A 49,776-nucleotide genomic window follows, 5' to 3' on the forward strand; every position below is an offset into this window, starting at 1 on the left:
CCTTCGAACGGCGCTACACCCTCACCGCCCGGGTGCTCCCCGGACCGGGCAAGGAAGCGGTGGCACGCGAACCGGATGCGGCCGCGGCCATGGACCGGCTGATCGACGCCGCGGCCCAGGCCCACGGTATCGGGACGGTGCGATGCTTCGCCGACTACTTCCGGACACCGCAGAAGGACGCCGCCGTCGCCGTCCGGAACCTCGTGGACAGCGGCCGGCTGCAGCCGGTCACGGTATCCGGCTGGGACCGGCCCCTGTACCGCCACGTGGAGGCGAAACTGCCGCGCTCGGCCACCGGCCGGGCGCTCCTGAGCCCCTTCGACTCCCTCGTGTTCGAACGCCGGCGGCTCGAGGAGCTCTTCGGATTCCACTACCGGATCGAGATCTACACGCCCGAGCCGAAGCGGAAGTACGGCTACTACGTCCTGCCGTTCCTGCTCCGCGACGCGATCGTCGCACGGGTCGACCTCAAAGCGGACCGGGCCGGCGGGCGGCTCCTGGCCAGGGCCGCCCACGCCGAACCCGGCGCGCCGGAGGACACCGCCGTCGAACTCGCCGCGGAACTGCAGCTCATGGCAGAGTGGCTGGGACTGGACGACGTAGTTGTCTCGCCAATGGGGAACCTTGCGCCGGCGCTCGCCGAAGCCGTGGCTGCCCGGTAAACCGCACTATCCGCTGTGAGGGAACAGGCGCCACCGGCCTTGCGTCTCTCCCGTAGACTAAACACGCCAGAATTCGGCAGCTTGAGACTGGGAGCAACTTCACGTGGCATCACTTATCGAAAAACTTCTCCGCACGGGTGACAAAAAAACCCTGCGGCAACTGCGGAACTATGCCGATTCCATCAATGCCCTGGAGAGCTCCTTCCAGACCTTCACGGACGCCGAGCTCCGTGAAGAAACTGACCGGCTGCGCGAACGCCACCAGGCCGGCGAGAAGCTCGACGATCTGCTGCCCGAAGCGTTCGCGGCCGTACGCGAGGCCTCGTCCCGTACCCTCGGCATGCGCCACTTCGATGTCCAGCTCATGGGYGGCGCCGCMCTGCACCTGGGCAACATCGCGGAAATGAAGACCGGTGAAGGCAAGACCCTGGTGGCCACMGCTCCGGCCTACCTCAACGCCCTCACCGGCAAGGGCGTCCACGTCGTCACCGTGAACGACTACCTCGCCGAATACCAGTCCGACCTCATGGGCCGCGTCTACCGCTTCCTCGGCCTCACCAGCGGCTGCATCCTCTCCAACCAGGACCCTGCGCTGCGCCGCGAACAGTACGCCGCGGACATCACGTACGGAACGAACAACGAATTCGGCTTCGACTACCTGCGCGACAACATGGCGTGGGACAGCTCGGAACTCGTCCAGCGCGGCCACCATTTCGCCATCGTCGACGAAGTGGACTCGATCCTCATCGACGAGGCCCGCACCCCGCTCATCATCTCCGGTCCGGCCCAGGGGGACACCAACCGCTGGTACAGCGAATTCGCCAAGGTGGTCACACGCCTGCAGGCCGAGACCGACTACGAGGTCGATGAGAAGAAGCGCACCGTCGGTGTCCTCGAGGCCGGCATTGAAAAGGTCGAGGACTACCTCGGCATCCACAACCTCTACGAGTCCGCCAACACGCCCCTGATCGGCTTCCTGAACAACGCCATCAAGGCCAAGGAGCTGTTCAAGCGCGACAAGGACTACGTCATCCTCGACGGCGAGGTGCTGATCGTCGATGAGCACACCGGCCGCATTCTCGCCGGCCGCCGCTACAACGAAGGCATGCACCAGGCCATCGAAGCCAAGGAAGGCGTCGAGATCAAGGCCGAGAACCAGACKCTCGCCACCGTGACSCTGCAGAACTACTTCCGCATGTACGMCAAGCTCGCGGGCATGACCGGCACGGCCGAGACCGAGGCCGCCGAGTTCATGAGCACCTACAAGCTCGGCGTCGTTGCCATCCCGACCAACCGCGACATGACGCGGATCGATCAGGCCGACCTTGTCTACAAGAACGAGACCGTCAAATTCGACGCAGTCGTCAAGGACATCGCCGAACGCCACGAAAACGGCCAGCCTGTCCTCGTCGGCACCACCAGCGTTGAGAAGAGCGAATACCTCTCCCGGCTGCTGGCCAAGGAAGGCGTCCGGCACGAGGTCCTGAACGCCAAGAACCATGCCCGTGAAGCGTCCATCGTGGCCCAGGCCGGCCGCAAGGCCGCCGTCACAGTCGCGACCAACATGGCCGGCCGCGGTACCGACATCATGCTCGGCGGCAACGCGGAATTCACCGCCGTCGCCGAAATGGCCAAGCGCGGCCTGGACCCGGAGGAGAACTCCGAGGAATACGAGGCCGCGTGGCCCGAGGTGTTCGAATCCGCCAAGCAGTCCGTCAAGGACGAACACGAGGAAGTCCTGAACCTGGGCGGACTCTACGTGCTCGGCACCGAACGGCACGAGTCCCGCCGCATCGACAACCAGCTCCGCGGCCGTTCCGGACGCCAGGGCGACCCCGGCGAGTCCCGGTTCTACCTCTCGCTGACCGATGATCTGATGCGCCTGTTCAACTCCGGCGCAGCCGAACGGCTCATGAACAGCTCGGTGCCCGACGACGTCGCACTCGAATCCAAGCTCGTCTCGCGCGCCATCGCCTCGGCCCAGGGCCAGGTGGAAGGCCGCAACGCCGAACAGCGCAAGAACGTGCTGAAGTACGACGACGTCCTGAACCGCCAGCGCGAGGCAATCTACGGCGACCGGCGCCGCATCCTCGAAGGCGATGACCTCCACGAGAAGGTCCAGTACTTCCTGGAAGACACCATCAACGCCTTCATCGACGAAGCTACAGCCGAGGGCACCGGCGACGACTGGGACTTCAACCTCCTGTGGTCCAACCTCAAGACCCTGTACCCCGTGAGCTTCACCCCGCGCGACGTCATTGACGAGGCCGGCGGCAAGTCCCGGATCACGACCGAGTTCCTCCGGGAAGAGATCCTTTCCGATGCCCGTCTGGTCTACCAGGCCAGGGAGCAGGCGATTGGCTCCGAGAGCATGCGCGAACTGGAGCGCCGGGTGGTCCTTTCCGTCATCGGGCGCAAGTGGCAGGAACACCTCTACGAGATGGACTATCTCAAGGAGGGCATCGGGCTGCGCGCCATGGCCCAGCGTGACCCCCTGGTGGAGTACCAGCGCGAGGGCTTCATCATGTTCCAGGCCATGATGGAGGCTATCCGCGAAGAGAGCGTCGGCTTCCTGTTCAACCTTGACGTCGAAGTGACGCCGGCCGAAGACGTTGTGGTGGCGGACGCCGAGGGCCAGCACACCGAACACCACGAGCCGCAGATCCATGCCGCCGGGCTCGAAGCCCCGGAGAAACCCGCGCAGCTGCAGTACACCGCCCCTGGCGAGGACGGTGCCGCCCAGACCCGGATCGAGGCAAAGGTCTCCGGACGTTCGGGAAACCCGGCCAAGGCCGCGGCGCAGGACATCGGCCGCCGCGCTGCGAAGAAGAAGCGGCGCTAGGCACGACGCCAACACGGGAGGACCGGAGCATTTGCCCCGGTCCTCCCGTGTTTGCGCCTCCTTTCCCTTACATGCCGGGCATTCCCTTGCAGACCGGGCCCGGTTCCGCAGGTTCGTGCCCGTCGCTGCCCTCGGCGGCGACTGGCTTCTGCCGGTTCTCTGCCTGTCTGTTGCCGGCTTTCTGCCTGTTTTCTGCGGACTCTCTGCCTGTTTTGTGCCTCCGGCCCTGCCGTTCAGCCGATCTCCAGCACTGTGACGCGCCAGGCCGCCGTGCCGCGCTCCAGCCGCAGCGCGACCGCGCGAACCCGTGATTCCTCGACCACCACGGCGCTGGCCTCGTAGACGTCATCCGACACTCGGCAGGCCCGGACGGACCTGACGGACGGGTTGCGGTGCAGCCTGCCCGCCGTCGGCGAGCTGCCGGAGGCAACCCGGCGGGTCAATGCGGCTCGGTGCTGCAGGGCCGCCAGACAGCGCGGGTCCAGGCGCCGGGAGAGCTGCTGTGCGGGCCGCGTCCCGGCCAGCACCTCGATCGCCGCCTGCACGGTGCTCCGGGAAATCGCACAAATCTCTCGGGCCTCGTCAACAACGCGCAGCGGCGGCGGGGCCGCAGTGGCGTGGTTGGCCGGTGGTGTAGCCGTGCCGGACACAACCCTGAGAGCGGGGGCATGCGGGACGGGGGTCGCCGCGGCTGAGCGGATCCCGGTGACTGCGTTCATGACGGTTCCTTTGCTGATGGCTGGTGCGGGTGGCTGGAACCGGGCGAATCTTCCGACCGGCTTGTCCTGTGGTCTTCGGTGGGCCGGGGCCAGGGCCGGGGCCGGCGCTGCGGCCCGGCCTGTGGTGCGGCGGCCCCTAGCGCGGCGGCGGGAGGACCAGGACCTGTCCGGGCCGCAGGAAGTGCGGGTCGGCTCCGATAGCGTCGCGGTTGCCCGCATAGAGCCGGGGCCACTCTCTGGCGATGTCGGCGTCGGAAGCCAACGGCCCCAGAGCGGCCGCGGCGATGCTCCACAGCGAATCGCCGGACCGGACCGTGACCTCCCTGCGGGCGCCGGGGAAGTCCTGTGTGCGCACATGGCGTGCAGCCAGCGGTCCGGCATCCACGATCGGGCTCAGCGGCTTCCACCGCGGATCCAGCGCGGAACCGGCTCCCGGTCCGTGTGGCTCCGGTGCCAAGGCCTCCCCGGGTGACGGAGTCCAGGATGCCGCTACCGCTGCCGGACCGGGTCTTTCCGGTCCGGGCCCGCCAGGCGCAGTGGCCGCGCTGGCCAGCGGCGCCGTCAGCAGCTGCAGTCCGACGGCGGCGAGCACCAGCCGCCGCATGAACGCCGGGCTGAACCGGCCCGTGGCGGCCGCCGCGCGGGTCCGGCCGAGGCGGTCCAGCAGTGCCGCCGCGACGGCGAAAGCGAGCGACATCACCCACCAGGTGATGACAATCAGCCCGGCCGTATTTGCCACGATCCCGAGCTGGTCCTCGAAGGACAGCGACTGCCGGCGTGCCGAGCCGGACTGCCAGCGCTGAATCAGGAAACTTCCCGTAGCTGCGAGGAAGATCCCGAGCAACAGGATGGCGGCGGCCATGGCGGCGTCGGCCCGGACTGTTTGTCTGGGCATGGGGACGGGCAGGGGCCGGTCCGCGGGTTGCGGCGTCACTGTCCGGTCCATGGGCTGTTCCTCCAGTCGAAATGTGTACCGTTTGATAGTGTTTAATGCCATTTGATAACTTTTAAGCCTGTTTAACTGAGTCTGATCCTCTTGTGCCCCGTTTGTCTAGACGCAGTCCGAGCCTGTGGATAGGGGAGGCCTCGGATTGACCAGTGCGGGAGGGCCGCCTACGCTGGCGCAATGCGGTGGGACGCCTTGTTTGAGGACATGGAGGCACAGCTGGCCGCGCGCCAGCGGCTGGAATTAGAGGCTGAAATAGCCGAGCGTGCACTCGTGGACTCTGCGGGAGTGCAGCTCGCGGACCGGCTCCGCGGGTCCCTCGGGCTCAGTATCCGCGTGCATTTGTCCTTGGGGCGGGTGTTCGAGGGAGTGCTGAGCCACGCGGGCAGCGAGGCCCTGGTCCTTGATGAGCCCCAACACCAGGTACTCATTCCCTACGCCGCGGCCGCGCACTATGGGGGTCTTTCGCGGGTGGCGGTCTCCGAGCCGTCAATCGTCCGCCGGAGGCTCGGTTTGGGCAGCGCCCTCCGGGGACTCGCCAGGAACCGTGCACGGGTGACGATCTTTGCCGGTCACGGGAGGGCAGATATAGGGCTCCACGGCATCATCGACACGGTCGGCAGGGACTTCCTGGACCTGGCCGTGACACGGGACGGCGGGGAACGGCCTCCGGCGAACGCCCGGCAGGTGATTGCCATCCCCTTCGGCGCCCTCGCGGGCATCAGGTCCGTAGGTGCCGCGGGCGGCTAGTCAGCCTGCCAGGTTCAGCTTCCGGCGGACTTCGCCTTGGCCTCTTCGATCATGCGGCTGGCCTCGGCATAGCGCTCCTGGATGTACTGCTCGAGCATCTTCTCCTCGACGCGCCACTGGCCGCGTCCGCCCACCTGGATTGCCTTCAGCTCGCCGCTGCGAACGAGCGCGTAGGCGGCCGGAGAGTTGATCTGGAGCTGCTCGGCAACGTCAGCGAGAGTCAGGAATCGGGGCATGAATCCATTTTGCCACCGTTGAGGCCTACTGGTGCCGTTATCCACAGTTTGCGCCTGTTTGGTCCCGGATCTTCCACCCGGGCGGCCCGGGCGCAACAATAGGGGTGCCCGGCATCCGGGAATGGACGGCGACGACAGGGGGAGCGGACGCATGAGTGGAAGCGCGGCAGCCGAAGGGGCCCGTTTGAAAAGGCCGTCCTGGAAAGACCCCCGGCTCCTCGTCGGAATCCTGCTGGTCCTGGCATCCGTCGTTGGGGTGGTCTCGCTGGTCGGCGCCGCGGACCAGACCACGGAAGCGTACGCGGCGCGGGAGCCGATCGCCGTCGGCGAGACGCTGACAACCGACAAGCTGCACCGGGTCAAGGTGCGGCTCGGCGAAGTGGAACAGCACTACCTGACCCCGGAGACCGGCCTGGATGCCGGACTTGTGGCCGTGCAGCGGATCGGCAAGGACCAGCTGCTGCCGCGTGAGAGTGTCGGGCAGCTCGACGGGCTGGACCGCAAGCCCGTGGCCGTCACCGTCGAGGAGACCCTTCCCGCCCAGGCCGTGGCGGGCTCGCGCGTGGATGTCTGGGTGGCGTTGCCGGATACCCGCAACGGCTTCAGCGAGCCCTCCCTGCTCCTCTCCGGCGCCGAAATTGCCCAGATCACCCCGGGCAGCACAGCCCTGGGCTCCTCACCTTCCACGGTGGTCATGGTGCTCGTTCCCGACGCCCAGATGCCCAAGTTGCTGGGGGCCCAGGCCAACAAAGCAAAGATCGCGGTCGTGTGGAACCCGGGCGGTACCTCGCGATGAGCATTCCCGTGGTGACTGTGGGGGACTCCCGCGATGACCTGGTCGGCGGACTGGAGCGGCTGCACGGGCCTGTGTCCGTTGTCCGGCGGTGCAGTGAGCTGGCGGAACTGCTGGCCGCCTGCCAGAGCGGGTTGGCCCGCGCCGCCGTCGTAGCGGCCGGCAGCGAAGAGCTGACGGCCTCGCTGGTGGACCGGCTGTCCGCCGTCGGCGTCGTCGTCATCGCCTTGACCGACAATCCGGAGGAAACTGTCCGCCTGCGGACCATTGGCGTGGCAGCGGAAGCCCGGGCCGTTGACGCCGCGGCCCTGGCGGCCCGGATTTCCGCAGCGGTGGCGCAGCTCAGTGGCACCGGAGAGGGCCCGGGACCGGCCGCGGGGGACGGCGCCCCTCCCGTCGCCGCCGCAGGGCAGGTGCCGCGGTCTTCCGGGGCGCACACCGTCACCGCAAGCACAGGCGCGAAGGGCCGGATCATTGCGGTCTGGGGTCCGGCCGGCGCGCCGGGCCGGACCCTGGTGGCCGCCAACATCGCGGGGGAGCTGGCCACGGAAGGCCATTCCGTGCTGCTGGTCGACGCCGACAGCTACGGTGCCAGCGTGGCCGCCCTCCTGGGTCTGCTTGACGAGGCCGCCGGGCTGGCCCAGGCCTGCCGGCTGGCAGACCAGGGCCTGCTTGACGCCGATGCCCTGCTCAGGATCGCCACGACCGTGCCGACCAAGGCCGGCGCGCTGCGGGTGCTCACCGGGATTACGCGGGCGGACCGCTGGACGGAACTGCGCGCCGCGGCCCTCACACTTGTGCTGGAGCGGGCCCGGGAGATTGCGGATGTCACTGTGGTGGACACCGGCTTCTGCCTCGAAGCCGATGACGAGCTTGGCTTTGACAGTGGCGCGCCGCGCCGCAACGCCGCGACCCTGCGAAGCCTGGAGCTGGCCGACACGGTCTTTGCCGTCGGGGCGGCGGACTCCATCGGGGTGCCGAGGCTCGTCCGCGGCCTCGCCGAGCTTCGGGCGGCCGTCCCGCAGGCGGCGCCGCAAGTGGTCCTGAACAAAGTCAGGACCTCCGCCGTTGGGCGCTCGCCCGAACGCCAGCTGCGGGCCGCCTGGGAGCGGTACGGCCCCTCGGCGCCGTTGTCGGCGTTCCTGCCGTCCGACCCCGCGGCGAGCGACGCCGCCCTCCTGTCCGGGGCACTTTTGCTCGAATCCGCCCCTGAATCCGAGTTGAGGCACGCGATCGCCATTTTGGTTTGTGCACCTGCCCAGCGAAATAAGAAATCCTTTGTCTTTTCTTCCACAGCACGACGCCGGGCAAAGGGTTAGGGTCAACGTAAGGGCCGCAAAGAGGCGGCTGTGAACTTCTTTTATGGAGGCGTTTCGATGTCGTCTGGGTCCAGCGTGGAGGATCAGCCCGTTTCGATCGGTAGCAGCGAAAGCTACCTCGGGGATTACTACGAGCACCTCGCGGAGGAGGATTTCCGGGCCTATCCCCAGGAAGTCCTGACGGCAAGGACCGAAACCCACCGCCAGATCGCGGCGACGCGGAAGCCGGGCATCGCGAACATCGACCTTCGTGACGAGGCAGACTGCAGCGTCCTGTACATCGTCACCGACGATATGCCCTTCCTCGTGGACTCCGTCAACGCCGAGCTGGTCCGCCAGAACGCGCCCATCCACCTCGTGCTGCACCCGCTTTTCGTGGTGACCCGCAACCGGGAGACGGGCAACCTCGTCAAGGTGGCCCGCGTCCCCTCCCACCTGGGCATCTCCAGCGGTGACACGGCGGCCATGCCGAACCTCTCCCACCTGATCGCCGAGGGCGACAACGCCTCGCACATGGAATCCTGGATCGCCGTCGAGATCGACCTCGTCGGCGAGGAGAAGCGCGCGGAGCTGGTCAAGGGAATCTCCCGCGTGCTTGGCGACGTCCGCGCCGCCGTCGAAGACTGGCCGAAGATGCGCACGAAAGCCCTTGAAATTTCCGCGGATCTGGACCGGGTGGCCAACCGGGCGCAGATTGCCGAGCTGCGCCAGGCCCAGGACCTGCTCCGCTGGCTCGATGACGGGAACTTCACCTTCCTCGGCTACCGCGAATACGACCTCGTGAACGAATCCGGCGAGGATGTCCTGGAACTGCGCGAGGAAAGCGGCCTCGGCCTGCTCCGCGCCGGCGCGGACACCCGCCAGGTCCAGCACCTCACCGAGGCCGGCCGGAAGAAGGCCCGCGAGAAGCGCGCACTCGTGATCACGAAGGCGAACTCCCGCTCCACCGTGCACCGCCCGGCGTACCTSGACTACATCGGYGTYAARAGCTTCGAYGCGGCCGGCAACGTCAACGGCGAACGCCGCTTCATCGGSCTSTTCGCCACMACCGCSTACGCCGGWTCCGTCCGCGATATCCCCGTAGTCCGGGAGAAAGTCGCCGCTGTTCTCAGCGACGCCGGCTTCCCGCCGGACTCGCACTCGGGCAAGGACCTCCTCGGCATCCTTGAAACCTATCCGCGCGATGAGCTCTTCCAGATCGAAATCCCGGACCTCGCCGCCATCGCCACCGGCATCCAGCGGCTGCAGGAACGCCGCCGGACGCGGCTCTTCCTCCGCCCCGACATCTACGGCCGCTTCATGTCCGCCGTCGTCTACCTGCCCCGCGACCGCTACACCACCAACGTCCGCCTGCGCATTGAGCAGGAACTGCGGGAGACCTTCAACGCCGTCTCCATCGACTATGAGGCGCGCATGACAGAGTCCGCTCTGGCCCGCCTCTTCTTCCGGATCCGGCTGCCCAAGGACGCCGACGTCAGCAATGTCAACAGCGACGAACTGGAGAAGCGGCTGGTCCGGGCCGCCCGTTCCTGGGGCGAAGGCATTTCCGAAGTTCTGCGCGCCCGCGGCGACGGCGGCACCAAGGAGGACGGCGCCAAGGAACTGGCAGCGGTCTGGGCCGAGGCGTTCCCGGCCGGATACCGGGTGGACTACGAGATCGAAGACGCGCTGCAGGACATCGACCGCTTCGAAAAGTASGGTGCCGCGGCCGAACGGGCCGGCGAAGCCGTCAAGGAGCACCCGGGCGTCCACGTGTACCTCCCCGACGGCGCCGGAGCCACACTGGAAGAGGACGCCCGCGTCAAGCTGTACATGCTGGAGCCGAAGAGCCTGAGCCAGATCCTGCCGTACTTCCACAACCTCGGCCTCGAGGTCCTGGACGAACGCCCGTTCGAGATCGAGACCGCGGATCACCGGGACTTCTTCCTCTACGACCTCGGCCTCAAGTACCCCGCCGGCGTGGATCCCCAGGCCACCGGCCAGCTGCTGGGCGAGTTCTTCGGCGCCGCCGTGACCGGCGCCGTGGAATCCGACAGCTTCGACCGGCTGGTACTGCGGGAGGGCATGCACTGGCGCCAGGTTGTCGTACTGCGCGCTTACGCCAAGTACATGCGGCAAATGGGCAACACCAACTCCTTCGGATTCCTGGCTGACACCCTGCTGGCGAACCCGGACGTCACCCGGGGACTCAGCGCCCTGTTCACAGCGCGGTTCGACCCGGCGCTCAGCGACTCCGACCGCGTGCTCAGGGAGGTAGAGGTCCTCGCCGGACTGGATGCAGCGATCGAGCAGGTCGCGACCCTCGATGCCGACCGTCTGCTGCGCACGTTCAAGAACCTGATCCAGGCCACGCTCCGCACGAACTACTTCCAGAACAAGCCCCACCTGAGCTTCAAACTGGATCCGTCCCTGATCGAGGGCCTGCCCTTCCCGCGGCCGATGTTCGAGATCTGGGTCTACTCGCCCCGGGTCGAGGGCGTGCACCTGCGCTTCGGCAAGGTGGCCCGCGGCGGCCTGCGCTGGTCGGACCGGCGCGAGGACTTCCGCACTGAAATCCTGGGCCTGGTGAAGGCGCAGACCGTCAAGAACGCCGTCATTGTTCCGACGGGCGCCAAGGGCGGCTTCTACGCCAAGCAGCTCCCGGACCCCGCGGCAGACCGCAGCGCCTGGATGGCCGAAGGTGTTGAGAGCTACAAAACGTTCATCCGCGGACTCCTGGACATCACGGACAACCTGATCGTGACGCCCGAGGGCGAAACCGTCAGGCCCCCGGCCGACGTCGTGCGCCATGACGACGACGATTCCTACCTTGTGGTCGCGGCCGACAAGGGTACGGCGTCATTCTCCGACATCGCCAACGGACTGGCCGGCGAATACGGGTTCTGGCTCGGCGACGCCTTCGCCTCCGGCGGCTCCGTCGGCTACGACCACAAGGCCATGGGCATCACCGCCCGCGGCGCGTGGGAGTCGGTCAAGCGCCACTTCAGCGAACTGGACCTCGACACCCAGGCCGAGCCCTTCACCGTGGTGGGCGTCGGCGACATGTCCGGCGACRTGTTCGGCAACGGCATGCTGCTCTCCAAGCACATCCGCCTGCTGGCTGCCTTCGACCACCGGCACATTTTCCTCGACCCCACCCCTAACGAGGCAACGTCCTACGCGGAACGCCAGCGGCTCTTCGAACTGCCCCGGTCCTCCTGGGATGACTACGACAAATCGCTCATCAGCGAAGGCGGCGGCGTCTTTGCCCGGCAGGCCAAGTCGATCCCCGTGTCCGCGCAGATCCGGACCGCCCTCGGCCTCCCGGAGGGCACCACAGAACTCAGCCCGCCGGAGCTCCTGCGCGCCATCCTCCTCGCCCCGGCCGACCTGCTCTACAACGGCGGCATCGGCACCTACGTCAAGGCCAGCACCGAAACGAATGCCGAGGTCGGCGACAAGGCCAATGACGCCATCCGCGTTGACGGCCGCGAACTGCGGGTCAAGGTGGTTGGGGAAGGCGGAAACCTGGGGATGACCCAGCGCGGACGCATCGAGGCCGCGCTGCAGGGCGTCATCCTCAACACGGACGCGATCGACAACTCGGCCGGCGTCGACTGCTCGGACCACGAGGTCAACATCAAGATCTTCGTGGACCGGATGGTGGCGGCAGGCAAGCTTGAGCCCGCCGAGCGTGCGGACTTCCTGGCTTCCATGACCGACGAGGTCGGCCGGCTGGTGCTCGAGGACAACATCGACCAGAACATCCTGCTCCTCAACGACCGGATGCGGGTCTCCGAATGGAGCCCGAGCTACGAACGGCTGATGGACTGGCTGGAAAAGTCGGCGGACCTCAAGCGGGACCTCGAGGCCCTGCCCACCACGGACACGCTGCGCGAGCGCCTGGAACAGGGCCAGGGGCTGACCTCCCCGGAGCTGTCGGTCCTGGCCGCCTACGCCAAGATCGAACTTGCCACCGCTTTGCGCGACAGCGACCTCGCCGATGACCCGTGGTTCCGCATGACGCTGCGGGCCTACTTCCCGGAGCAGCTGCGGGAGAGGTTCGACGCCGAACTGGACACCCACCCGCTGCGCCGGGAGATCATCGCGACAGTGGTTGCCAACGACATGATCAACCTCGGCGGCATCACCTTCGCGTTCCGTGCCATCGAGGAAACCTCGGCCACGGAGGCCGCCGTCGCCAAGGCGTTCGTGGCCCTCCGCGACGTCTACGAGCTCGACATCATGGTCAAGGAACTCAACGAACTGCCGGCGTCGTTCCCGACCGAACACTGGAGCACCGTCCACCTGGACATCCGGCGGCTGCTGGACCGCGCCGTCCGGTGGCTCCTCGGCCAGGGGTCGGCGTCCCGTCCGATCGCCGAGATCGTGGCCGAATTCAAGCCGCTGATGGATCCCATGCGGGCCCGGCTGCTCGACTACCTCCGGGGTGACGACCGCGCCCGCGTGGCCGAATGGCTGGAGAAGGCGCGCAGCTGGGACCTTCCGGAAGACCTGGCACACCGCTGGGCGGAACTGTTCGAGAGCTTCGTGCTCCTGGACATCGCCAAGATCGTCCACGGCAGCAAGGAATCCGTGGCCGATATTGCCCACGTGTACTACACGGTCTTCAACCGCTTCCATGCAGATTCCCTGCTCGAACGCATCACCAAGCTGCCGAGGGAGGACCGCTGGCAGGCCCTGGCCCGCGCAGCCCTGCGTGATGACCTCTACTCCACCGTCTCGGACATGACGACGGCGGTGCTCGAGTGCACGCCGGCCGGGACTCCCGCCGAGGAGCGTCTTGCGGTCTGGGAGGGCCAGAACGCGGAGCAGCTGGGCCGGGCGAAGTCAATGTTTGATGAGGTCAATGCGCTCGAGGCCGATGACATGGCCTCACTGTCGGTAGCATTGAGGCTCTTGAGGTCAATCGTCCGACGCTAAGGGGCTGCCGTCCCTGGCGTCGCAAATGGAGGTGCTGTGGCAATCTTTACGGACCCAATCAGGGAACATGCTGATTTTGGCCCGGGGGATGCCGAATGGCTGCATCTCCTGGTCGGCGACTGGCAGATGGTCGCCGACCTCGCGTTCGCCGACCTGGCCCTGTGGTTTCCGCACCCGGAGTTCGGTTATGTGGCACTGGCCCACGTCCGCCCCTCCACCACGCACACGGTGTTCCACGCCGACTTCGTGGGGGAGGGGATCCGGTCGGACCTGCAGCCGCTGGTCGACAAGGCGTGGGAGAGCCGCGCGATCGAACGCTCCAACGAGACCAACTGGAGCAGCGACATGGCCCTGCGGGTCGAGGCGGTCCCGATGGTCCGCAACGGCCGCACCCTGGCGATCGTGACCTCCCATATGGACCTGTCGAGTTCGCGGATGCCCTCGCGGCTCGAGCTAACGTACCGGCAATGCGCCTACGATTTGCTGCGCATGGGAACCCTGGGCCTGTGGCCGGACTTCGCGTCGCCCACAGGCTCGCGCCGCGGCGCGCCGCGTGTGGGGGACGGTCTGATCAGGCTCGACGCCGAGGGGATCGTGCAGTATGCCAGCCCCAACGGGGTCTCCGCGTTCCGCCGCCTCGGCGACGGCGAGTCCCTCGAGGGCCGGTCCCTCGCCGAGGTCACTGCCGGGCTTCTGCGGGACCGGCGCATGGTCGATGAAACCCTGCCGCTCGTCGTCACGGGCCGGATGCCGTGGCGCAGCGAAATCGAGTCGCGCGGCGTGAGTCTTTCGCTGCGCGCGATCCCGCTGCGCGACGAGCAGCAGCGGTTCGGCGCCCTGGTCCTGTGCCGGGACGTCTCGGAGCTGCGCCGCCGGGAGATGGAGCTGGTCACCAAGGACGCCACGATCCGCGAGATCCATCACCGGGTGAAAAACAACCTGCAGACTGTCGCCGCCCTCTTGCGGATGCAGTCGCGGCGCATGGTCAGCGACGAGGCCAAACAGGGGCTCGAGCAGGCCATGCGGCGGGTGGCGACCATTGCCCTCGTGCATGAGACGCTCTCGCAGGGCCTGACCCAGAGCGTTGATTTTGACGAGCTCATCGGCCGCCAGTTCCGGCTCTCTGCCGAGGTCGCCTCGCCCTCGCAGCAGGTCAAGACACAGCGTTCCGGCCTCTTCGGCGACCTGCCGAGCGACTTCGCCACCCCGTTGGCCCTGGTCATCAACGAGCTGGTCACGAACGCGGTCGAGCACGGGCTGGAGGGGCGCACCGGTACTGTCTGGCTTATCGCCGACCGATCGGAGAGCGAGGACGGGGATGAACTTCTCACCGTGACGGTGGAGGACGACGGCGTCGGACTGCCGGACACGCCGTACGTCGAGGGCCTGGGCCTGCAGATTGTCCGCACGCTGGTCATGAGTGAACTCGGTGGCACTATCCACTGGCAGGGAAGGGACGGCGGGGGAACCGCAGTCCAGATTGTCCTGAGCCTGACGCCGCGCTGACAGCCTGACGCCGCGCTGATGCCGGGCGCACCGCAGGCTCCGGGTGCACCGGCTTAAACGGACAATGGCCGCGGACCTGTGGGTCCGCGGCCATTGCTGCAGGGTCGTGCGATCGTTGCCGGCACCGTAGCTATCGGTGCTTGGGCAGCAGAATCAGGAAGCGCGCCGTGCCCGTGCTGCGCGGCGCTTGAGGGCGCGGCGCTCGTCCTCGCTCATCCCGCCCCACACTCCGGCATCCTGGCCGGACTCCAATGCCCACTGCAGGCAGGTGTCCACGACCGGGCAGCGCCGGCAAACACTTTTCGCTTCCTCGATCTGCAGGAGGGCAGGTCCGGTGTTTCCTACGGGGAAGAACAGCTCCGGGTCCTTGTCAAGGCAGGCTGCGCGGTTACGCCAATCCATGCTGATCAGTCACTCCATTCCTGGGAACTCGTTAAATGCCTTTGTGAAATTATTCACTAGAGGGTTCATAAGAAAAGGGCCCATTGGGGCCCCCTCGGTCATCTGGATTAAGCGTGTCATGTTAACGCTGTGTAAACAAGGGGTAATAGAGGCCAAGATGCCTCGAGACCGTGAGCGATGCATCACATTCAGTGGCGGCGTCCTCACATCTAGACGACTATGTCCGGTAGTGTGCCAGTGTGTCAAGGCCCCCTGTGAACCCTGAAGATCCCCGTGAAAATGCCGGCGAAAACCCCGGTGAGAATCCCCGCGAAAACCCCAGTGAGAGTCTCCCTGAAAATGCCGGCGGGCCTCCCGAAGCAAATTCGCTGCCGAATCCGGGAGAAACCCCTGGCGGTGGCCCTGTGCGGCCTCGGGGAATTGTTGTCATCGCCGTGATCGTGGCACTGGAAGCCACGGCGTTGCTCGTGGCTGCCGTCTGGTACGGGACCCAGCTTCTGACCGGGGCGCCGGTACTCTCTTTTTGGGGTGCCGTCTTTACGCTCTGCCTGCTGCTGGCCTTCTCCGTGTGGCTCTTTGCCGTCGCACGCTTCCTGCTGCGGGGGTTCCGCTGGCCGCGGGCCGGTGCCCTGGTGGCCCAAATCTTTGTGCTGACCGTTGGCTTCCCCACCCTGACCGGCGGCTATCCGTTGGCCGGACTGGCCATGCTGATCCCCGCTGTGACTGCGATCGTGCTTCTGTTCGACAAGCGGGTCATAGCGTTCGCCTCACGGGCTGCCGGAGCCCCTCCCGCCCTGTAGAGGTCCGTCCCGTGCGGCGTGCCGCCCGGGGGAGATGTGGTCCTGGCCGCCGGCGGCGCGGAGGAGTGCCGCCCGGCCGGCCGGGCGGAGCGCAGCCAGCTGGACGGGCGTCGCGCGGCCGTCGGAAATGACGACGGCGCGTCCCGGCGGAGGACTGTGCTCCGGTTCGAACCGGACCCCGAACGGCTCACTGTCCATGAGCCCGCGCGGACGTATCAGGACCGCCCGCCCCTGGCCGCGCGCGATGGCAGCGAGATCCACCCGTTGCCCAAAGCCCGGGCCCAATCCCGCGGTGAGGATCACCCTCCAGCCCAGGCTGTTCAGGGACGCCAAGGCCCTGTTGGCCTCGGGTGAGAGCAGATCGGCGTCATCTGCGAGCGCAATCGCTGTCCGGTCCAAGGTGCCCGCGAGCGCGCTGGCGTGGAGCCCGGACCAGTACTGGCCGGAAGCGGTTCCCGGTCGCGGCGCGAGCCAGGCGCAAGCAGGGTTCATCCCCGGCAGCGCAGCCAGCAGCGTGCTTTTCCCCGAGCCGGGGCCGCCGAGGACCGCGAGAACGCCGCCGGAGGGCAACTGGATCCCCTGCGGCCGCAGTTCGTCCCCGCCGACCCCGAGGACCAAAGCAACCGCCGGGACCGGGACATCCGCCGGGCCGGGCATGGCGCCGGGCGCGGCAGCAGGCGCCGGAATCCTCTGCCCTGGACCGGAGCCGCACCGGGCCAGCACCTCGTCCACGGTCACCGACCCGGGCAGCGCGTCCACCCGGAAGGGCCTCGTCGAAACGGCCCCACTCGTGGGACGCAGCCCGTCCGCGGCCRCTGGTTCGAACAGCTGGGCCGCATGCCCGGTCGCCACAGGCGCGGGAACAAAAGCGCCGAACACGGCCACGCGGCCGGGGAGAGGCTCCAGCGCGGGAAGCCGCGGCCATGCAAGGCGGCCTTCGTCGGTAGAGCCTAAAGGGAAGAAAATCCGGTTGGGCAGGCCAGCGAAGAACCTCGCGGTCACGAGCTCACGCCCGCCGGAGACGAGGACAGTGATCCCTGCCCGGGAACCGTCCCGCACGATGTCATGAACGAGGTCTTCTGCCCAGGCCAGCGGCCCGGACCGGAATGCCGAAACCCAGGCGCCCCAGCCGCTGACCACCAGGACCAGCCCGGGCCGCGGCCGGCCCGCAGGCGCACCGAGCCGTGACGTGGCTTCTTCGGCAATCCGCCGCAGCACCCTGGCAGCCCGGCGCACTTCGTGCAGGCCGGCTACGGCGCCGACCCGGGATTCCGCTGCGGCGCCGCTGAAAGCGCCGGCGGCGTCAAGTATGTACAGGTGCGACTCCACCCTGCCGGCCAGAAGCTGATCAACCGCGAGGGCCAATACTCGGTCCCCGGCACCTGCTTCAGCGCCGACAAGGCCCAGATGCCCATGCCCGGCGGGACTCCAGCCCAGCTCCGTGACGCGTTGGAGCTCCGGCAGGTCCACCCGCCCCAGCCGGACCATGTCCCGCCCGGCGTGCCCGGAACCTGGGTGCGGCAGCAGGGCCGGCAGCGGATCTGCCACCGGCCGGCGGGGCCTTCGTGTGCCGAGACCCTGCCACACGGCCGCAGCGGCGTCGATCAACGCCGCCGCCCCCTGCGCCGGAGTCAAGGCCGGAGCCAGCGCCGGAGCCGGAACCGGTGTCAGGGCCGCGCCGTCGTCTGCTTCGCGTCCGGCGGAGCCGTCGGCCCGGAAACCGGCGGCTGCCGGTGGCCGGGTCAGCTCGTCCGTGGCCGTGCGAACCGCGACCGTCCCGTCTGACCGCGGGTCGGCCCGGGGCGTCAGGGTGGCTGTCTGGAATTTCTCCGGAGCTTGTGCTCCGCGGACCAGGAACGCCCGCCCGGGGCGTGCGATGGGAATCGCGGCCGCGAGCCCGGAGCCCATAACGTCGAAGGATTCGGGGCCGGACTGGACCCGGAGCGCGATGCAGGTGGTGACATTGGCCCTGATGTCGGCGTTCAGGGCTCCCTGCGGGCGCTGGGTGGCCATGATGAGGTGGATCCCCAGTGACCGGCCGATGGCGGCAATCCTCATAAGTTCGGTGAGGGCGCCGGGCGCTTCGTCCACCAGGATCCTGAACTCGTCAACGATGATGACCAGAGAGGGGACGGGCGGTCCGGCGGCCGGTGACGCCTCGTAGGCCGCGAGATCCGGGGCATTGGCCCGGGCGAGCAGTTCCTCCCTCCGGCGGACCTCGGCCCGCAGGGAAACCAATGTGCGCTCCACCTGCGCAGCGCCCAGATCGGTCAGCATGCCGACGCAGTGTGGGAGGCCGGTGAGCGGACCCAAGCCGGAGCCGCCCTTGAAATCTATGAAGAGCAAGTTGACCCGGTCCGGCGGATGGCTGGCCGCGAGGCCGGCAGCAAGAGTCCGCAACAACTCCGACTTTCCGGAACCCGTGGTCCCCGCGACCAGGAAGTGCGGACCGTCAGCCTTCAGGTCGATCCGCACGGCACCCCGGGCCGCCACGCCGACGGGCGTACCCAGCCCGGCCTCCGCGCCGCTCCGGGACCAGCGCCGGGAGATGTCCTCTGCCGCGAGGGGAAGGACGTCGGCCAGGCTGCAATGCCGGGGGATAGCCGGCGGGGGAGCCGGCGGCGTACGCCGTGCGGCGCTGAACCCACGGCAAAAGCGGTCAAAGACCTCGGCCGGGACCAGATCCGGCACGAAGTCCACGGGCGGGGACCCAACCCTGATCAGGGCGCCGCGCCGGCCGAGGACAATGCCGGGGTGTACGCCGGGACCGGGCTCCGGCGAGCACTCGATCACCCTCCACCCATGCGCCGCCGCCATTGCCCTGAATGCCGGGCCGGCGCCAGCAGCGCCCGGACCGGGCGCGGCGCCTGACTGCGCCGGAGTGTCCCAAAGAATGAGGACGCCGCGGTCAAATCCCCCGCCATGACCCGGAGGACCGCCGGGACCGCCGGGATCGCCGGGGCCGCCGGGGCGGCCGGGACCGCCTGGACCGCCTGGACCGTCGGGAGCGCCTGGACCGTCGGGAGCGGCGGAACCGGCGGCCAGCACGGCCGCAGTGGTGGCGTCATTCGCGGACAGTGTGACGCCGGGCAGGAAGCGCGCCGGCAACGGCACCGTGTCCGCAGGGCCATGCAGCAGCAGTCGGGTGCTGTCCGCCAGGGGATAGGCGGCCAATTGCAGGATGAACGAGCGCATCAGTCCGGCCGTCGCGGGCGCGGGGCCGTGGACGGTCACCACCGCCGGGACCGGGTCCAAGGTCAGGGGCACCTGGCCGAGCGACGGTGGCCGAAAGCCGGCGTCGGGTGGTTCGGGCCGGATATTCGCGCTCTGTTCCGCCAGCCCGAGCCGCAGGCAGATGTCCGGCGGCTCCCCGCCAGGCGCACGGGCTGCCGGGGGCACCGCAGCCGCGCAACCAATGGTCAGGTCAGCCGCGGAAGGTGCGGCGTGCCGGCGTCGTTCCCTGTCCTGCAGGGCGGCCTCCGCCACAGCGGCCTGGAACTCGCGACGCTGGCGGCGGCCCGAGAGGAACGGGACCAGGACGGACACGCCAGAGACTGCGGTGAAGGCCAGGAACATCCACATGCCGGTGAGAAATGCCATGCCGACGCCGACCAGGAGCGGCAGCACCGCGGCCAGCGCCATGGCGGCCCGGTGGCCTTGGGCGGCGGTGCCGCGGACAACCAGCGGCGCGGCAACGCTGGAGCCTGCCAGCACCGTCACGGCGTCCGGGGCAGCACGGGGCACGCCCGATGGCCCGAGCCGGAGCGAGATAGTGGAATCGCCGCAGCGGATCGAGGACGCCGTGGTCACCGGAGCCGTTCGCACGCTCCGGCCATCGACGCTGGTGCCGTTCGCACTGCCGAGGTCCATGATCGTGACGTCCGAGTCCCCGACGTCCAGGCGCGCGTGCTCCCGGGAGAGCGCGGCATCAGGGATCACGACCTCGGTGCCCCCGCGTCCGATCCGGAAGCTTCCCCGCCGCAGGGCGACCAGCGTGCCCGCGCCGGGACCGCTGTCCACGGCGAGCAGCAACGTGGCAGTGTGCCGTCGGCCCGGCCCGGAGCTGAATCCCGCCCCCGATCCCGGCGCGAGCCCAGCACCCTCAACGAGCACAGCACCCTCAACCGGCACAGCACCCTCAACCAGCACAGCACCCTGGACCAGGGGAGGCACGCCAACGGTCATGGCGGCGACCGGCGCTCCGCGGACCGACAGCTCACCGGTCCCGTAGCACCGGGCGACGGCAGCCTCCAGGTCCGCGCCCGGGCACGGGTCGGGGACCTCGACGGACAGCTCAATGAGCTGCCCGTCCGGCGTCGTACCTGCTGCGGGGGCGCTCTGCATCAGGCTGCTGGGCGCGAGAGTGCAGTGGTAAATCATCCGCGGCATCCTTTCCGAGCGGCCGTCCTGTTCCACGGGTCCTGTTCCACAGTAGGGAGGCTCCGGCCCGGCAGCGCCGGGGAAAATGATCCATGTGGAAAACGCTTCGGAGCGGCGCCGCTGCCCCCGCCATGCGAGGCTCCCGGACCCGTGAAGGGGGTGGCATCTGATCGCGGGGCCAGCCGCGATTCGCCGGTACCCGCAGGGTCTCAGGTAGGCTAGACCAGCAGACAATGCACAACATTGCGCTGCCCGCATTCGAACCAGGAGAGTTTGTGACCGCTGACCTCGTCATCGTAGGGTCGGGCTTTTTCGGCCTGACAATCGCAGAACAGGCCGCCACTGAGCTGGGCTTGAAGGTAGTCGTCATCGACCGCCGGCACCACATTGGCGGCAACGCCTACAGCGAAAAGGAAGAGCAGACCGGCATTGAGGTGCACCGCTACGGTGCCCACCTCTTCCACACGTCCAACGACCGCGTGTGGGAGTACGTAAACCGCTTCACGACGTTCACGAACTACGTCCACAAGGTCTACGGCGTGCACAAGGGCGAGGTCTACTCCCTGCCCATCAACCTGGCCACGATCAACCAGTTCTTCCGGGCCAACCTCACCCCCGGGCAGGCCCAGGAACTGATCAAGGAGCAGGCCGGCGAACTGGCCGGCACCGATCCGCAGAACCTGAACGACAAGGGCATCCAGCTGATCGGCCGCCCGCTCTACGAGGCGTTCATCAAGCACTACACCGGCAAGCAGTGGCAGACGGATCCGAAGGACCTGCCCGCGGGCATCATCTCCCGCCTTCCGGTGCGCTACAACTACGACAACCGGTACTTCAACGACAAGTACGAGGGCCTTCCGACCAACGGCTACACGGCCTGGATCGAGAAGATGGCCGAACACCCCAACATCGAGGTGCGGCTCAACACGGACTTCTTCGATGAGTCCCACGAGTACAGCAAGGGCAAGGTGGTCGGCAACATCCCGGTCGTCTACACCGGACCTGTTGACCGCTACTTCGACTACGCCGAAGGCGATCTGTCCTGGCGCACCATCGACTTCGAAGAAGAAGTGCTCGACGTCGGGGACTTCCAGGGCACGTCGGTAGTGAACTACAACGACGAAGACGTTGCGTACACCCGCATTATCGAGCCGCGCCACTTCCACCCGGAGCGCGACTACCAGACGGAGAAGACGGTCGTTATGCGCGAGTTCTCCCGTGCCGCGGAGAAGGGCGACGAGCCCTACTACCCGATCAACACGCCCACGGACCGCGACCGGCTCCTGAAGTACCGCGACCTGGCCGCGGCCGAGCAGGATGTCCTCTTCGGCGGCCGCCTCGGTACCTACAAGTACCTGGACATGCACATGGCGATCGGCTCGGCCCTGACCATGTTCGACAACAAGATCCGCCCGCACTTCGAAGGCGGCGCAAAGATTGAAAGCGGAGGAGTGGACGCATGAGCGCCGCAACCGACACCCAGGTAGATTCCGCCCAGCAGTGGGACACCCTGCAGCGGGTCATCCTGCCCAACGCCAGCCAGATGGACACGGTTCCCCTGTACATGGACATGGGAACCGCGACCGGCATCCAGCTTCCTACGGTCGGCAGCGGCGACGGCAAGAAGGCCCGGGCACAGTCCTTCAGCAGCTCCACCAAGGAAGCCCACGTTGAAGACTTCCTGTCCCGCAGCTCCACCAAGGTCCGTTCGGGGGAGCGGGTATCGTTCGGCAGCTACTTCAACGCCTTCCCGGCGAGCTACTGGCGGCGCTGGACGTCGGTGGACAAGGTCCGGCTTCAGGTCCGCACCCAGGGCGCCGGATCCGTCATCGTCTACAAGTCCAACGCCCGCGGATCCCTGCAGCGCGTCGACACGCGGCGCGTCGAGGGTTCGGCGGAGAACACCTTTGAGCTGTCCCTTGCGCCCTTCGGCGACGGCGGCTGGTACTGGTTCGACCTCGTGGCGGGCTCCGAACCGCTTGTCATGGTCGACGCCGAATGGCAGGGCCCCGCTGTTGAGAGCACGCCCGGGTCTGTCACCCTGCAGATCACGACGCTGAACAAGACGGACTTCTGCCTCAACAATCTTCGGCTGCTGGCCGAGAACCCGGATGCCCTCAAGCATGTCCAGGAGATCCTGCTGGTTGACCAGGGCACGCAGAAGGTCGAGGACGCGGACGGCTTCGCCGAAGTCCATGAATCTCTTGGCGGCAAGCTGCGGATCATCAACCAGTCGAACCTCGGCGGCTCCGGCGGCTTTGCCCGGGGCATGTTCGAGGCCGTCGAAAACGGCAGTGACTACGTCCTGCTCATGGACGACGACATCGTGGTTGAGCCTGAAAGCATCATCCGCCTGCTCACGTTCGCGGACCGCTGCAAGACGCCGACGATCGTCGGCGGCCACATGTTCGACCTCTACAACCGGACGGTTCTCCACACGTTCGGCGAGGTGGTCAACCCCTACCGCTTCCAGCCGTCATTGCCGAGCGAGGACATGGTCCTTGGACATGATTTCCTGTCCTCGAACCTGCGCCAGACCTCCTGGCTGCATCGCCGCTGCGATGTGGACTACAACGGCTGGTGGATGTGTCTGATCCCGACTTCGGTTATCCGGGAAATCGGCCTCTCGCTTCCGCTCTTCATCAAGTGGGACGACTCGGAATACGGGCTGCGCGCCAAGGCGCACGGCTTCCCGACAGTTTCCCTGCCGGGTTCGGCCGTATGGCATGTGTCATGGATCGACAAAGACGACCTCGTGGGCTGGCAGGCCTACTTCCACGCCCGCAACCGGATCGTGGCGGCGCTGCTCCACAGCCCCTACGAGCACGGCGGCCGCGTGGTGCGCGAATCGCAGTATGCGGACATCAAGCACCTCGTGTCGATGCAGTATGCGACCGCGCACGGCCGTGGCTGGGCGCTTGAGGATGTTCTCAAGGGCCCGACCGACCTGCCGGACCTGCTGCCCTCGAAGCTGCCCGAGATCCGGAAGATGATGGCCGGCTACTCGGACTCGATTTTCCAGGCCGACGCGGACGATTTCCCGACGCCGAAGATGGACAAGCCGCCGCGCCGCGGGCACGGCGTGTCGCAGCCGTCCAGGGTCACCCTCCTTCCCTGGGCTGCCAAGACGGTCGCACGCCAGTTGTTCCGCCCGGTCACCAAGACGAGTGCGGAACGTCCGCAGACCAACATTGCGCACCAGGACAACCGCTGGTGGCGGATCGCGCAGTTCGACAGCGCCATCGTCTCCAACGCTGAAGGAACCGGCGCTTCCTGGTACAAGCGGGACCCCAAGCGCGTGCGGGAAATGCTCACCGAGAGCAGCCGCCTGCACGCTGCCCTGCTCAAGGACTGGCAGTCGCTGAGCAAGCAGTACAAGGCGGCGATGCCGGAACTTACGTCCCTGGATTCCTGGAAGAAAATCTTCGAAGAACACACCCAGAGCGAAGTGAAATAGCGTGACAACCACGATTTCCGGGGAATTGACCCGCCCGGGTCTCGGTGGTGGATTTCGGGATCTTCGCCAGTCCAGTTTTCTGCTGAAACTGCTGGTCCGCAAGGAACTGAAAGTCCGCTACCGCGGCTCCGTTCTGGGTCTCCTTTGGTCCTATGTGAAGCCCGCCGTGCAGTTTCTCGTGTTCTATGTGGCCTTGGGCGTCTTCCTGGGCCTGGAACGCAGTGCACGGAACCCGGACGGCCTCTCGAACTATGCCGTGTATCTCTTCTCCGGAATCGTGCTGATCAACTTCTTCTCCGAAGCCCTCGGGAACTCCGCGCGATCGATCGTGAACAACGGCAACCTGATTAAGAAGATCTATCTTCCCCGGGAGCTGTTTCCGGTGGCGTCGGTCTGGGTATCGGCCGTGCATTTCTTCCCCCAACTCGTTGTCCTGGTAATCGGATGCGTCGTCGCCGGGTGGCACCCGGACGCGTTCCAGCTCCTGGCGGCGGTAGGCGGATTCGCCATTGTGGGCTTCCTGGCCACCGGGCTCGGGCTGTTGTTCGGGGCCGCCAACGTGTATTTCCGTGATTCGGAAAACCTCGTTGACATGCTCCTGATGGTGGCGACCTGGGCATCGCCCGTCATGTACTCCTGGACCATGGTGGAATCAAAGCTGGGACCCGGGCTCTTCGCCCTCTACCAGGCAAACCCCATCACGGTCGGCGTCGAGTTGTTCCACTATGCCTTCTGGTACCCCACAACTGACGGTTCTGCCGCGATGCCGCCGAACCTGTTCAGCCTGTGGCTGCCGGTCGGCATGATCATTTCGCTGGTGGTCCTGGCACTGGGACAGCTAACTTTTCGGCGGCTTGAAGGCCGCTTTGCCCAGGAGCTCTAGATGGCAAACGCGATTGAAGTTTCCAATGTCAGCAAGGAGTTCGTGCTCCGCCACACCCGTTCCATCAAAGAGGCGGTTGTCTGGCTCGTGAAGGGCCGCAAGGGGGATCTTTCCAAGAAGTTCCACGCACTGAAGGACGTCTCCCTGATGGTGGAAACGGGGGAGACCGTGGCGCTGCTCGGCCTCAACGGCTCCGGCAAGTCCACGCTGCTCAAGCACATCTCCGGCGTGATGCTCCCGGATTCCGGCAGTGTCTATACACGCGGCCGCGTGGCCGGGCTGATCGAGGTCGGGGCGGGTTTCCATCCTGACCTGTCCGGCCGCGACAACGTGTACCTCAATGGAGCGATCCTGGGGATGACAGAGAAGCAGATCAACGAACGCTTCGACGCGATCATCGAATTCTCCGAGATCGGCGAATTCATCGACACGGAAGTCAAGTTCTATTCGTCCGGCATGTACCTGCGTCTGGCGTTTTCCGTGGCAGTCCACACCGACCCCGAGGTCTTCCTGATCGACGAAATCCTCGCCGTCGGAGATGAGCCGTTCCAGCGCAAGTGCATAGCCAAGATTCAGGAACTGGCCCAGCAGGGCAAGACTCTGGTGGTTGTCAGCCACGACCTTGACCTGGTGTCGCGGATCTGTTCCCGGGGTGTCTATCTCGAGCATGGCAACGTATTATTCGACGGACCTATTCATGAGGCCGTTGCCCGCCTCCGGGCCTAGGCAGTGCCGCAGCCGGTAACGGCAGCGCATCTGTTGGGACCATGTCCACTGGACATGGTCCCAACAGGTTCCAGGCAAGCGCACACAGCGCAAAATACCGATGACGTTGTTTGAAAACCGAAAGAGAACTGTGACCTCTGTGCCGTCGGCGGCTGTCCTGACCCAGCCCCAGGGCTCCCCCGAGCGGGCCAGGGCCGCCAGCAACACGGGCACTTCCAGGGCGGGAAGGAACGGCCGGCGACTGGACATCCAGGGGCTGCGCACCCTGGCCGTGGGCATGGTGATCATCTATCACGTCTGGCCCGGCATTCTCCCCGGCGGTTTTGTCGGGGTCGACGTCTTTTTCGTCATCTCCGGCTTCCTGATCGTGGGATCGCTCGTCCAGGAACTGGCGCGTACCGGACACATCCGGCTCTCTACCTTCTACGCGAAACGGATCAGGCGCCTGCTGCCGGCTGCCACCACGGTTCTGCTGGCGACCATGCTGGGCGCCGTGGTCCTGCTGCCGCAGAACCGCTGGCAATCCATTTCCCTGGACGTCATCATGTCCGCCCTGCAAGTGCAGAACTGGAACCAGGCCTTCAGCGTGGACAGTTACGCCGCGGCGACCGCCCTGGTGTCCCCGGTGCAGCACTTCTGGTCCCTGGCCGTGGAAGAGCAGTTCTACCTGATCATTCCCGTCATCCTGCTGGCGGGAGTGGCCGTCACCGTGAAACGGCGCCTCCGGATCGAAACCGTCTCCTTATGGATCCTGGCGGTGGTGTCACTGGCGTCGTTCGTCCACAGCGTCGCCTTCTCGTCCTCCCAGCACGACATGGCCTACTTTGCGACCACCACGCGGATCTGGGAGCTGGGCGCCGGGGGCATCGGCGCCCTGCTGATTCCCAAATTGCGCCTGGGCCCGGTGCGGGCCTGGCTTTCGGGCTGGATCGGCCTGGGCGTGATCGTCTATTCCGCGATGGCACTCTCCGTTGCGATGGACTTCCCGGGCAGCATCGCCCTCCTGCCCGTCGCGGGGACATTGCTGCTGCTCACCGCGGGTTCGCCGGCGGCCGAACCGGCCACTCCGGGCAGCCCTGCCGGTTACTCGGCAAGCCGGGTCCTCAGCCTGCGGCCAGTGACCTACATCGGCGATCTCTCATATTCCCTCTACCTGTGGCATTGGCCCGTCGTCGTGATCTACGTCTTCCACCTCGGGCGGGCTCCGGGCGTCATCCAGGGAACCGCCATGGTGGCCATCAGCCTGGCCCTGGCGGTCGCCTCCTACCACCTCGTCGAGCAGAAGTTCCGGCACGGAAGCCCAGCCGCCCAAGGATCGACGCCCGGACGGTGGGGATTGCTGCGCCGGAATGCCTTCGTCCTGGCAGCAGGACTGATCGTGGCGTCGACGGTGGCAGCGGCGGTGCCGTGGGGCGTCGTGGAAGCCAAGTCGCAGCAGCTGAACGCGGCCATGAACCTGCGCGACTATCCCGGCGCGACGGCATTTGATCCCGTCCGGCCCGCCGCCGTCCCCGACGGCGTGCCCGTCCGGCCCGATCCCGCCGTCGCCATGAAGGATGTGCCACTGACCTGGACGGAGACGTGCGGGAAGTTCAACCCGGCCGTCACCGGGGTTGACCAATGCGTTTTCGGCGCGCCGGAGGCCACCCAGACGGTGGTCGTCGTCGGGGACTCACACGCCGCGCAGTACGTGGATCCGCTCGTGATTGCCGGCGCAGACGGGGGCTGGAAGGTACAGGCCATGGTCCGGAACGGATGCCCCTTCACGGCAGCGCCGGCGGCCAATGGCACCACGGTGTACCGCAGTTGCTCGGAACAGAACAAGGCCACATTGCAGCGCATCCTGACGCTGCGTCCACAGTTGGTGGTGGTATCGGGAATGGCGCCGGCCGGCTACCGCGAAGCCCTCAACTGGACGTGGGCCAGCCCGGAAGAACTCGTCAACGGCTATGTCCAGCTCCTGAAGCCGCTCCGGGAAGCCGGGATCCGCGTGGCCGTCGTGCCCGACACGCCGTATCCGGAATTTTCGGCACCGGACTGCGTCCAGGCCAATGGACCAGGCTCGCCCGCGTGCCAGTTCAGCGCATCCGACGCCGGCACCGCCGCAGACCCCCTGCAGCTGGCCGGAGCACGCGTGCCCGGCGTCGAGGTTCTGGATATGTCCGCCTATTTTTGCCGGCAGGGGATCTGCCCGGCCGTGATCGGCAACGTGCTCGTGTACCGGGACAACCACATGACCAACACCTTTGCCAAGACGCTGGCACCGGCACTGGCCCGGCAACTCAGTTTCTAGGCAGCGGCCGCGGAGGTGCCCCTGGAGCCTGCCCCGCGGGCCAGGGACCGGCGCAGCCTGCGGGCAGGTTGCGGGCAAGGTGCCGCTGCAGGCTGCGGAACCTGCCCCGCAGCCTGCAGCACGCCGGGGTTCAGTTCCCGCAGGCCGTGACCTTGTAGAGCTTCGCCTCGCCCTGGCTGTCAATGAGCTGCACGCCGGGGTTCGCTGCGAGATTCCGCAGCCCGGCGGGAGTGTGGTCTCCGCCGTGGACTTCGACCGGGCCGAAGTCCAGGATGTAGTAGGCATTCGCCGCGCGGACTGCCTGGCAGACGCTGGCGTCCGTCGTCACGTTGCCCATCGAATCGTAGATCCGCTTCACATCCGGAGAGACGTAGCTCATGACATGCAGCTGGGCCGACTTCCGCTCGCCCAGCGCGTAGGACAGCGCCGCACCGGTGTAGGGATTATCGATCAGCAGGGCATTTTCGGGGACAGTCTGGGGCAGGCGCTTCATGAGCTGGAGCTCGTCGGTGGAGACCAGCGGCGAATCGGCGGCGAGCCTGTAGTTCCTCGAGCCCTGCTCAACCTCCAGCTCCAGGCCGCCCTGCTGTCCCAGGGCGATGGCGGCCAGCACGACGGCGGCGATGCCTGCGGTCCGGTAGGCCGCGGTTCCGGCGCGCCCCCAGCGCGGAGAGCCGTCAAGGGCCACCGCGAGGGCCTTGGACCGGCCGCGCACCGTCAGGATGCGGCGCCCTGCCCAGTCAATGCCGACGGCGACCAGCAGGACCGCAACCAGCGGCAGCAGGGCGGCAATCCGGTAGCTGTCGTTGTACCAGACGCCGGTGAGGAAGTCCCGGGTTTCCGACCTGGTGAAGCCGGAGACCACAACGAACAGATAGCTGAACAAGGCGAAGACGGCGGCGATCCACACACGCTGCCAGCGGTCCTGGAAGCACGCCCAGAGGCCGAGGAATACCAGCGGGGCCACGAGCCAGGCCAGTGCCAGGCCATCGGGGGAGATGGTGACGGCTTCGCCGATGGCCTTCGGAATGCTCTGGTAAGGGCCCCAGAACGAAGCCTCCAAGGGCGGTCGCAGATTGGTCCACAGCAGGTCGAACGCGACGGCGTACCCGGCGACCGGCAACGCCAGCCTCAAGACGTACGAGCGGGCGCGGGCCTGCTTCCGCCGAAGGGCAGCCGCAGAGCGCCACACCAGCGTCACCACCATGGGCAGCGTCCACGTCAGCCAAGCCATGAACGTCGTGGGATGGGCGACAATCAGGCCGGTGAGCGCCAGCAGCAGGGCAAGTATCGAGGCGAGATCGCGGCGGACCAGTCCGGGCGTCAACCCGGCACACGCCGCCGCCAGGGCGACGCTGGAGGGCAACACGCTAATGGCCAGCAGGTTGGGATACAGGACCCCAAAGTCCATCATGAGCAGCGGGAAGGCACCCAGCGACGCCGCCGCAATGCCTGCGGCGACCAGCGCGGCCGGGCGTCCCCCCACCACGGACCGCGCCAACAGGAGGCATCCCAACGGCCAGAACACGGCCGCAAGGACGATGCTGGTGATATTGACGGCGAGCGGGACGCTCGCGCCCGTTGCCATGGCGACGAGGGTGGCTACAGCGTTCCAGCCGGCCGGGTAGGCGCCGCCGCCGGTCATCGCACCCAGGGTCAACGACGACGCCTGGCCGGTATCCAGGGCAAACCTGACCGAATTCAGGTGGAAGACGGCGTCATACGTCTGGGAAATGGCCTGCGGGCTGCCGATTAGGTGGACGGTGTGGACGGCGAGGAGCCCGCCGGCGATGACGGCTCCGGCCAGCGCTGCAAGGTCGCCGCGGACGTCCGGCACCCTCAACGGATTCAGGCCGGTTGCGGCGGGGCCGGAGGGACGGAACCGCGCCGCCCACAAACCGAGCAGGGACAGAGCCACCGCCACCACGGCCACGGGGAGCAGCCCGAACCGCACCTTCAGGAACGGGGCCAACGTGGAGGTGATGACCACAACACCCACGGTCAGTGAGGGGGCCAGCGCCAGGGCGCTGAATCCCCTGAATCGCAGGGCAACGGAGATGATCAGCCCGGGCAGGACCAGGACAGCGCAGGCGATCAGGACCTGCGGTAAGACGGACATCCACATGGAGGGTTACGGCTCCAGGAGTTCGAGGAGGTACGCGCCGTACCCGCTCTTGACCAGCGGCTCGGCGCGCTGGCGGAGTTCATCGTCGCTCAGGAAGCCCTGGCGCCAGGCGATCTCCTCCGGGGCGCCGATCTTCAGTCCCTGCCGGTTCTCGACCGTCCGGATGAAGTTCGACGCGTCGTTGAGGTCATCGAAGGTTCCGGTGTCCAGCCAGGCCGTGCCGCGGGGCAGGATTTCGACGCGGAGTTTGCCCCTTTCGAGGTAGGTCCGGTTGACGTCGGTGATTTCCAGCTCGCCGCGGGGCGAGGGCTTCAGGTCCTTGGCGATCCCGACGACGTCGTTGTCGTAGAAGTACAGGCCGGGCACGGCGTAGTGGGACTTGGGCCGCTCCGGCTTTTCCTCCAGCGAGACGGCCTGGCCGGCGTCGTCGAACTCCACGACACCGTAGGCTTTGGGGTTCTTGACCCAGTAGCCGAAGACGGCACCGCCGTCGATGTTTTCATGCTTGCGCAGCTGGGTTCCCATCCCCTGGCCGTAGAAGATGTTGTCACCCAGCACCAGGGCAACAGTCTCGTTGCCGATGTGCTCCTCGCCGAGGATGAAGGCCTGCGCCAGTCCGTCGGGGGAGGCCTGCTGGACGTAGCTGAGGTTGATGCCGAACTGCGAACCGTCGCCGAGGAGGCGCTTGAACTGCTCGGCGTCATGCGGGGTGGTGATGATCAGGATGTCCCGGATGCCGGCCAGGATCAGCGTCGACAGCGGGTAGTAGATCATCGGCTTGTCGTATACCGGGACGAGCTGCTTGCTGATGCCGTGGGTGATGGGATGGAGACGAGAACCGGTCCCGCCGGCAAGAATTATTCCGCGCATGGTATACATACTCTCTTACCGGTCTGCACTCGGCCAAACCCGTGGAGGGCCTGCTGGCCCGCGTGCCCGGTGGTGTCAGGCCGAATGCCGGCGCCCGGTCCGTCCGCGGAGGCCGTCGGCGGTGCCGCGGAGCGCCGAGCCGAGCCGGGCGGTGCGGCCGGGCGCCAGCAGGGTCACGATCAGAAGATGCCGCAGATCGCCCCACATCCCGCCGGCCACCCAGGCGGGATACCGCACGGCGTACCGGCGGCCCGTGACGAGGCGGTTCCTGAAGATGTAGTAGTAGCGCCAGGTCGCGGCGGTGCGCACCTGCAGCGGGCGGCCGCCCGCAGGGACGGGCCGGCCAAACACCTTGGCCTCCACCATCGTTCCCAGGGAGTGGTCGAACTCCGCCGCGGCGAGGACGGTGGGCAGGCCCGCGGCGAGTGCGCGGTAATAGTACTCGGTGTCGACCAGGTCGATGAAGAGCTCTTCCCAGAACCCGCCAAGGACGTCCAGCGTGCCGGCCGGGATCAGGAGGCCCGACTGGATCGGCTCCCGGCCCAGGGCGACGCCGTTCCGGGTCCCGGCGCGCAGCACCGGGTTTCCGTGGATCCTGGACGGGGAGATGAGGCCGGGTTCGACGCCGGCGGCCCGCGCGTCCGCGGCGGCACGGCGCAGCGCCTCCACATAACCGGCGGGCAGCAGGGAGTCCTGGTCCACGGTCAGGATGTAGTCCGGGTTCCCGTGCCGGCGTGCCGTGCGGATGCCGGCGTTCAGGGCGGCGCCGATGCCGGCGTTCTCCGGGAGGCGCACCACTTCTGCGCCGGCCGCAGCCAGCGCGGCGAAGATCGGCTCGAAGCCGGGGCCGCCGCCGTCGTCAACCACCACGACGGCGTCCACCTGCTCCCGCAGCGATTCGACGTTGCCGATCAGCGCCGCCGTCGGCCGGAACGCGGTGACCACGCCGGTGACGCCGGTGGCGCCCGTGGCAGGGACGGGGGACTCGCCGGTCACGTGGGGTTCGCTCACTTTCCGAAGGAATGCCGCAGGAGGATGCCGAGCGTCCCGGAGGCACTTTGCCGGAGCGTGCCGGCGAGGATCAGGAGTGCGTGCGCACGGGATGTGAGCCGCAGCCGGGCCGCGCGGGCCGCCTTGCGCCAGCCCTTTGCCGTGCACAGCGCCGCGGCCAGGTCGAAGAAGTCGCGCTCACCGATGAAGCGGGACCCGTCGACGAGTTTCGCGGACGACGCGCTGTGAGTGTGCCGGCGGTATTCGAAGCAGATATCCGGGACGATCAGCAGCTCGGCCCCGCCAAGCACCATGTCCATGACGAGGGCGAGATCCTGGATGACGGGGAAACCGTCACGGAAATCGTAGTCCCGGATCCGGTCGCGGCGGAAGGCCAGGGAGGGCCAGTAGAGCCAGTCGCCGTGCAGGAGGCTGACCGCCAGCCGCTCGCCGCCCACGAGTCGGGACCCGGTGCCGCGCGGTTTGACCAGCCGCTGCTTGACGATGTCCACCAGGGGAACGGAGGGTTTGCCGTCCTCGTCGATGATCTGGACGCCGGGCTGGATAATCCAGGCGTCGGGGAATTCGGCGTGGGCGCGGAGCACGACGTCCACGAAGTTCGGCAGCAGAAGGTCGTCGCATCCCATGACCACCAGGACGTCCTGGCTGGCCAGCGAGACGCAGGTCCTGAAGTTCTCGGTGATGCCCTCGTTCTTGTCCTTGCGGATATACGTGATCCGGGGATCGTCCGCGGCCTCGACGTAGCGTCTGACGTCGTCGCCCGGGTAGGCGTCGTCAACCACCGTCAGGCGCCAGTCCGGGCTGGTCTGGGCCAGGACGCTGTCGACGGCCAGTTTCATGTAGTTAACGTCGCCCCAGTAGGGGATAAAGATGTCCAGTGCCACCGGGGCCTCCTACTTCGTGGTCGGCGTCGCCGGAGCGTCGCCGTCCCGGGAGGACATGTCCTCGACCATGGTCCGGAGGATGGCCACTTCCTCCGCGAGGGTGCGGGTCTCGTCCTCGACCACGGACAGCTCCCAGGACAAGTGCAGGCAGACACCGAGCAGCAGCAGGATGCTGATGATGAACAGCAGATTGGACGGCAGCTGGACGCCGACGCGTTCGGCCACGATCGTCAGCAGGCTCGGAAACGCGGCCAGAACCAGCGTGCCGATGCCCACGAAGAGCCAGAGCGCTGCGTATTTCTCGCGAAGCTTCTTCCGGCGGAGCATCTCGAAGACGACGCCGACGATCGCCAGGGCAAGGAAAAAGGCGGGCCAGTTGCCCATTAGACGGCTCCTTTGGCGGCCAGTGCGGGGTCGGAAATGGTGGACCGCTTGCGGGTCAGCGCGAACATGAGGGCGAAGACGGACCGGCCGAGGTAGACGGCGGACTTGACGGGGTTGTGACTGGGAGTCCCGCCTTGGCGCGGGCGCATTTCCACCGGGACCTGGGTCACCCGGCAGCCGGAGCGGATCGCCACCACCAGGGAGTCGATGGTGTCACCCAGATACTCCGCAGGGTAGTGGTCCAGGTACTGGTTGATGGCGCGCCCGTTCGCGGCCCGGAAGCCGCTGGTCACGTCCGTGAGCCGGGTCTTGGCCAGTCCTGAGATGACCTTGGCGAGTAGCTGCATGGCCCACTTGCGGGGCCCGCTGACCGAATAGTCGCCGCGGTCGGCAAAGCGGGCACCGATGGAGATGTCCGCGTGCTCCAGGCCTGCCAGGACCTCGTGGATATTGCGGGGATCGTGCTGTCCGTCGGCGTCCACCTGGATCACGCGCTGGTAACCGAGGCGCTGGGCGTACTTGAAACCGGCCCTCATGGCACCGCCGACGCCCAGGTTGAACGGCAGCGTCAGGACGGTGGCGCCAGCTTTTTTCGCGACCGTCGCGGTGGCATCCGCCGAGCCATCATTGACCACCAGGACATCGTAGGGCCGGCCGACGCTGAGCACTTCCCGGACGGTATTCCCCACGGACTCGGCTTCGTTCCACGCCGGCATTATGACCAGCACACGGGTCGAGTCAAGAATTTTCATAGTTCTCCAATATATCAACGGCCCGGAGGCGGCTGACGGAGTGGGCGGCGTCCGGCTCGGGATTCGTGATCACCCGGGGGCATGCGGTGTTGACGGCGGCGACCGGCCGCGGGTATCTGGCGATCACGCTGCTGATCCTACCTTCCGGCCCCGGCCGCGGGCGCCCGCTGGCAGGATCCGGAGGGAAGGGCGCAGCAGGCCCAGGAACAGGAGGGCCTCGCTCACTGCCATGCCCAGGGCGATGCCGGGAACGTTGGCCGCCAGCCCGGCCGCCACCATGAGCAGCACGCCGACGACGGCGGAAACCGCGGTCCACATCAGCACCGACTTCTGGCGCTGGGCGGGGATCAGCACATTCCGGATCAGGGGCGTTGATGAGGAGATGAAGAAGAAGGACACCCCGTAGAACAGGCAGGTCAGGGTGTCCGCGCGGACAGCTTCGCCGAACATCACGCCGGAGACCCACGGGCCGAACAGTGTGAGGAAGATCCCGCCCGCGAGCCCCAGGGCCGCGTGGGCAGCCATGGCCGCGAAGTGGCGGCGGCGCGGGTCGGCGGCATCGTGCTCCAGGGTCCAGCCCTGGAACGTGTTGCCGAGCGCCACGATCGTGAAGAGCCCCAGGCGGTAGATGGCGTCCGCCGAGGCGAAACCGGCCGTGGCAGCAGCCGACGGCACCGTCGCGGTGGCGATCGGAACCGGGGACGAGCCGTAGGCGCTTCCCGTGAAGTTGATGCCGGCCGTGCCCGCGGTGGGCACGATCTCCCGCACGACGGTCCGAGGGCTCCGGGGCAGCCAGGTCCGGGGTTCGCCGAACCGGCGGTGGAATGCGATCAATGCCACGAGCGTCGTAAAGACCGAGACCAGCCCGTAGGTCCAGACTTGTCCGGTGAGCAGGATGACCGGGGCGCTGATGATGGCCGCGAAGAAGCGGGGGAGGGTGTCGTAGACGGCGAGGATCCGGGGCTGGCCGGTGCCGATGCCGTACCACGCCGGCGAGAAACCGGTCAGCGCTGTGGCCCAGGCCATGGTGATGGCATCGAGGCGGAAACCCTCCCGGGCCACGAGCGCGACGATCACGCTCATGACGGGCAGCACGACGACCGCGAGCAGGATCCGCGAACGGACGCTCCTGGAATAAAGTGCCGCCCGCAGCGGGAAGGCGCCGGCGCGGGCAATCTCGACCGGGCCGGAGATGTTCCAGCTCCAGAGAATGATGGTCGACGCAAAGATGCCAATGGCCTGGCCGGAGGTGATGCTGGACCAGCCGGCGGCCCCCACGACTCGCGAAACGACCGGGAGGAGCAGGAACGGCAGGACCAGCGCCAGCAGCGGCAACAGGGTGAAGCCTGCAAGCCTGAACAGAACGGGTCTCATGCGGTACGGTCCTCGTGCTGGGGGGCTTGACCTAACGATGATACGCGATTGCCCCGCACCGGCCCCTGGCCCAGGAGTCGCCTAGAGTGGTTCGCATGAACGACGAGAATGGCCCCGGCGTGCCGAAGATCAGGGCCAGCGTGTGCATGGCCACCTACAAGGGTGCGGCCTTTGTCCGGGAGCAGATAGCGTCCATCCTCGCCGAGTTGGGTCCCGACGACGAGCTCGTAGTGGTCGATGATGCGTCCCCCGACGAGACTGCCGCGATCGTGGAGGGGATCGATGATCCGCGGATCCGCCTCGTCCGCTCGCCTGTCAACCGGGGGTACGTGCGCAGCTTCGAGGAAGCGATCCGGCTGAGCCGGGGGGAGTACGTGTTCCTGTCCGACCAGGACGATGTCTGGATTCCGGGCCGGCTGGAGCTGATGCTCGCTGCCTTGTCCGGTTCTATGGTGGTCGCCAGCAATTTCGACATGCTGGGCGGCGGAAACCGGCCCTGGATTCCGCGGCTGAAGTCCGCGGACTCGCGGCGGCACGTGGCAAACTTGTTCGCCATCCTGATCGGGTACCGGGCGTACTACGGCTGCGGCATGGCCTTCCGCAGGGAGGCTGCCCGCTACTTCACCCCGATTCCCGCTTACGTCCGGGAATCACACGATCTCTGGCTGGCCATCTGCGGCAATGTAGCCGGATCGATAACCCACCTTGACGAGTCGACCATTTACCGCCGGATCCACGAATCGAACCAGACGCCTGCCGGCCTGCGGTCGCTGCCCAAGATCGTCGCGGCCCGCGTGATGCTGGTCCGGCTCATGGTCGAAGCCCTCCGGAGGACCCGCCGGCGGGTCTGAGCCGGCAACGGCCTTCGGTAAGCTGGCCTCATGCAGAAACTCCTCGTCACCGGCGGCGCCGGCTTCATCGGCTCCAATTTCGTCCACTACGTACTGGAGAACACCGGCCACCACGTCACGGTCCTCGACAAGCTCACCTACGCGGGCAATGTGGAGTCGCTGGCGGGCCTGCCTGCAGACCGGTTCACGCTGGTGCAGGGCGACATCTGCGACGCCGCCGTGGTGGAGCGCCTGGTGGCCGGGTCCGACGTCGTGGTGCACTACGCCGCGGAATCCCATAACGACAACTCGCTGCACGATCCGCGCCCGTTCCTGGACACCAACATCATCGGTTCCTACACCCTGATCGAGGCCGCGCGGAAGCACAACAAGCGCTTCCACCACATCTCCACCGACGAGGTCTACGGCGATCTCGAGCTCGATGACCCGGAGCGGTTCACCGAGAGCACGCCCTACAACCCCTCCAGCCCGTATTCCTCCACCAAAGCGGGCTCGGATCTGCTGGTCCGCGCCTGGGTGCGGTCCTTCGGCCTGCAGGCAACCATCAGCAACTGCTCCAACAACTACGGTCCGTACCAGCATGTGGAGAAGTTCATCCCGCGCCAGATCACCAACGTGATCGACGGCATCCGTCCCAAGCTGTACGGCAAGGGCGAGAACGTCCGTGACTGGATCCACGCCAACGACCACTCGTCCGCTGTCCTGGCGATCATCGCCGGGGGCCGGATCGGGGAGACCTACCTGATCGGCGCCGACGGCGAGAAGAACAACAAGGACGTCGTCGAGCTGATCCTCAAGCACATGGGCCAGGCGCCGGACGCGTACGAGCACGTGGTGGACCGGCCCGGCCACGACATGCGGTACGCCATCGACTCCTCCAAGCTGCGCGAGGAACTCGGCTGGAAGCCGCAGTTCTCCAACTTCGAGGCCGGCATCGAAGACACCATCGCCTGGTACCGGAACAACGAGGACTGGTGGCGGCCCCCGAAGGCCGCCACGGAAGCGAAGTACAAGGAACAAGGCCAGTAGATTATGTCGATCGAGTTCTCGAAAAAGCTCACAGCGCACGAAACCCCGATCCCCGGCGTCGTCCTCTACGACCTTCCGGTCCACGGTGACAACCGGGGCTGGTTCAAGGAGAACTGGCAGCGGGAAAAGATGGTGGCGCTTGGCCTGCCCGACTTCCGTCCGGTGCAGAACAACATCTCGTTCAACGAATCCGCCGGCACCACCCGCGGCATCCATGCCGAGCCGTGGGACAAGTTCATCTCCGTGGCCACCGGCAGGATTTTCGGCGCCTGGGTGGACCTGCGCGAAGGCCCGACCTTCGGCGCCGTGTTCACCGCCGAGATGGACCCCAGCCAGGCCATCTTCATTCCCCGCGGGGTCGGGAACGCCTTCCAGACGCTGGAGGACAACACCGCCTACACGTACCTCGTCAACGACCACTGGTCCGCCGACGCCCAGGGCCAGTACACGTTCCTGAACCTCGCCGACGAGACCGCGGCCATCAGCTGGCCGGTGCCGCTGGGCCAGGCCGAGCTTTCGGACAAGGACAAGGCGCACCCGCGCCTGGCCGACGTCACGCCGATGCCGCCGAAGAAAGTCCTCGTGGTCGGCGCCAACGGCCAGCTCGGCAAGGCGCTGCGCCGGCAGTACGACGGCGACCCGTCCGTTGAGTTTGCCGGCCGGGCCGATTTTGACCTCGGCAGCGAGGACGCCTTCGCCGGACGGAACTGGAAGAACTACTCCACGATCATCAACGCCGCGGCCTACACCGCCGTGGATGCCGCCGAGTTGGCCGAGGGCCGGGCGGCCGCCTGGGCAGTCAACGTCACGGCCGTGGCGCGGCTGGCCCGCACCGCGGTCGAACACGACCTCACCCTGGTGCACGTGTCCTCGGACTATGTCTTTGACGGCACGCGCGCCACGCACGACGAATCGGAGCCGGTGGCGCCGCTGGGCGTCTACGGCCAGACCAAAGCCGCGGGCGACGCCGTCGTCAGTGTGGTGCCCCGGCACTACATTGTGCGCACCAGCTGGGTGATCGGTGAGGGCAACAACTTTGTCCGCACCATGGCCTCGCTGGCCGAGCGCGGCATCGAACCGTCGGTGGTTGATGACCAGATCGGGCGGCTGAGCTTCACCGAAGACATCGCCGCCGGCATCCGGCACCTGCTGGAATCGGGCGCCGAGTACGGTGTCTACAACCTCAGCAACGACGGCGAGCAGCAGTCCTGGGCGGATATCGCCGCGGACGTCTACGAACTCTCCGGCAAGCCGCGGGAGGCCGTGACCGGTGTGAGCACCGAGGAGTACTTCAAGGGCAAGGCTGTCTCGCCGCGGCCGCTGAGCAGCGCCCTCAACCTGGATAAGATCAAGGCGACCGGGTTCACCGTTCCTTCCGCGGCGGAGCGGCTGAGCGACTACCTCGGTTCCTGATTTATCGGTCTTCAACGGTCAGCCCCAGGCACCACAACGCAGACCGGCCCCCGCATGTGCGGGGGCCGGTCTGCGTTGTGCGTGGTGCGGCGTCAGCCAGGGCCACTAATAGGTGAGCGTTTGGCACCCCAGCAGGGAGTTGTTCAGGCTCAGCATCGAGACCGCGACGCCGTAGGCGCACACCCGGTACTGGCCGCGCTGGGTGATGGGGACCGATGACGTGAAGCCGTGGTTGCCGACCGTGTCGAGGGACCGGTTGACGTCCGGGCGCTTCTGGTCGGCCATGAAGGCGTACCCCTTCCGGATCCCGTCAGGCGAGGTCACGTAGACGTGGTCCGGGATCGATGAGGCGGGGAAGGACGGATCCAGGGTCCAGCCGGATGCCTTGATGGAGGCTTTGCCGCTGGTGACCTGGATCGAGGCCGCATCCAGGTAACCCATGGTGGCGGGGGTCGGGGCCGCGCTGATGGACTTGCAGGCCAGCAGGGTGTTGCCGGCCGTGACCGGGGCGATGCCGATGGCATAGGCGCACACGGTGTACTTCCCGGCACCAGTCAGCGGGACCGAGACCTGGAAACCGTGGTCACCGACCGTCTGCAGCGCGGCGTTGACGTCCGGACGCGGGCGGTTCGCGGTGAAGGCGTAGCCGGGATTGGTTCCGTTGGGCGACTGGACGTAAACGTGCACGGGCACGCTCTTGCCTGGCTGCACCGGATCCAGTGCCCATCCGCTCACCTGGAAGTTCGCGGCGTTGGGCGCCTGGGTGAGGGACACCGAATCGTAGGAGCCGAAGGGTGCGGGGTTGGCCTCGACGTTTGTGGTCTTGCAGGACAGCAGCACGTTGGCGTTGCGCCCGATCCCGTAGACGCACGCACGGTACGCTCCCGGAACGGTGGCTTTGACCTGGTAGTCGAAGCCATGGGCCAGGCCCAAGCCGGTCGCGTCCGCGACATCCTTCCGGGCGACGTTGGCGCTCATCCGGTATCCGGTGGTTTTCCCGGCCGGGTCGGTGACGTAGGCGTCGGCATAGCTGGAAGCCGAGGGGTTGGCGAGGTCGGCTGCCCAGCCCTTGAGCTGCAGCGTGACCTTGTCGGCCGTGCGGACCTGGCCGAAGCTGTCGAAGGACCCCGTCGGTGCCTCCACCCCGGTGGCCCGGAGCGACTTGCAGTCCAGGAGTGTGTTGCCGAAGGACCCGATGGCGTAGGCACAGACCTTGTATGTGCCCGAAGCCGTGATCCGGACCGTGCCGTCGAAGCCGTGCAACGGACCGTAGCCGAGGGCCTGGTCAACATCGGGCCGGGGCTGGTTGGCCTGCCAGGCGTAGCCCTTGGTGGTCCCGGACGGATCAGTCACGTAAATGTGGGTCTGGATCGAGGACGATGTCCTGGCCAGGTCTGCCGACCAGCCCCGGGCGCGCAGGGAGACCGCGGCGCCGTCGCGGGTTACGGAGAGGTCGTCGAAGGACCCGGTGGGCAGCGGCGTCCCGGCGAAGCGCTGGAGTGAGGCATAGTCGCCATTCCAGATATTGGAGTCACCCACGAACGGCCCGGTGCTGCTGTATTGCCACATGCTGAAAACGCTCCAGCTGGAGGGGACGGGCCCGGCGTTGTCCGTGGCGGAGAGCGGGTAGGACGCGACCCACAGCGGGTAGTCGCCGAAACCCGCCGCGTTGGCCGTGCACTGGTTCCACCACGACGTGTTGGTGTAGATGACGGGAAGGCGGCCCGTGAGGGCCCGCATGGAGTTCCCGAAGTCGCGCACCCATGACGTCAGCTGCGAGGGGGACATGCCGTAGCAGGTGTTGCCGAAGTAGAAGCCGTTGATGGTGCGGCCGGCGTAGGGGTTGAATTCGAAGTCGAGGACCGGGGGCATKGTCCGGCCGTCGGCACTCCAGCCGCCGCCGTTCTGGACGAAGAAGCGTGCCTGGTCGGCTCCCGAGGACCAGTTCGGGATCGCGAAGTGGTAGGCGCCCCGGATCATCCCGACGCTGCGGGCGCCGTCGTACTGGGCGCCGAAGGAATCATTGGTGAAGTAGTTGCCTTCGCTGGCCTTGACGTAGGCGAAGCGGGCCCCCATGTTCCACTGGCTTTGCCAGTTCACGCTGGTCTGGTGGCCGCTGACGTCGAGGCCTTTGACCCCGTACGACGGCGACCACGTGCCCTGCGTGGTGAGCGATTCAATGGCGGCGGACTGGGTGGTCGCCTTCAGTAGTGGCGAGGGAGCGCTGACCCGGGCGGAGCGCTGGCCCATCTCGGCACCACCGGGGCCGACGGCCGCGGCCATGGCGGCCCGGTCCTTGACGCCGCCCGCCGCCGCCGCGGACTGTGCCGCTGCCTGCGTTGCGGTCGGGGCCGGTGCCGGGGCAGGGGCCGGGGCCGGTGCCGGGGCGACCGTGGTGGCCGGGCGGGCCGTTGCGGATGGCGCCGGAACGGTGCTCGTGACCGTCGGCGACGGGCTGGCAGACGCCGGGGGCGTGGCCGGCGGCTCCACGGCGGTTGCCGGCGACGGAACGCCGGTGATGGCCAGCAGGGTGGCGGCCACGAGAATGGCCCCTGCCCGTCGGCATCGGTGGGTGGTGGGGGGATATAGGGTGCGCTTCATGTTCCGCTCCGGGGCAATGGCACGCTGTGGGAGCCGCGCCACACGGTCTCGCGCCCGAGGGGCTACGAGGAGAGCTGGCCGGGCTGAGAGAATGTCTGACTTAACGCGCTCACCCTAACATCGGCCGACATCTGAGACCAGTGATTCAAGTGTTACCAAAGTGAAAGTTGTCATGTTGAAACCAGGCGGTTATCCACATACACCTTTGGCACCCCTTGCCGGGCCGGTTGCCCGCCCCTAGTTTTAACCCCATCGCGCCGGCACAGGGGCGGCAGTCATATGGGGGTCCAGGTGGAGGCTGTACGCATTGTTGAGGACGAGGTCCGTGAACTGATCCGCCGGCGGGGCCTTGACCCCCTGCGGGAGTCCGGCGAAGTCCGGCGCCTGGTCGAGGCGGCTGTCAGCGACTACGACGAACGGGCCCTCCTGGCGCCGCTGCCCCCGCTGGGCCCTTTGGAGTCGGCCCGGAGATTCGTCTTCGACGCTGTGGCGGGCTTTGGTGCGCTCCAGCCGCTCCTGGACGATCCGGGCATCGAGGAAATCTGGCTCAACGCGCCCAATGAAATCTATGTGGCGCGCAACGGCGAATCGGAACTGACGTCCGTTTCGCTGACGGACCAGCAGGTCCGGGACCTTGTGGAACGGATGCTGAAGAGCTCGGGCCGGCGCCTGGACATGTCCTCCCCGTTCGTGGATGCGGCGCTCCCGGACGGCTCCAGGCTGCACGTCGTGATCCCGGACGTCACCCGGCGTCACTGGGCCATCAATATCCGCAAGTTCGTCGTCAAAGCCAGCCGGCTCGAGCACCTGGTGGAGCTGGGAACGCTCACCCCGCAGGCGGCCAGGTTCCTCGGCGCGGCCGTCGCCAGCGGCCTCAACATCCTGGTCTCGGGCGCCACGCAGGCGGGCAAAACCACTATGCTCAACTGCCTCGCCGCCAGCATCGGCACCCGCGAACGGGTCATCACGGTGGAGGAAATCTTTGAACTGYAGCTGCCGCTCCGCGACGTCGTCGGTCTTCAGTGCCGTCAGCCGAACCTGGAGGGGCAGGGGGAGATTCCGCTGCGCCGCCTGGTCAAGGAGGCCCTGCGCATGCGGCCGGACCGGCTGGTGGTCGGGGAAGTCCGGGAGGCCGAAAGCCTGGACATGCTCATCGCTTTGAATTCCGGGCTTCCCGGGATGTGCAGCGTGCATGCGAACTCCGCCCATGATGCCGTGACAAAAATCTGCACGCTGCCGCTGCTCGCCGGCGACAACATCTCCAGCGCGTTCGTAGTGCCCACCGTCGCGTCCTGCATCGATCTGGTGGTCCATTGCAGCAGGCACGCCAGCGGGCGCCGACAGGTCACCGAGATCCTGTCCCTGGGCCGCCGGGTGGAAAACGGGATCATCGAGTCATCCATGGTGTTCACGATGTCGGACGGGCAGCTTCTGCCCAAGGCCAACTCCATGCCCGCCGCGGAAAAGTTTGCCCGCTCCGGGTACGACGTCGCGGCGCTGCTGGAGCAGCGGTGATGGCGCCGCTGGTCGGGATGGTGGGCGGCGCCGGCCTCCTGCTGATCTGGTGGTCCGCATGGGAGACGCCTGAGAGCGTGCGGCGCAGGCCCCGGACCAGCCGGCTTGAGGACCTCCTGCGGTCGGCGGGCATCGAAAAGGTCAGCGCGGCAGGGCTGCTCGCCTCGTGCCTTGGACTCGGGGCCTTCACAACGCTCGCGTTCTTCGCAGTTACCGGGTCTTGGCCGATCTCGGCATGTTTTGGCCTGTTCGGCGGCTGGCTGCCGATGGCGATGGTCCGGTGGCGTGCCAGAAAGCGCACGGCTGTCCTCCGCCAGCTCTGGCCCGACGTCGTTGACCATTTGCGCTCAGCCATCAGGGCCGGCCTGTCGCTGCCGGAGGCCCTTATCCAGCTGGGCGACAAGGGCCCCGTGGAGCTTCGCCACGTGTTTGTGGACTTTGGCTCYGACTACCGGTCGGGAGGCCAATTCGATCCCTCACTCACCCGGCTCAAGGACCGTCTGGCCGATCCCGTGGCGGACCGGATCGTCGAGGCCCTCCGGCTAACCCGGGAGGTGGGCGGTTCGGACCTCGGGAGGCTGCTGGGAACCCTCGCGGAGTTCCTGCGGGAAAGTGCCAGGACCCGGAGTGAGCTGGAGGCAAGGCAATCCTGGACCGTCAACGCCGCACGCCTGGCCGTCGCTGCGCCCTGGATTGTCCTGGTGTTGCTGGCCAGCCGTCCTGAGGCTGTGATGGCGTACAACACCCCGCTCGGCGCTGCCGTCCTTTTGGGCGGCCTTGCCGTCTCCCTGCTGTCCTACGCCATCATGCTGCGTATCGGGGCGCTGCCGGAAGAACAGCGGGTCCTCCGGTGACCGGCCTGATGGCCGGCGCCACGGTGTGCGGGGCCATGCTCGGGGCGGGCCTGTGGCTGTTCCTCGTCCGGCTCCCCTTCATGCGCCCAACGACGTTCGTCGAACGTATCGAACCGCAGCTGAGAACCCACAGCCTCGAATCCCGGCTTTTGCGCACCGCCCCGCGGAACGTCACACCGTTTGGGCCGCTCGAACGGATCCTCCGCCCGGCGTTCCGGGACGGTGCCAGGTCCCTGGGCCGGATCAACCTTGGCGCGACGGCGTTAAACCGCAGGCTCGCCCGCGCCGGCAGCGCCAAAACAGCCGTGGACTTCCGGGCTGAGCAACTCCTCTGGGCGGCCGGCGGATTCGTCCTCGCCGTCGGCGTCGTGGCGCTCGCCGGTTCGATCGGCCGCTTCAGCCCGTTCGTCGCCGTCGTGGCCGTCGTGGGCAGCGCCGTCGGCGGGTTCCTGCTCCGGGACTACCTGTTGGGCGCGCACATCAAGAAACGGGAGACGCGGATGATGGCGGAGTTTCCGAGCATCGCCGAACTCATGGCCCTGGCCGTCAGCGCCGGCGAAAGTGCCACCGGTGCCCTGGACAGGGTCTGCCGCAGCGCGCGGGGTGAGCTCTCGCAGGAATTCGGCCGTGTCCTCGCCGAGATCCGGTCCGGCAAGCCCCTCGTGGAAGCCCTCCACGAGTTCTCGTCCAGGACGGATCAAGGGCCGCTGCTCCGTTTCGTGGACGGGATGATCGTGGCCGTCGAACGTGGAACACCCCTCGCCGACGTCCTCCGGGCGCAGGCACAGGATGTCCGGGACACAGCCAAGAGGGAGCTCATGGAGTCCGCCGGCAAGAAGGAAATCGGCATGATGGTGCCGCTTGTCTTTGGCGTCCTGCCGCTCACGGTCTTCTTCGCCGTCTTCCCCGGTCTGGCCGCCATCAGTCTCGGACTCTAGGAACCTGGCGAACGACGACGACGGACAGCCGACGACGGACAGCCGGCGGCTGCCCACCGGCCGGCCCGGGCAGGACTCAAGAAAAGTCATACGAGGAGGGAACAGGATACGAAGGACGCCCTGCAGCTGGCCGGCCAGCCTGGGGCACACGGTGCACGATCTGCCGGCGACACGTCACGAACCATCAGATCCAAAAACAGGACTCCGGAAAAACAGAAAACCAGAAAACAGAAAACCAGAGAACCAGGAAAGAGGACACGGTGAAGAACTTCGGAACCCGGGCGGCATTGGCGGCCTGCGCGCTCAGCATGTTGACCTGGTGGTCTGCTCCGTCGCAAGCGCGGGCGGGGGACCACTCTGACGTGGGAACCGCCCATTCCCAGCGCGGGGACGTCCCCGGCTGGGTCATGATCACCCTCATGTCGGCAGTCCTCGTGGCCGCCCTGCTCGCCCTCGCCGGTCCTGCGCTTGAGGGACTCTTCAACCAGGCCATGGACAAGGTCGGACAGTAGGCAATGGCAGCCCAGGGCGGGGGGACCGGGCGCCAGATCGAAAGCGGGGAAAACCGCAAGGGCGTAGAGCGGGGCGCTGCAGTGGTGGACTTCGTGCTGATCGGTGCGTTGCTCACCTTGCTCTTCCTCGCGATCGTCCAGCTCACCCTGGTACTTCACGTCCGGAATACGCTGATCGACGCCGCCGCCTCGGGCGCCAGATACGGCACGTTGGCCGACCGCAACGACGGGGACGCCAAGGAACGGACTGTCCAGCTGATCACSGCGGCGCTCAACYCGGATTTCGCGCGGGACGTGGGGACAAGCGAATCGACGTTCCAGGGCATCCGCACACTCGAGGTGACCGTCCGGGCACCCCTGCCGGTCATCGGCTTCATCGGTCCCCGGGCGCTCTTGGAGGTGAAGGGCCATGCGGCCATCCAGCGGTGAACGGCCGGAGCACGGCGCCTCACCGGAACAGGGGAGTGCCGTGGTCGAGTTCGTCTTCCTGTCCGCGCTGCTGATGGTGCCCCTGGTGTACTTCATCATCACCGTGGGCCAGATCCAGGGCGGCTCGTTCGCAGTCGTGGGCGCCGCCGACCAGGCCGCCAAGGTCTACGTGGCCCAGCCGGACGCGGCCAGCGGCCGGGCAGCGGCAGAGCAAGCCGTGCTGCTGGCGCTCGCCGATTACGGCCAGCCGGCGGAAAACGCCACCGTCGACACCCGCTGCGAACCTGCCGACTGTCTGGCTCCCGGCTCGGCGGTGACAGTCACCGTCCGCCTCACCGTGCCCCTGCCGTTTGTGCCGTTCAGCGACGCACTGCATCTGAACGCGAGCCAGCTCAGCGCGTCGGCAACCCAGCTGGTGGGCAGGTTCCGGTGAGGGGCCGGCCCGGGCCCCGCCCGCAGGAGGGGCAGGTGCTGGTGCTGAGCATCGGCTTCGTGCTGATTGCCCTGCTGGTCGCCACCGTCGTGATGGCGGCCTCCAGCGTCTACCTCGAACACAAGAAGCTGCTCTCCCTCGCGGACGGTGCCTCGGTGGCGGCCGCGGACAGTTTCACCCTCGGCCAGCTGGGCAACGCCGGCGGCACACCGTCCGCCGTCCTCAGCGGGGCGAGGGTGCGCAGCGCCGCCGTCGACTATCTGGGCCGCAACGGCGCGTTCGACCGCTTCAGCGCCCTGGCCGTGGCGTCCTCGACGGGCAGCCCGGACGGCGCCACCGCCGTCGTGGTGTTGAGTGCAGCCGTCCACCCGCCGGTGGTGAACTTCCTGGTGCCGGACGGCATCCGGATCGAGGCGACGTCCACGGCGCGGTCCCGCCTCAGCCGCTGAGTTGCTGGCCCACCACTCCGGTTGCCCTGTCAGTAGATGCTGCCAACCAGGCCGTCGGGCAACCCAAAGTGACAGGGCAACCATCTATCGGGCAACCCGAAGTGATAGGGAAACCGGCAGGGTCGGGCGGCTAGGACACATAGCGTAGGCTTAAAAAACCATGGCAAACATTGATTTTCCCGCTGAAATCCGCGCACTGCGGGCCACCTACACGTCCATCGAGAACGTCTCGAACGTCGAGGCGCTCAAGGAAGACATCGCCGAGCTCAGCGAGCGGGCCGGTGAACCCAATCTTTGGGACGACCCCGCCGCGGCGCAGGTCATCACCTCGAAGCTCTCGCACAAGCAGACCGAGCTTGAGCGGCTCAACAAGCTCGTGGCCAGGATCGACGACCTCGAGGTCCTCGTGGAGCTCGGCCAGGACGAGGACGACGCCGACTCCATGGCCGACGCCGCCGCGGAACTCGAATCGGTCCGCAAGGCGCTGGCCGACCTTGAAGTCGTCACCCTGCTCTCCGGCGAGTTCGACGAGCGCGAAGCCGTGGTGACCATCCGCGCGGGCGCCGGTGGCGTGGACGCGGCGGACTTCGCCGAAATGCTGCTGCGCATGTACCTGCGCTGGGCCGAACGCCATGGCTACCCGACCACCATCATGGATACCTCCTATGCCGAAGAAGCCGGGCTGAAGTCCGCCACGTTCGAGGTCAAGGCGCCGTACGCCTTCGGCACCCTCAGCGTCGAGGCCGGCACCCACCGCCTGGTCCGGATCAGCCCGTTCGACAACCAGGGCCGCCGCCAGACCTCATTCGCGGCCGTGGAAGTGATCCCGCTGATCGAGCAGACGGACTCGATCGACATCCCGGACAACGAGATCCGCGTGGACGTCTTCCGTTCCTCCGGCCCCGGCGGCCAGTCGGTCAACACCACCGACTCCGCGGTGCGCCTGACCCACATCCCCACCGGCACCGTGGTGTCGATGCAGAATGAAAAATCGCAGCTGCAGAACCGCGCCGCCGCCCTGCGCGTGCTGCAGTCCCGGCTCCTGCTGCTGAAGAAGGAACAGGAGGACGCCGAGAAGAAGGCGTTCGCCGGCGACGTCAAAGCCTCATGGGGCGACCAGATGCGCTCCTACGTCCTGAACCCGTACCAGATGGTCAAGGACCTCCGCACCGAGCACGAGGTCGGCAACACCTCGGCCGTGTTCGACGGCGAAATCGACGACTTCATCGACGCCGGCATCCGCTGGCGGACGGACAACCGCAACGCCGAGAAGTAGGCCCGGCGCCGGGCCGGGCGCCTCCACTGGGAGGTCCCTGACAATCGCGCGACACGCCCCGCCGTTCCGGCGGTTCCGCCGTTACCCGTGCGTATAGTCGAGGGGCCGGAGCTCTACTTCCCCCAAACGAAAGCCCTTGCGCCGGCAGCAGAACCGGGCCCTCGCGGCCATGTCCTGCAGGGTACTAAGGGCCATGATCCGTTTCGAAAATGTCACCAAGGTCTATGACCAGAAGGCGCGGCCGGCGCTGGATTCGATCAACCTTGAGATCGACCGTGGCGAATTCGCCTTCCTCGTCGGCGCCTCCGGCTCCGGCAAATCGACCTTCCTGCGCCTGGTCCTCAAAGAGGACCGCGCCTCCTCCGGCGCCGTCTACGTGGCCGGCCAGAACGTCGCGAACATCTCCAGTTGGCGCGTGCCGCGCCTGCGCCGCGGGATCGGCGTCGTCTTCCAGGACTTCCGCCTGCTGCCGCAGAAGACCGTCTTCGCCAACGTCGCCTTCGCCATGCAGGTCATCGGCAAGAGCCGCAGCGTCATCCGCGACACGGTCCCCGAGGTCCTGAAGACCGTCGGCCTGGAAGGCAAAGAAAACCGTCTCCCGCACGAACTCTCCGGCGGCGAGCAGCAGCGCGTGGCGATCGCCCGCGCCGTCGTGAACCGCCCCGGCATCCTGCTGGCCGACGAGCCGACCGGAAACCTGGACCCCACCACGTCGATGGGCATCATGGGCGTGCTGGACAAGATCAACCAGAACGGCACCACCGTGGTGATGGCCACGCACGACGACGACATCGTCAACGAAATGCGCAAACGGGTGGTGGAACTGAAGAACGGGGTCGTGATCCGCGACGAGGCCAAGGCCCTCTACACCTCCATGATTCCCGTCGTGGGCCAGTCGCGCCGCCTGCGCGATGCCAGCGGACGGGACGAACAGCCGCAGGTTATCCCGCCCCGGGCCGGCTCGCGCGCCGAAGCCCGCGCCGAGTTCCGCACCGCAGGGGAGGGCCAGGCGTGAGGCTTGCATTCGTCCTGGGCGAGATCGGCAGCGGCCTGCGCCGCAACCTGTCCATGGTGATCTCCGTGATCCTGGTGACCTTCGTGTCGCTGACCTTCGTCGGCGCTGCCGGCATGCTGCAGCTGCAGATCAACCAGATGAAGGGCTACTGGTACGACAAAGTCCAGGTGGCCATCTTCCTCTGCAGTGACGGTTCGACGGCGCCCGGCTGCGCCACCGGTCCGGCGACGCCGGAGCAGGAGGACAACCTGCGCACGCTGCTGAAATCGCCCGCGGTGGCGCAGTACGTCAACGACTTCCAGTACGAGTCCAAGGACGACGCCTACAAGCACTTCAAGGAACAGTTCTCCAATTCCCCGATCGTTGACTCCGTGACCCCGGACCAGCTGCCGGCGTCCTTCCGGATCAACATGAAGGACCCGGAGAAGTACGAAATCATCAGCGAGACCTTCTCCTCCCAGGCCGGGGTGGAAACCGTGATCGACCAGCGGCAGCTGTTGGAGCGGCTGTTCTCGGCCATGAACGCCGCGTCCCTGGTGGCCGTGAGCATTGCCGGCGTCATGATCATCTGCGCCATCCTGCTGATCGCAACCACCATCCGGCTCTCCGCGTTCAGCCGCCGCCGGGAAACAGGCATCATGCGCCTGGTGGGCGCGTCCAAGATGGTCATCCAGCTCCCGTTCATCCTCGAAGGCGTGATCGCCGCGGTGATCGGTGCCGCCCTGGCGTCCGGCACCCTGTGGGCCGTGGCCCGCTTCTTCCTCGAAGGCGTCCTGTCCAAGCAGTATCCGGACACCGCGTTTATCTCGCCCGGGCAGACCCTGATCCTGGTACCTGCCCTGATTGGCCTGGGCGTTGTCCTGGCCGGAATTTCCTCCCTGCTGACCCTCCGCCGGTACTTGCGGGTCTAGCTTTGCGCAACGAAAAGGGAATGCTTATGACACCGATGGCCCGCCGCCCCCTCCGGCAATCCCTCCGGCTCCGCCTGGTGGGGCGCCGCAGCCGGATGATCAGCGCCACCCTGGCGCTGGTCCTGGCCGGGACCATGGGGGCCTCGAGTCCGGCGGCATTCGCCGACGACCTTGAGGACCAGCAGGCCGCGCTGCGCGAGGAGGCGGCCCGGGTCCAGCACTCCCTCGAATTCGTGGACGGCAAGATCGCCCAGGCCGCGGCAGACCTGGTCCTGTACCAGGGCCAGCTCCCCGGCGCCCAGCAGGCGCTCACGGACGCCCAGGGCCGGGTGGCCGGAGCGGTCCAGGAAGTGCAGGCCCTCGCGGCCCGCGTGGACCTGGCGCAGCAGAACAAGGCAAAAATCACGCAGCAGCTGGAAGCCGACAAACAGAAGATCGCGGACACCCGGAAACTGATCGGGCAGATCGCCACGCAGGCCTACAAGTCCGGCGGCGTCCCGTCCAACCTGTCCC

The 49,776-nt window shown here is 67.2% G+C and carries 39 protein-coding genes and 1 pseudogene; 27 read left to right on the plus strand and 13 right to left on the minus strand.

Annotated elements, in window-relative coordinates; genetic code table 11:
- Both AC1DHX_RS11115 and secA read left to right on the plus strand, forming a co-directional pair.
- Positions 1 to 662: DNA glycosylase AlkZ-like family protein (locus AC1DHX_RS11115; RefSeq protein WP_476900036.1), on the plus strand; the 662-nt coding region annotated here is incomplete at its 5' end.
- Positions 663 to 765: 103 nt separating this feature from the next.
- Positions 766 to 3,504 (plus strand): preprotein translocase subunit SecA, encoded by a 2,739-nt coding sequence (gene secA / locus AC1DHX_RS11120; protein WP_476900037.1) that lies wholly within the window; start codon positions 766 to 768, stop codon positions 3,502 to 3,504.
- 233 nt (positions 3,505 to 3,737) lie between these two features.
- Here secA and AC1DHX_RS11125 read toward each other — a convergent pair whose 3' ends face one another.
- Positions 3,738 to 4,223, minus strand: coding sequence for an Rv3235 family protein (locus AC1DHX_RS11125; protein WP_230008799.1), 486 nt, complete (start codon positions 4,221 to 4,223; stop codon positions 3,738 to 3,740).
- A gap of 136 nt (positions 4,224 to 4,359) precedes the next feature.
- Positions 4,360 to 5,220 (minus strand): LysM peptidoglycan-binding domain-containing protein, encoded by an 861-nt coding sequence (locus AC1DHX_RS11130; RefSeq protein WP_476858878.1) that lies wholly within the window; start codon positions 5,218 to 5,220, stop codon positions 4,360 to 4,362.
- Positions 5,221 to 5,349: 129 nt separating this feature from the next.
- Here AC1DHX_RS11130 and AC1DHX_RS11135 point away from each other — a divergent pair, with 129 nt between their 5' ends.
- A complete protein-coding gene (locus tag AC1DHX_RS11135; protein WP_476858877.1) occupies positions 5,350 to 5,919 on the plus strand; it encodes a hypothetical protein in 570 nt (189 codons plus the stop codon).
- A 14-nt stretch (positions 5,920 to 5,933) separates the two neighbouring features.
- Here the strand turns inward: AC1DHX_RS11135 and AC1DHX_RS11140 are convergent, their stop codons facing one another.
- Positions 5,934 to 6,155 (minus strand): helix-turn-helix domain-containing protein, encoded by a 222-nt coding sequence (locus AC1DHX_RS11140; protein WP_018775212.1) that lies wholly within the window; start codon positions 6,153 to 6,155, stop codon positions 5,934 to 5,936.
- A 151-nt stretch (positions 6,156 to 6,306) separates the two neighbouring features.
- Here AC1DHX_RS11140 and AC1DHX_RS11145 point away from each other — a divergent pair, with 151 nt between their 5' ends.
- The 4 genes from AC1DHX_RS11145 to AC1DHX_RS11160 are packed head-to-tail and all read left to right on the plus strand — an operon-like array spanning position 6,307 to position 14,696.
- On the plus strand, positions 6,307 to 6,951 hold the full coding sequence (locus tag AC1DHX_RS11145) for a CpaB family protein (protein WP_476858876.1): 645 nt from the start codon (positions 6,307 to 6,309) through the stop codon (positions 6,949 to 6,951).
- A complete protein-coding gene (locus AC1DHX_RS11150) occupies positions 6,948 to 8,267 on the plus strand; it encodes a CpaE/TadZ family protein (RefSeq protein ID WP_476859003.1) in 1,320 nt (439 codons plus the stop codon). Before AC1DHX_RS11145 ends, AC1DHX_RS11150 begins: the two co-directional genes overlap by 4 nt.
- 57 nt (positions 8,268 to 8,324) lie before the next feature.
- Positions 8,325 to 13,190 (plus strand): NAD-glutamate dehydrogenase, encoded by a 4,866-nt coding sequence (locus AC1DHX_RS11155; protein ID WP_476900038.1) that lies wholly within the window; start codon positions 8,325 to 8,327, stop codon positions 13,188 to 13,190.
- A gap of 36 nt (positions 13,191 to 13,226) precedes the next feature.
- Entirely contained in the window at positions 13,227 to 14,696 is a 1,470-nt protein-coding gene (locus AC1DHX_RS11160; protein ID WP_223916150.1) for a sensor histidine kinase, read from the plus strand.
- Positions 14,697 to 14,849: 153 nt separating this feature from the next.
- On the opposite strand, the gene AC1DHX_RS11165 is transcribed toward AC1DHX_RS11160, so the two are convergent.
- On the minus strand, positions 14,850 to 15,098 hold the full coding sequence (locus AC1DHX_RS11165; RefSeq protein WP_003804966.1) for a WhiB family transcriptional regulator: 249 nt from the start codon (positions 15,096 to 15,098) through the stop codon (positions 14,850 to 14,852).
- Between the two features lie 404 nt (positions 15,099 to 15,502).
- Here AC1DHX_RS11165 and AC1DHX_RS11170 point away from each other — a divergent pair, with 404 nt between their 5' ends.
- Complete coding sequence (locus AC1DHX_RS11170; RefSeq protein ID WP_476858874.1) at positions 15,503 to 15,898, plus strand: hypothetical protein; 396 nt, start codon at positions 15,503 to 15,505, stop codon at positions 15,896 to 15,898.
- Here the strand turns inward: AC1DHX_RS11170 and AC1DHX_RS11175 are convergent.
- On the minus strand, positions 15,866 to 20,278 hold the full coding sequence (locus AC1DHX_RS11175; protein WP_476900039.1) for an FtsK/SpoIIIE domain-containing protein: 4,413 nt from the start codon (positions 20,276 to 20,278) through the stop codon (positions 15,866 to 15,868). The two genes, AC1DHX_RS11170 and AC1DHX_RS11175, sit on opposite strands and share 33 nt — an antisense overlap.
- A gap of 275 nt (positions 20,279 to 20,553) precedes the next feature.
- Here AC1DHX_RS11175 and glf point away from each other — a divergent pair, with 275 nt between their 5' ends.
- The 5 genes from glf (at position 20,554) to AC1DHX_RS11200 (ending at position 27,637) form a co-directional block, all read left to right on the plus strand.
- Positions 20,554 to 21,741 carry a UDP-galactopyranose mutase gene (gene glf / locus AC1DHX_RS11180; RefSeq protein WP_223916143.1) on the plus strand — a complete coding sequence of 396 codons (1,188 nt, stop codon included), beginning with the start codon at positions 20,554 to 20,556 and terminating at the stop codon, positions 21,739 to 21,741.
- The gene (locus tag AC1DHX_RS11185) at positions 21,738 to 23,735 is read left to right on the plus strand and encodes a glycosyltransferase (RefSeq protein WP_476858872.1); all 1,998 of its coding nucleotides are present in this window, start codon (positions 21,738 to 21,740) and stop codon (positions 23,733 to 23,735) included. Before glf ends, AC1DHX_RS11185 begins: the two co-directional genes overlap by 4 nt.
- 1 nt (position 23,736) lies before the next feature.
- The gene (locus tag AC1DHX_RS11190; RefSeq protein ID WP_476848794.1) at positions 23,737 to 24,618 is read left to right on the plus strand and encodes an ABC transporter permease; all 882 of its coding nucleotides are present in this window, start codon (positions 23,737 to 23,739) and stop codon (positions 24,616 to 24,618) included.
- A complete protein-coding gene (locus AC1DHX_RS11195) occupies positions 24,619 to 25,344 on the plus strand; it encodes an ABC transporter ATP-binding protein (RefSeq protein WP_243181203.1) in 726 nt (241 codons plus the stop codon). It begins immediately after the preceding gene.
- A 130-nt stretch (positions 25,345 to 25,474) separates the two neighbouring features.
- Entirely contained in the window at positions 25,475 to 27,637 is a 2,163-nt protein-coding gene (locus tag AC1DHX_RS11200) for an acyltransferase family protein (RefSeq protein ID WP_476858871.1), read from the plus strand.
- 130 nt (positions 27,638 to 27,767) lie between these two features.
- On the opposite strand, the gene AC1DHX_RS11205 is transcribed toward AC1DHX_RS11200, so the two are convergent.
- From AC1DHX_RS11205 to AC1DHX_RS11235, 7 genes are all read right to left on the minus strand, one after another.
- A complete protein-coding gene (locus AC1DHX_RS11205; RefSeq protein ID WP_476858870.1) occupies positions 27,768 to 29,756 on the minus strand; it encodes a DUF6541 family protein in 1,989 nt (662 codons plus the stop codon).
- 12 nt (positions 29,757 to 29,768) lie between these two features.
- The gene (gene rfbA, locus AC1DHX_RS11210; protein ID WP_028276020.1) at positions 29,769 to 30,632 is read right to left on the minus strand and encodes a glucose-1-phosphate thymidylyltransferase RfbA; all 864 of its coding nucleotides are present in this window, start codon (positions 30,630 to 30,632) and stop codon (positions 29,769 to 29,771) included.
- Positions 30,633 to 30,707: 75 nt separating this feature from the next.
- Complete coding sequence (locus AC1DHX_RS11215; protein ID WP_476858869.1) at positions 30,708 to 31,643, minus strand: glycosyltransferase; 936 nt, start codon at positions 31,641 to 31,643, stop codon at positions 30,708 to 30,710.
- The gene (locus tag AC1DHX_RS11220) at positions 31,640 to 32,527 is read right to left on the minus strand and encodes a glycosyltransferase (protein ID WP_476856697.1); all 888 of its coding nucleotides are present in this window, start codon (positions 32,525 to 32,527) and stop codon (positions 31,640 to 31,642) included. Before AC1DHX_RS11220 ends, AC1DHX_RS11215 begins: the two co-directional genes overlap by 4 nt.
- A gap of 9 nt (positions 32,528 to 32,536) precedes the next feature.
- A complete protein-coding gene (locus AC1DHX_RS11225) occupies positions 32,537 to 32,911 on the minus strand; it encodes a DUF2304 domain-containing protein (protein WP_043435190.1) in 375 nt (124 codons plus the stop codon).
- The gene (locus AC1DHX_RS11230; RefSeq protein WP_476858868.1) at positions 32,911 to 33,663 is read right to left on the minus strand and encodes a glycosyltransferase family 2 protein; all 753 of its coding nucleotides are present in this window, start codon (positions 33,661 to 33,663) and stop codon (positions 32,911 to 32,913) included. The genes AC1DHX_RS11225 and AC1DHX_RS11230 overlap by 1 nt, the downstream gene beginning before the upstream one ends.
- 123 nt (positions 33,664 to 33,786) lie before the next feature.
- Positions 33,787 to 35,037, minus strand: coding sequence for a polysaccharide biosynthesis protein (locus AC1DHX_RS11235; protein WP_476858867.1), 1,251 nt, complete (start codon positions 35,035 to 35,037; stop codon positions 33,787 to 33,789).
- Positions 35,038 to 35,132: 95 nt separating this feature from the next.
- Between AC1DHX_RS11235 and AC1DHX_RS11240 the strand changes: the two genes are divergently transcribed.
- From AC1DHX_RS11240 to AC1DHX_RS11250, 3 genes are read left to right on the plus strand one after another with little or no spacing between them, the layout of a single operon-like run.
- Complete coding sequence (locus tag AC1DHX_RS11240) at positions 35,133 to 35,888, plus strand: glycosyltransferase family 2 protein (protein WP_079552994.1); 756 nt, start codon at positions 35,133 to 35,135, stop codon at positions 35,886 to 35,888.
- A gap of 30 nt (positions 35,889 to 35,918) precedes the next feature.
- The gene (rfbB, locus tag AC1DHX_RS11245) at positions 35,919 to 36,917 is read left to right on the plus strand and encodes a dTDP-glucose 4,6-dehydratase (protein ID WP_476900040.1); all 999 of its coding nucleotides are present in this window, start codon (positions 35,919 to 35,921) and stop codon (positions 36,915 to 36,917) included.
- A gap of 3 nt (positions 36,918 to 36,920) precedes the next feature.
- Positions 36,921 to 38,330 (plus strand): sugar nucleotide-binding protein, encoded by a 1,410-nt coding sequence (locus tag AC1DHX_RS11250; protein ID WP_476858865.1) that lies wholly within the window; start codon positions 36,921 to 36,923, stop codon positions 38,328 to 38,330.
- Between the two features lie 105 nt (positions 38,331 to 38,435).
- Here AC1DHX_RS11250 and AC1DHX_RS11255 read toward each other — a convergent pair whose 3' ends face one another.
- Entirely contained in the window at positions 38,436 to 40,931 is a 2,496-nt protein-coding gene (locus tag AC1DHX_RS11255) for a lysozyme (RefSeq protein WP_476858864.1), read from the minus strand.
- Between the two features lie 291 nt (positions 40,932 to 41,222).
- Here AC1DHX_RS11255 and AC1DHX_RS11260 point away from each other — a divergent pair, with 291 nt between their 5' ends.
- From AC1DHX_RS11260 to AC1DHX_RS11310, 11 genes and pseudogenes are all read left to right on the plus strand, one after another.
- Entirely contained in the window at positions 41,223 to 42,446 is a 1,224-nt protein-coding gene (locus tag AC1DHX_RS11260) for a CpaF family protein (protein WP_476900041.1), read from the plus strand.
- Positions 42,446 to 43,300 carry a type II secretion system F family protein gene (locus AC1DHX_RS11265; protein WP_476856703.1) on the plus strand — a complete coding sequence of 285 codons (855 nt, stop codon included), beginning with the start codon at positions 42,446 to 42,448 and terminating at the stop codon, positions 43,298 to 43,300. The genes AC1DHX_RS11260 and AC1DHX_RS11265 overlap by 1 nt, the downstream gene beginning before the upstream one ends.
- On the plus strand, positions 43,297 to 44,238 hold the full coding sequence (locus AC1DHX_RS11270) for a type II secretion system F family protein (RefSeq protein WP_476858862.1): 942 nt from the start codon (positions 43,297 to 43,299) through the stop codon (positions 44,236 to 44,238). The genes AC1DHX_RS11265 and AC1DHX_RS11270 overlap by 4 nt, the downstream gene beginning before the upstream one ends.
- A 308-nt stretch (positions 44,239 to 44,546) precedes the next feature.
- Positions 44,547 to 44,750, plus strand: coding sequence for a hypothetical protein (locus tag AC1DHX_RS11275; protein WP_476859002.1), 204 nt, complete (start codon positions 44,547 to 44,549; stop codon positions 44,748 to 44,750).
- 3 nt (positions 44,751 to 44,753) lie between these two features.
- Positions 44,754 to 45,179: a TadE family protein gene (locus AC1DHX_RS11280; protein WP_476900042.1), complete on the plus strand. Its 426-nt coding sequence runs from the start codon at positions 44,754 to 44,756 to the stop codon at positions 45,177 to 45,179.
- Entirely contained in the window at positions 45,160 to 45,612 is a 453-nt protein-coding gene (locus AC1DHX_RS11285) for a hypothetical protein (RefSeq protein WP_476856707.1), read from the plus strand. The genes AC1DHX_RS11280 and AC1DHX_RS11285 overlap by 20 nt, the downstream gene beginning before the upstream one ends.
- Positions 45,613 to 45,647: 35 nt before the next feature.
- Entirely contained in the window at positions 45,648 to 46,061 is a 414-nt protein-coding gene (locus tag AC1DHX_RS11290) for a pilus assembly protein TadG-related protein (RefSeq protein ID WP_476856708.1), read from the plus strand.
- Positions 46,062 to 46,221: 160 nt separating this feature from the next.
- Positions 46,222 to 47,337, plus strand: a complete 1,116-nt coding sequence (gene prfB, locus AC1DHX_RS11295) for a peptide chain release factor 2 (RefSeq protein ID WP_223916104.1) — start codon at positions 46,222 to 46,224, stop codon at positions 47,335 to 47,337.
- A gap of 193 nt (positions 47,338 to 47,530) precedes the next feature.
- Positions 47,531 to 48,352: a cell division ATP-binding protein FtsE gene (gene ftsE, locus AC1DHX_RS11300; protein WP_043435207.1), complete on the plus strand. Its 822-nt coding sequence runs from the start codon at positions 47,531 to 47,533 to the stop codon at positions 48,350 to 48,352.
- Positions 48,349 to 49,263, plus strand: a complete 915-nt coding sequence (ftsX, locus tag AC1DHX_RS11305) for a permease-like cell division protein FtsX (protein ID WP_028276034.1) — start codon at positions 48,349 to 48,351, stop codon at positions 49,261 to 49,263. The genes ftsE and ftsX overlap by 4 nt, the downstream gene beginning before the upstream one ends.
- Before the next feature lie 26 nt (positions 49,264 to 49,289).
- A pseudogene (locus tag AC1DHX_RS11310) lies at positions 49,290 to 49,776 on the plus strand (peptidase M23); the annotation flags it as partial.

The organism is Arthrobacter sp. 05N33_2 (assembly GCF_056397425.1).

Bases quoted from the DNA above. Each gene is read 5' to 3' on its own strand.
- AC1DHX_RS11125 (WP_230008799.1), bottom strand. From the start codon at position 4,223: ATGAACGCAGTCACCGGGATCCGCTCAGCCGCGGCGACCCCCGTCCCG.
- AC1DHX_RS11130 (WP_476858878.1), bottom strand. From the start codon at position 5,220: ATGGCATTAAACACTATCAAACGGTACACATTTCGACTGGAGGAACAG.
- AC1DHX_RS11135 (WP_476858877.1), top strand. From the start codon at position 5,350: ATGCGGTGGGACGCCTTGTTTGAGGACATGGAGGCACAGCTGGCCGCG.
- AC1DHX_RS11140 (WP_018775212.1), bottom strand. From the start codon at position 6,155: ATGCCCCGATTCCTGACTCTCGCTGACGTTGCCGAGCAGCTCCAGATC.
- AC1DHX_RS11145 (WP_476858876.1), top strand. From the start codon at position 6,307: ATGAGTGGAAGCGCGGCAGCCGAAGGGGCCCGTTTGAAAAGGCCGTCC.
- AC1DHX_RS11150 (WP_476859003.1), top strand. From the start codon at position 6,948: ATGAGCATTCCCGTGGTGACTGTGGGGGACTCCCGCGATGACCTGGTC.
- AC1DHX_RS11165 (WP_003804966.1), bottom strand. From the start codon at position 15,098: ATGGATTGGCGTAACCGCGCAGCCTGCCTTGACAAGGACCCGGAGCTG.
- AC1DHX_RS11185 (WP_476858872.1), top strand. From the start codon at position 21,738: ATGAGCGCCGCAACCGACACCCAGGTAGATTCCGCCCAGCAGTGGGAC.
- AC1DHX_RS11195 (WP_243181203.1), top strand. From the start codon at position 24,619: ATGGCAAACGCGATTGAAGTTTCCAATGTCAGCAAGGAGTTCGTGCTC.
- AC1DHX_RS11205 (WP_476858870.1), bottom strand. From the start codon at position 29,756: ATGTCCGTCTTACCGCAGGTCCTGATCGCCTGCGCTGTCCTGGTCCTG.
- rfbA (WP_028276020.1), bottom strand. From the start codon at position 30,632: ATGCGCGGAATAATTCTTGCCGGCGGGACCGGTTCTCGTCTCCATCCC.
- AC1DHX_RS11225 (WP_043435190.1), bottom strand. From the start codon at position 32,911: ATGGGCAACTGGCCCGCCTTTTTCCTTGCCCTGGCGATCGTCGGCGTC.
- AC1DHX_RS11230 (WP_476858868.1), bottom strand. From the start codon at position 33,663: ATGAAAATTCTTGACTCGACCCGTGTGCTGGTCATAATGCCGGCGTGG.
- AC1DHX_RS11235 (WP_476858867.1), bottom strand. From the start codon at position 35,037: ATGAGACCCGTTCTGTTCAGGCTTGCAGGCTTCACCCTGTTGCCGCTG.
- AC1DHX_RS11240 (WP_079552994.1), top strand. From the start codon at position 35,133: ATGAACGACGAGAATGGCCCCGGCGTGCCGAAGATCAGGGCCAGCGTG.
- rfbB (WP_476900040.1), top strand. From the start codon at position 35,919: ATGCAGAAACTCCTCGTCACCGGCGGCGCCGGCTTCATCGGCTCCAAT.
- AC1DHX_RS11250 (WP_476858865.1), top strand. From the start codon at position 36,921: ATGTCGATCGAGTTCTCGAAAAAGCTCACAGCGCACGAAACCCCGATC.
- AC1DHX_RS11275 (WP_476859002.1), top strand. From the start codon at position 44,547: ATGTTGACCTGGTGGTCTGCTCCGTCGCAAGCGCGGGCGGGGGACCAC.
- AC1DHX_RS11285 (WP_476856707.1), top strand. From the start codon at position 45,160: ATGCGGCCATCCAGCGGTGAACGGCCGGAGCACGGCGCCTCACCGGAA.
- prfB (WP_223916104.1), top strand. From the start codon at position 46,222: ATGGCAAACATTGATTTTCCCGCTGAAATCCGCGCACTGCGGGCCACC.
- ftsE (WP_043435207.1), top strand. From the start codon at position 47,531: ATGATCCGTTTCGAAAATGTCACCAAGGTCTATGACCAGAAGGCGCGG.